At 43.4% G+C, this 56787-nt stretch carries 57 protein-coding genes and 1 pseudogene (1 of these 58 only partly in view); 32 read left to right on the top strand and 26 right to left on the bottom strand.

Annotated features, from left to right (window positions below; genetic code table 11):
- The 4 genes in view from citE to citG are tightly spaced (at most 10 nt apart) and all read left to right on the top strand, a layout consistent with a single transcriptional unit that may run on beyond the window.
- Window positions 1–731 carry the 3' portion of a citrate (pro-3S)-lyase subunit beta gene (gene citE, locus AACT18_RS04995; RefSeq protein WP_000164137.1) on the top strand. Its footprint begins 145 nt before the window's first position, so only the last 731 of its 876 coding nucleotides appear in the window; its start codon lies beyond the left edge, outside the window; it ends in the stop codon at window positions 729–731.
- 10 nt (window positions 732–741) lie between these two features.
- Entirely contained in the window at window positions 742–2271 is a 1530-nt protein-coding gene (gene citF / locus AACT18_RS04990; protein WP_094124833.1) for a citrate lyase subunit alpha, read from the top strand.
- Complete coding sequence (citX, locus tag AACT18_RS04985; RefSeq protein ID WP_017048258.1) at window positions 2268–2804, top strand: citrate lyase holo-[acyl-carrier protein] synthase; 537 nt, start codon at window positions 2268–2270, stop codon at window positions 2802–2804. The genes citF and citX overlap by 4 nt, the downstream gene beginning before the upstream one ends.
- On the top strand, window positions 2782–3726 hold the full coding sequence (gene citG, locus AACT18_RS04980; RefSeq protein ID WP_017048259.1) for a triphosphoribosyl-dephospho-CoA synthase CitG: 945 nt from the start codon (window positions 2782–2784) through the stop codon (window positions 3724–3726). Before citX ends, citG begins: the two co-directional genes overlap by 23 nt.
- A 371-nt stretch (window positions 3727–4097) precedes the next feature.
- Here citG and AACT18_RS04975 read toward each other — a convergent pair whose 3' ends face one another.
- The 5 genes from AACT18_RS04975 to AACT18_RS04955 form a co-directional block, all read right to left on the bottom strand.
- On the bottom strand, window positions 4098–4322 hold the full coding sequence (locus AACT18_RS04975) for a hypothetical protein (protein ID WP_001147121.1): 225 nt from the start codon (window positions 4320–4322) through the stop codon (window positions 4098–4100).
- The gene (locus AACT18_RS04970) at window positions 4323–4607 is read right to left on the bottom strand and encodes a helix-turn-helix domain-containing protein (protein WP_013855706.1); all 285 of its coding nucleotides are present in this window, start codon (window positions 4605–4607) and stop codon (window positions 4323–4325) included. It lies immediately after the preceding gene.
- Window positions 4604–6298: a DUF927 domain-containing protein gene (locus tag AACT18_RS04965; RefSeq protein WP_094124834.1), complete on the bottom strand. Its 1695-nt coding sequence runs from the start codon at window positions 6296–6298 to the stop codon at window positions 4604–4606. Before AACT18_RS04965 ends, AACT18_RS04970 begins: the two co-directional genes overlap by 4 nt.
- Window positions 6299–6587: 289 nt before the next feature.
- On the bottom strand, window positions 6588–7712 hold the full coding sequence (locus AACT18_RS04960) for a helix-turn-helix domain-containing protein (RefSeq protein ID WP_094143455.1): 1125 nt from the start codon (window positions 7710–7712) through the stop codon (window positions 6588–6590).
- Window positions 7705–8388, bottom strand: a complete 684-nt coding sequence (locus AACT18_RS04955; RefSeq protein ID WP_237666732.1) for a hypothetical protein — start codon at window positions 8386–8388, stop codon at window positions 7705–7707. The genes AACT18_RS04960 and AACT18_RS04955 overlap by 8 nt, the downstream gene beginning before the upstream one ends.
- A 180-nt stretch (window positions 8389–8568) precedes the next feature.
- Here AACT18_RS04955 and AACT18_RS04950 point away from each other — a divergent pair, with 180 nt between their 5' ends.
- The 6 genes from AACT18_RS04950 to AACT18_RS04925 all read left to right on the top strand — a co-directional run bounded on the left by AACT18_RS04950 (window position 8569) and on the right by AACT18_RS04925 (window position 15557).
- Window positions 8569–10560: an ATP-dependent nuclease gene (locus AACT18_RS04950; protein WP_339373508.1), complete on the top strand. Its 1992-nt coding sequence runs from the start codon at window positions 8569–8571 to the stop codon at window positions 10558–10560.
- An 8-nt stretch (window positions 10561–10568) separates the two neighbouring features.
- Entirely contained in the window at window positions 10569–12464 is a 1896-nt protein-coding gene (locus AACT18_RS04945) for a UvrD-helicase domain-containing protein (RefSeq protein WP_094124836.1), read from the top strand.
- Between the two features lie 542 nt (window positions 12465–13006).
- Window positions 13007–13594 (top strand): conjugative transfer protein MobI(A/C), encoded by a 588-nt coding sequence (mobI, locus tag AACT18_RS04940; protein ID WP_094143457.1) that lies wholly within the window; start codon window positions 13007–13009, stop codon window positions 13592–13594.
- On the top strand, window positions 13591–14121 hold the full coding sequence (locus tag AACT18_RS04935; protein ID WP_094143459.1) for a hypothetical protein: 531 nt from the start codon (window positions 13591–13593) through the stop codon (window positions 14119–14121). The genes mobI and AACT18_RS04935 overlap by 4 nt, the downstream gene beginning before the upstream one ends.
- A gap of 129 nt (window positions 14122–14250) precedes the next feature.
- Window positions 14251–14964 carry a hypothetical protein gene (locus AACT18_RS04930; RefSeq protein WP_031792241.1) on the top strand — a complete coding sequence of 238 codons (714 nt, stop codon included), beginning with the start codon at window positions 14251–14253 and terminating at the stop codon, window positions 14962–14964.
- On the top strand, window positions 14961–15557 hold the full coding sequence (locus tag AACT18_RS04925; RefSeq protein ID WP_237666733.1) for a hypothetical protein: 597 nt from the start codon (window positions 14961–14963) through the stop codon (window positions 15555–15557). Before AACT18_RS04930 ends, AACT18_RS04925 begins: the two co-directional genes overlap by 4 nt.
- Window positions 15558–15722: 165 nt before the next feature.
- Here the strand turns inward: AACT18_RS04925 and AACT18_RS04920 are convergent, their stop codons facing one another.
- The gene (locus AACT18_RS04920) at window positions 15723–16052 is read right to left on the bottom strand and encodes a helix-turn-helix domain-containing protein (protein ID WP_088721407.1); all 330 of its coding nucleotides are present in this window, start codon (window positions 16050–16052) and stop codon (window positions 15723–15725) included.
- 111 nt (window positions 16053–16163) lie between these two features.
- On the opposite strand from AACT18_RS04920, the gene AACT18_RS04915 reads away from it, so the two are divergent.
- Entirely contained in the window at window positions 16164–16652 is a 489-nt protein-coding gene (locus AACT18_RS04915; protein ID WP_088721406.1) for a hypothetical protein, read from the top strand.
- Here the strand turns inward: AACT18_RS04915 and AACT18_RS04910 are convergent.
- Window positions 16644–17849, bottom strand: coding sequence for a tyrosine-type recombinase/integrase (locus AACT18_RS04910; RefSeq protein ID WP_088721405.1), 1206 nt, complete (start codon window positions 17847–17849; stop codon window positions 16644–16646). The two genes, AACT18_RS04915 and AACT18_RS04910, sit on opposite strands and share 9 nt — an antisense overlap.
- A 184-nt stretch (window positions 17850–18033) precedes the next feature.
- On the bottom strand, window positions 18034–18900 hold the full coding sequence (locus AACT18_RS04905; RefSeq protein ID WP_094125573.1) for a YicC/YloC family endoribonuclease: 867 nt from the start codon (window positions 18898–18900) through the stop codon (window positions 18034–18036).
- 178 nt (window positions 18901–19078) lie between these two features.
- On the opposite strand from AACT18_RS04905, the gene rph reads away from it, so the two are divergent.
- Window positions 19079–19795, top strand: a complete 717-nt coding sequence (rph, locus tag AACT18_RS04900) for a ribonuclease PH (RefSeq protein ID WP_094125572.1) — start codon at window positions 19079–19081, stop codon at window positions 19793–19795.
- 357 nt (window positions 19796–20152) lie between these two features.
- Window positions 20153–20794: an orotate phosphoribosyltransferase gene (gene pyrE, locus AACT18_RS04895; protein ID WP_013855722.1), complete on the top strand. Its 642-nt coding sequence runs from the start codon at window positions 20153–20155 to the stop codon at window positions 20792–20794.
- Between the two features lie 101 nt (window positions 20795–20895).
- On the opposite strand, the gene lpxM is transcribed toward pyrE, so the two are convergent.
- From lpxM to coaBC, 4 genes are all read right to left on the bottom strand, one after another.
- Entirely contained in the window at window positions 20896–21873 is a 978-nt protein-coding gene (gene lpxM, locus AACT18_RS04890; protein WP_094125570.1) for a lauroyl-Kdo(2)-lipid IV(A) myristoyltransferase, read from the bottom strand.
- A 22-nt stretch (window positions 21874–21895) separates the two neighbouring features.
- Window positions 21896–22843, bottom strand: coding sequence for an LpxL/LpxP family Kdo(2)-lipid IV(A) lauroyl/palmitoleoyl acyltransferase (lpxL, locus tag AACT18_RS04885; protein ID WP_094125569.1), 948 nt, complete (start codon window positions 22841–22843; stop codon window positions 21896–21898).
- Between the two features lie 56 nt (window positions 22844–22899).
- Window positions 22900–23490, bottom strand: coding sequence for a nucleoid occlusion factor SlmA (slmA, locus tag AACT18_RS04880; RefSeq protein ID WP_013855724.1), 591 nt, complete (start codon window positions 23488–23490; stop codon window positions 22900–22902).
- A 208-nt stretch (window positions 23491–23698) separates the two neighbouring features.
- The gene (gene coaBC / locus AACT18_RS04875; protein WP_237666734.1) at window positions 23699–24913 is read right to left on the bottom strand and encodes a bifunctional phosphopantothenoylcysteine decarboxylase/phosphopantothenate--cysteine ligase CoaBC; all 1215 of its coding nucleotides are present in this window, start codon (window positions 24911–24913) and stop codon (window positions 23699–23701) included.
- 221 nt (window positions 24914–25134) lie between these two features.
- On the opposite strand from coaBC, the gene radC reads away from it, so the two are divergent.
- The 5 genes from radC to mutM all read left to right on the top strand — a co-directional run bounded on the left by radC (window position 25135) and on the right by mutM (window position 27980).
- Window positions 25135–25809 (top strand): RadC family protein, encoded by a 675-nt coding sequence (radC, locus tag AACT18_RS04870; RefSeq protein ID WP_010318993.1) that lies wholly within the window; start codon window positions 25135–25137, stop codon window positions 25807–25809.
- 277 nt (window positions 25810–26086) lie between these two features.
- Window positions 26087–26323: a 50S ribosomal protein L28 gene (gene rpmB, locus AACT18_RS04865; protein ID WP_004397476.1), complete on the top strand. Its 237-nt coding sequence runs from the start codon at window positions 26087–26089 to the stop codon at window positions 26321–26323.
- 13 nt (window positions 26324–26336) lie between these two features.
- A complete protein-coding gene (gene rpmG / locus AACT18_RS04860; protein ID WP_010318992.1) occupies window positions 26337–26504 on the top strand; it encodes a 50S ribosomal protein L33 in 168 nt (55 codons plus the stop codon).
- A gap of 135 nt (window positions 26505–26639) precedes the next feature.
- The gene (locus AACT18_RS04855; RefSeq protein WP_094125567.1) at window positions 26640–27107 is read left to right on the top strand and encodes a hypothetical protein; all 468 of its coding nucleotides are present in this window, start codon (window positions 26640–26642) and stop codon (window positions 27105–27107) included.
- Window positions 27108–27170: 63 nt separating this feature from the next.
- Window positions 27171–27980 carry a bifunctional DNA-formamidopyrimidine glycosylase/DNA-(apurinic or apyrimidinic site) lyase gene (mutM, locus tag AACT18_RS04850; protein WP_094125566.1) on the top strand — a complete coding sequence of 270 codons (810 nt, stop codon included), beginning with the start codon at window positions 27171–27173 and terminating at the stop codon, window positions 27978–27980.
- A 15-nt stretch (window positions 27981–27995) separates the two neighbouring features.
- On the opposite strand, the gene coaD is transcribed toward mutM, so the two are convergent.
- A complete protein-coding gene (gene coaD / locus AACT18_RS04845; protein WP_026028196.1) occupies window positions 27996–28487 on the bottom strand; it encodes a pantetheine-phosphate adenylyltransferase in 492 nt (163 codons plus the stop codon).
- A gap of 123 nt (window positions 28488–28610) precedes the next feature.
- Here coaD and AACT18_RS04840 point away from each other — a divergent pair, with 123 nt between their 5' ends.
- Window positions 28611–29645, top strand: coding sequence for a glycosyltransferase family 9 protein (locus tag AACT18_RS04840; RefSeq protein ID WP_094125565.1), 1035 nt, complete (start codon window positions 28611–28613; stop codon window positions 29643–29645).
- Here the strand turns inward: AACT18_RS04840 and AACT18_RS04835 are convergent.
- Both AACT18_RS04835 and AACT18_RS04830 read right to left on the bottom strand, forming a co-directional pair.
- Window positions 29614–30399 carry a glycosyltransferase family 2 protein gene (locus AACT18_RS04835; protein ID WP_094125564.1) on the bottom strand — a complete coding sequence of 262 codons (786 nt, stop codon included), beginning with the start codon at window positions 30397–30399 and terminating at the stop codon, window positions 29614–29616. The genes AACT18_RS04840 and AACT18_RS04835 overlap by 32 nt on opposite strands.
- Window positions 30396–31466, bottom strand: a complete 1071-nt coding sequence (locus AACT18_RS04830; protein WP_094125563.1) for a glycosyltransferase family 9 protein — start codon at window positions 31464–31466, stop codon at window positions 30396–30398. Before AACT18_RS04830 ends, AACT18_RS04835 begins: the two co-directional genes overlap by 4 nt.
- A gap of 115 nt (window positions 31467–31581) precedes the next feature.
- Here AACT18_RS04830 and AACT18_RS04825 point away from each other — a divergent pair, with 115 nt between their 5' ends.
- A complete protein-coding gene (locus AACT18_RS04825; RefSeq protein WP_176428309.1) occupies window positions 31582–32274 on the top strand; it encodes a 3-deoxy-D-manno-octulosonic acid kinase in 693 nt (230 codons plus the stop codon).
- Window positions 32275–32290: 16 nt separating this feature from the next.
- Window positions 32291–33250: a WavE lipopolysaccharide synthesis family protein gene (locus AACT18_RS04820; protein ID WP_094143463.1), complete on the top strand. Its 960-nt coding sequence runs from the start codon at window positions 32291–32293 to the stop codon at window positions 33248–33250.
- Window positions 33251–33253: 3 nt separating this feature from the next.
- On the opposite strand, the gene AACT18_RS04815 is transcribed toward AACT18_RS04820, so the two are convergent.
- From AACT18_RS04815 to waaF, 8 genes are read right to left on the bottom strand one after another with little or no spacing between them, the layout of a single operon-like run.
- Window positions 33254–34183, bottom strand: a complete 930-nt coding sequence (locus tag AACT18_RS04815; protein ID WP_094124902.1) for a WavE lipopolysaccharide synthesis family protein — start codon at window positions 34181–34183, stop codon at window positions 33254–33256.
- Window positions 34180–34923 carry a glycosyltransferase family 2 protein gene (locus AACT18_RS04810; protein ID WP_094124903.1) on the bottom strand — a complete coding sequence of 248 codons (744 nt, stop codon included), beginning with the start codon at window positions 34921–34923 and terminating at the stop codon, window positions 34180–34182. Before AACT18_RS04810 ends, AACT18_RS04815 begins: the two co-directional genes overlap by 4 nt.
- Complete coding sequence (locus tag AACT18_RS04805; protein ID WP_094124904.1) at window positions 34920–36503, bottom strand: capsular biosynthesis protein; 1584 nt, start codon at window positions 36501–36503, stop codon at window positions 34920–34922. The genes AACT18_RS04810 and AACT18_RS04805 overlap by 4 nt, the downstream gene beginning before the upstream one ends.
- Entirely contained in the window at window positions 36494–36874 is a 381-nt protein-coding gene (locus AACT18_RS04800; RefSeq protein WP_088732963.1) for an HAD-IIIC family phosphatase, read from the bottom strand. The genes AACT18_RS04805 and AACT18_RS04800 overlap by 10 nt, the downstream gene beginning before the upstream one ends.
- 14 nt (window positions 36875–36888) lie before the next feature.
- Window positions 36889–38154: a lipid IV(A) 3-deoxy-D-manno-octulosonic acid transferase gene (waaA, locus tag AACT18_RS04795; RefSeq protein ID WP_094124905.1), complete on the bottom strand. Its 1266-nt coding sequence runs from the start codon at window positions 38152–38154 to the stop codon at window positions 36889–36891.
- Between the two features lies 1 nt (window position 38155).
- Window positions 38156–38950 (bottom strand): glycosyltransferase family 32 protein, encoded by a 795-nt coding sequence (locus tag AACT18_RS04790; protein ID WP_161439605.1) that lies wholly within the window; start codon window positions 38948–38950, stop codon window positions 38156–38158.
- An 11-nt stretch (window positions 38951–38961) separates the two neighbouring features.
- Window positions 38962–40002, bottom strand: a complete 1041-nt coding sequence (locus AACT18_RS04785) for a glycosyltransferase family 9 protein (RefSeq protein WP_094124907.1) — start codon at window positions 40000–40002, stop codon at window positions 38962–38964.
- Window positions 39999–41036, bottom strand: coding sequence for a lipopolysaccharide heptosyltransferase II (gene waaF / locus AACT18_RS04780; protein WP_094124908.1), 1038 nt, complete (start codon window positions 41034–41036; stop codon window positions 39999–40001). The genes AACT18_RS04785 and waaF overlap by 4 nt, the downstream gene beginning before the upstream one ends.
- A gap of 191 nt (window positions 41037–41227) precedes the next feature.
- Here waaF and AACT18_RS04775 point away from each other — a divergent pair, with 191 nt between their 5' ends.
- From AACT18_RS04775 to AACT18_RS04765, 3 genes are all read left to right on the top strand, one after another.
- Window positions 41228–41956, top strand: a complete 729-nt coding sequence (locus AACT18_RS04775) for a glycosyltransferase family 25 protein (RefSeq protein ID WP_094124909.1) — start codon at window positions 41228–41230, stop codon at window positions 41954–41956.
- Between the two features lie 176 nt (window positions 41957–42132).
- Complete coding sequence (locus AACT18_RS04770; RefSeq protein WP_176445991.1) at window positions 42133–43176, top strand: O-antigen ligase family protein; 1044 nt, start codon at window positions 42133–42135, stop codon at window positions 43174–43176.
- Window positions 43160–44155 (top strand): hypothetical protein, encoded by a 996-nt coding sequence (locus tag AACT18_RS04765; protein ID WP_254917410.1) that lies wholly within the window; start codon window positions 43160–43162, stop codon window positions 44153–44155. Before AACT18_RS04770 ends, AACT18_RS04765 begins: the two co-directional genes overlap by 17 nt.
- A 9-nt stretch (window positions 44156–44164) precedes the next feature.
- Here AACT18_RS04765 and AACT18_RS04760 read toward each other — a convergent pair whose 3' ends face one another.
- From AACT18_RS04760 to rfaD, 3 genes are all read right to left on the bottom strand, one after another.
- The gene (locus tag AACT18_RS04760; protein ID WP_094125578.1) at window positions 44165–44725 is read right to left on the bottom strand and encodes an acyltransferase; all 561 of its coding nucleotides are present in this window, start codon (window positions 44723–44725) and stop codon (window positions 44165–44167) included.
- Between the two features lie 63 nt (window positions 44726–44788).
- Window positions 44789–46558, bottom strand: a complete 1770-nt coding sequence (locus AACT18_RS04755; protein WP_094125577.1) for a polysaccharide deacetylase family protein — start codon at window positions 46556–46558, stop codon at window positions 44789–44791.
- Between the two features lie 191 nt (window positions 46559–46749).
- Entirely contained in the window at window positions 46750–47691 is a 942-nt protein-coding gene (gene rfaD, locus AACT18_RS04750) for an ADP-glyceromanno-heptose 6-epimerase (protein ID WP_094125576.1), read from the bottom strand.
- A gap of 252 nt (window positions 47692–47943) precedes the next feature.
- Here rfaD and AACT18_RS04745 point away from each other — a divergent pair, with 252 nt between their 5' ends.
- The 8 genes and pseudogenes from AACT18_RS04745 to AACT18_RS04710 all read left to right on the top strand — a co-directional run.
- Window positions 47944–49089, top strand: a complete 1146-nt coding sequence (locus tag AACT18_RS04745; protein ID WP_094125575.1) for a Wzz/FepE/Etk N-terminal domain-containing protein — start codon at window positions 47944–47946, stop codon at window positions 49087–49089.
- Between the two features lie 116 nt (window positions 49090–49205).
- Window positions 49206–50246, top strand: coding sequence for a Gfo/Idh/MocA family protein (locus tag AACT18_RS04740; RefSeq protein WP_094125574.1), 1041 nt, complete (start codon window positions 49206–49208; stop codon window positions 50244–50246).
- Window positions 50247–50262: 16 nt separating this feature from the next.
- Window positions 50263–51537, top strand: a complete 1275-nt coding sequence (tviB, locus tag AACT18_RS04735; protein ID WP_094143038.1) for a Vi polysaccharide biosynthesis UDP-N-acetylglucosamine C-6 dehydrogenase TviB — start codon at window positions 50263–50265, stop codon at window positions 51535–51537.
- A gap of 187 nt (window positions 51538–51724) precedes the next feature.
- Window positions 51725–52309 carry an acyltransferase gene (locus AACT18_RS04730; protein ID WP_094125003.1) on the top strand — a complete coding sequence of 195 codons (585 nt, stop codon included), beginning with the start codon at window positions 51725–51727 and terminating at the stop codon, window positions 52307–52309.
- A 73-nt stretch (window positions 52310–52382) separates the two neighbouring features.
- Window positions 52383–53462: a DegT/DnrJ/EryC1/StrS family aminotransferase gene (locus AACT18_RS04725; protein ID WP_010317121.1), complete on the top strand. Its 1080-nt coding sequence runs from the start codon at window positions 52383–52385 to the stop codon at window positions 53460–53462.
- Window positions 53459–55321: an acyltransferase family protein gene (locus tag AACT18_RS04720; RefSeq protein ID WP_094142952.1), complete on the top strand. Its 1863-nt coding sequence runs from the start codon at window positions 53459–53461 to the stop codon at window positions 55319–55321. The genes AACT18_RS04725 and AACT18_RS04720 overlap by 4 nt, the downstream gene beginning before the upstream one ends.
- Complete coding sequence (locus AACT18_RS04715; protein WP_069211958.1) at window positions 55314–56561, top strand: lipopolysaccharide biosynthesis protein; 1248 nt, start codon at window positions 55314–55316, stop codon at window positions 56559–56561. Before AACT18_RS04720 ends, AACT18_RS04715 begins: the two co-directional genes overlap by 8 nt.
- Before the next feature lie 18 nt (window positions 56562–56579).
- A pseudogene (locus tag AACT18_RS04710) lies at window positions 56580–56787 on the top strand (asparagine synthase (glutamine-hydrolyzing)); the annotation flags it as partial.

Raw genomic sequence — 56787 nt, 5'->3', positions numbered from 1 at the left:
TGGTGTTCCATGCGCTGCAACACCCTATGTATCAAGAGATGGAAACCGTGGTGCGGGTCAATCCGCTCGATTCTGAATTCGGCATCAAAGACCTTAATGCCGTGGTGCGTGGCGGAGCCAAAGTGGTGCGTCTGCCGAAAACCGATAACGCCAACGATGTAATTGAGATGGAAAAAGTCATCGAACAGATCGAGCGTGAATGCGGACGTGAAGTGGGTAGCACGCGCATGCTAGCCGCGATTGAAAGCGCGCAGGGCATTAACAACGCAGTCGAGATTGCCTTTAGCTCACGCCGCCTGATTGGGATTGCGCTTGGTGCGGAAGACTATGTACGCGATCTGCGCACGCAGCGTTCAGCAGAAGGGATTGAGCTGTTGTTTGCGCGCTGCTCCATTCTGCAAGCGGCACGTGCTGCCGGGATCATGGCGTTTGATACGGTCTATTCGGATGCCAATAACGAAGAGGGATTTTTGCGTGAAGCGGAGCATATCAAGCAGCTCGGCTTTGATGGCAAATCACTGATTAATCCGCGCCAGATTGACCTGCTGCACAACGTGTTTGCCCCAACACAAAAAGAGGTCGATCACGCCATTGCAGTCATCGAAGCCGCTGAAGAAGCAGCAGCAAAAGGGCTGGGCGTGGTTTCCCTTAACGGCAAAATGGTCGATGGACCCATCATCGAACGCGCACGTTGGACACTGCAACGTGCTGAATCCGGCATCAAACACTAAAGGTCACCTCATGAGTATCAATACATTAAATAACCCTCTGTCTGTGCTGGAAGTGGAACGCTACGCGTTGACGCCTTACACCCAAGCGCACGCGATCACGCCGCATTTACTGGATGAGTCAGCGAAAAAAAGTCGCAAAGTGAAAAGCTCGATCCGTGAAGCGATTGTCGATCTTGGTTTAAAAGATGGCATGACCATTTCTTTCCACCATGCGTTTCGTGGCGGCGATAAAACCGTCAACCTAGTGATGGAGGTGATTGCCGAATTGGGGATTAAAAACCTCACGCTCGCCTCAAGCTCGCTCACCTCTTGTCACTCGCCTTTGATTGAACACATCAAAAACGGCGTAGTGAGCAAGATTTACACCTCAGGGATCCGCGGAGTGCTGGCCGACAGCATTTCTAACGGCCTGCTTGATGAGCCCGTGCATATTCACTCGCACGGTGGTCGTGTGCATTTGATCCAAAGCGGTGAGCTGTACATCGACATGGCGTTTATTGGCGTACCTTGTTGCGATGAGTTTGGCAACGCTAACGGCTTTAAAGGCAAATCCAATTGCGGCTCACTCGGCTATGGCAAAGTTGATGCCGAGCACGCTGAAAAAGTGGTGATGCTGACTGAAGCCATCGTCGGTTTCCCGAATTTCCCTGCATCGATTACTCAAGATCGTGTTGATGCAGTCGTGCAAGTGGCGGAAGTGGGCGACCCAAGCAAAATCGGTGGGGATGCCACGCGCATGACCACCAACCCACGCGAGCTTCTGATTGCCAAACGCGCTGCAGAAGTCATCGAGCATTCAGGCTATTTCTATGATGGTTTTTCAATGCAGACCGGTTCGGGCGGTGCATCGCTCGCGGTTGCGCGCTTTTTGAAAGAGAAGATGTTGCGCCAAAACATTCGCGCTTCTTTCGCTCTCGGTGGTATCACTGCGACTATGGTGGAAATGCATGAACAGGGACTGATTGATTACTTGCTCGATGTGCAGTGTTTCGATTCGGTGGCGGCGGGCTCGTTAGCGCGCAATCCACATCATCTCGAAATCTCTGCTAACGAATACGCCAACCCAAGCTCGAAGGGGGCGGCGGTGGATAGGCTGGATGTGGTTATCTTGAGTGCGCTGGAAATTGATACCCAGTTTAACGTTAACGTGATCACCGGCTCTGATGGGGTAATTCGCGGCGCATCCGGCGGTCATTGTGACACGGCGGCGGCGGCAAACTTATCGATTATTGTGGCGCCTTTGGTGCGTGGCCGCATTCCGACCGTGGTCGAGAAGGTCACTAACGTCATCACCCCAGGAGCCACCATCGATGTGTTGGTGACGGATCAAGGTATCGCGGTAAACCCGAATCGTCCCGAACTGAAAGCGCGTTTCATCGCGGCGCAACTGCCCGTTGTCGAGATTGAAGCGTTGCAACAGCGTGCGGAGTTGCTGACGGGTAAACCCCAGCCGTTGCAATTTGAAGACAAAACCGTTGCCTTTGTTCACTACCGTGACGGTTCGATCATTGATGTTATCAAGCAGGTAAAAAGCCTATGAGTCACCATCCGGATCTTTCAGTCAGTCTGGACCAGCTACTTCTGCGTAAAGAAGTGCGGGTTCGGCAACAAGGTGAGTGGCTAAAACGCCATTCACTGCCTCTGGTTTCTTTCACGGTTAACATGCCGGGCGCGGTTAAGCTCAACGCTGCCAGCCAAACCGTGATGGATGCAGGTATGCGTGCCATTCAAGAACTGTGTCAGCAAACGGGCTGGCGGCAAGTGGCTTGTCAGCTGTTGGTGGAAAAAACGGGGCCGGAAGCCTTTGTGGTGATTCAGGCTCCTTCAGCCAGCATGTTGAAAAAAGCCATGATGAAGATTGAACGCGAGCACCCGCTAGGGCGACTGATGGATCTGGATGTGCTTGATGTCGATGGGCATATTATTTCGCGCCAAGGTGCGCAGTTGCCAAGACGGCGCTGCTTGCTGTGTGAACGTGATGCGGTGATCTGTGCTCGCTCGCGGCAGCACGGTGTTGAGGCTTTGTTGGCTAAAATCGAGGAGATGGTTCATGACTATTCCTGCTGCGCTTGATCTTCTGCTTGAACTGCCTAGCCAAGCCTCTGGCACAAGTGGCGCGAAAACGTTCAGCTTGCCTCGCTTAGTGGGGCATCTGGCTTATCATGCCATGATGTTAGAGGTGCATCTCACCCCTAAACCGGGTTTGGTGGATACTGCTAATAATGGCGCGCACCGCGATATGGATCTCAACACTTTTATCGCCAGTGCCGAGGCGATTGCGCCTTATCTGCAATCTTTTGTCAGTGCAGGTTGGGAGAGCGCGGGAAATCCGGCCGCTCAGTTGCTGACCGCCTTGCGCCCGATTGGCATAGAAGCTGAGCAAGCCATGTTTGCTGCCACTCAAGGGGTGAACACCCATAAAGGGATGATTTTTATCTTGGGGCTTATTTGCGGCTCTGTGGGGTGGCTCAAAGCCAATCAACTCAAAATTGATGCGCAGCATATTGGCGAAACCATTCGCCAAGCTTGCCAGTTTTTGATTATTGATGAGCTAAAAGCGAAGCGTGAATCGGCTCCCAAAACGGCAGGCGAGCGAATTTATCGTCGGTACGGTTTAACCGGCGCACGCGGTGAAGCCGCTTCTGGCCTTGCGATGGTGATGCAACATGCGCTGCCAGCCTACCAAGCCTGTTTAACCAAAGGAGCTAGCACCGAGCAAGCCTTGTGGCATACCTTATTGGTGTTGATGGCCAACAATAACGACAGCAACCTCGCTGCTCGCGGTGGATTAGAAGGGCTGCATTTTGTGCAAGCGCAAGCGCAGCAACTGCTCGCCAAAGGCGGCTTTTTATATCAAGAAATTGAACAAGCTCTTACGGCGCTCGATAGCGCGATGATTGAAAAACACTTAAGCCCCGGCGGCAGTGCAGATCTATTAGCCGCTACTTGGTTAATTAATGAGTTAGCGCAATTGTTTCAAGTCCGTCACGAGTAATTTTGATTGTTAACTTTAAGATCGGAAATTCTTAAAAAGCAGCCATAACTGGATGCAATGTTGAATCGATATTTGAAATCAAGAGACTTTTGGGGTAAGCACAATTCGTCATAGTATTCTCTCTCGTGCTGGAAAGTTACTCACCAGTTGGTTGAAAACAGAGGCAAAGACCTGTAATTTCCTGAAAAAAAGCCCCTATTTACAGGGGCTTGGTAAGCTTAGAGAGACTCAAAAACCCTTATTCGATGTTTTGGATCTGCTCGCAGAATAGCATTGGTCATGCCCTGTGAGACCAGTGCTTTCAAGCGATTGTGGTGAGTAACTGTATCACGTTACTCACCGATATACTCACCAGAAAGATTTTGGCTAATTTACTGATGTTGCATCCAAAGCAGCAGATCGGACAGCAACCAGGACTTGGTTGTACCAACTTGCTTGGCTGCCGGAACTTGACCTTTTCGGCTTAGTCTCCACCATGTGGTATTGCTGACTGAGGTGATCTGCTTGCGCTCAGCTTCTCTTACCAAGCGCTCTGACTCACCATAGGCGTTCAAGATCTCTGCTCTTTGTGTCAAAGTCGGTTCAGTATAAGGCATTTACTTTTTCTCCTCTACCCGGTGAGACATCAACCAAGCATCGAGATCATCGCGCTTGAAGTACAGTTTGCGGTTCGGTTTGTAGTGCGTGATTTGCTTGGTATGCGTGAGCTTATAAATGTACTTAACAGACAAGTTTGCATACTGTGCAGCTTCCTCTGCGCTTAAGAACTGTTTTTGCGATGTTATTAGAGTGCGGAGCTCTTCGGTTGCCGCTTTGATATCTGCCAACAGAGCTTGAGCTTCGTTTCTATCGCGCTGGGAAATGGGAAAATGGGAAATCATGCCTCACCTCCTTTTTGGAAACGGCTGAAGTCAACATCGAGATCTAGTTGTTCGGTAATCCTAGCTGGGAAGATTTTAAAGTTTCGAGCTGCACGGCCAGAAACATTGCTTTTGAATGTGCCTCGGGCTGGTTCATTGGTGTGCAGCCAGCCTTGCCTTTTCAGAAATAGCGCGGTCTGAATGACCTGATGGTCAAAATGCAGCTTAAAAGCTCGCTTGAACGCATCTCGATGGATATGCCAGCAAAGCTCGCCTCTCTCGTATTGCCACCATCCATTTTTGGCTATTTCACCGGGTAAACTCATTGAATACTGCCACTTGGGAATGATTTGCCGCAGCTGGTTCTTTATATGTCGCTCTTCAAAGTCACAATCTTCATCCTGGTTGGCTACCCATACCTCAAAGATTTTTCCGATCTCCATAATGGCGCTGCCTTTACTCCACGGAAGCGCACCTAATTCAATGGCAAGCTCGCCAACGGAAGCGATAAAGGCGAAGCGGTCAGCTGCGAAACTTATCTGATTGTTTTTTGTTAGTTCGTAGCAATCAAACCAGATCGATGATATTGATTTAATTCTTGAGGTTAGTTTTTCCCTGATGTCATCAATGGACGCGACCTGGTTTAGAAAGGGTTGAAGCGCTGTACCATGCTGGTGTGATGTTACTTGGGCTATGTGTTCAGCAAACTCTTTAGCAGAGTTGAGTTCATGTATGTGCTCGAAGGCTCCGTATTTCTGAAACAGAGGAATTTCAAAAAATCGCATCAGCTGGCCAGCTTGAACCTTTCGGTTTGCTTGGGCTAGAACTTGAGCAAGGCCAATTTCTCCTGTCGAGAGCCCTACAATGTTCCAGTGATACTGCTCTTGCAGGTTGGCACTTTTGGTTGCTCTTAGCTTTGATGTGCCATTGCCTAGTTGATAAACGCCGGTCAGTACCGATTCAGGATCTGCCTGTTGGAATTCATCCAACAGAACAATCATGTTGTTGCGTGACTTAGCCCTGGCCTCTAGGCCGTTGCTGGTACTACTCCAAGAATCACAGTAATTAAAGTCAGAGCAAACAGAAGCCGCAAGTCGCAATAAGGTAGTTTTACCATGTTTAGAACTGCCTAGAAAATGTACTAGAAATGAGTCCCAATCCAATTTGGATAGCAAAGGAGCAGCGAAAGCTGAGCACAGTGAAAAAGTCATTAAAGCATTGTTTTGGCATAAGCGGGCAACGGACTCTTGCCAATCCATAAATGTACCTTTGGCACTCAACTTCTCTGCGGAATCATTTTGGAAAATCACTTCTTGTTCACTAAAGCCCGCTACCCAGCTTGGTGTAACAAATTGATCGTAATACCAACCAGTTTGATCAACCGTAACTACAGTGTCTGTTGGTGATGATGACAAAATATAGTCAATGATGTGTTTCCAGTAACCCTGCCTGTAATGTATGTATAAGCCCGTATCAGCAAGTGTTTGAATCATAGATCGCCCTCCATCAGCAAGAATATCCTTCATTTTGAAGACTCGTTCGTGATGCTCGCCCACTCTTGAGCGCCATTGGATTAGAATGCCAAATCCTTTCTTAAAATCTGGGTCATACGTGTGAGCTTTAACAGAGATAGGTCCCGCTATTAGTTCTGGTGGTGCGCCTTCAGGTAAAGACATCAACCCCTCATCTCGTTTCTCGATTGTTAAGTTCATTGCAAATCCTCATTGGATTGGCCGCGGCGCTGTGTTTTTCAAGTGTTTTCAGTTCATTTCGTCGACATGAATAGACTATCGTTGCAGGGAACGTTTTTAGGCATCTGGAACTGCCTTTGGTGAGCGATTTGGCAGGCAATTTAAAACAAAATAAGGATAACTTTGGTCGAATGGCTATTTTAGTATCATAAAGTGATACGTTTTCACATGTGAAACTTGGAGTTAGGAATCTCGAGAGGTAAGCAATATGAGGGATCAATTTATATGATCCCCCCATAACAATGCTTTGTTAATTAATAACTCTTAGGATTGGTTGAGTGGCTTTAGTTGAAAGGTGAATTGCCTCATCCCCCTTGTTTGATACAACAGTTTTTAACATAAAAAATGGGTTGTTAAATGTTAAAGCTGAAAGTTCATCTTGGGGTAATTTCAGTTCATTGAGTATTTCGGTTCGAGATAAGTTTTTTTCTCTTAATTTATTGAAAACCTTTTGAAGTACTAAAGATGTCTCTCTGCTCTCCAAACCCTCTGGCTCTGATTTTCTGCCGTAATAGTTTGATAGTTCAATATTTAATTGACGATAATGCCACTCTGACGACAACCCTAAGTCAAAAGTTCTTCGTATTAGAGCTGCCAACGATACTTTCCAATATTTCTTCAATTTCAACAGTTGGTTGAGCGAAGGGTATGATGGCACTTTCGCAAGAATGCTTCCTTTCGGCATCAGAAATGCTGACGCAAATCGATCAGCTTGTTCTTCTGCTTGGCGCCCGTTGTTGGATGCATGTTTGTGTAATACAAGATGCCCAAGTTCATGAGCGGCATCGAAGCGACTGCGTTCTGGAGTTTTCATTGTATTGAGAAAAACAAAAGGTTTCTCGTCTAGCCAAAATGAGAATGCATCTACTTCGACACAATTCTCCGTCAATGAAAAGACACGTACCCCTTTAGATTCCAAAAGGTGAATCATATTTGAAATGGATAACTCACCTAGGCCCCAATGTTCTCGTAGCAGTTGTGCGGCACTTTCAGGATCTGCGAAATCTTCATTACTGCAATCTAAAATATCATGTTGTTTCAGATTGAATCGACTTTCTAACCAAGCATTAAACTCAACGGCTAACGTTCCTGCACTTAGAGCCGCGTCTCTTTTGGATGCACTAAGCTTCGTCATAGCTCGGAAGCTTACGCCTTCTTTTACTATTTGCTCGGGATTATCCGCGTAGAAAAATTCAGTAGGATAATTGAGGATATCTGCAATACGACTCACTAAGGTTGAGTCAATTGTGTCTAGAAGCCCTTTATTTTCATACGTCGAAAGTGTTCTCGTAGTGATCCCTGTTAGTTCGGCTAACGCCTTTTTTGTATATCCTCTTCTTTCTCTGGCAATTTTTAGTCTTAATGAGTTAAACATTGTCGTTACTTATTTCTTCGATATCAAAGTCAATTTCATCATTAAAATCGACTTGTGAATCAACGAGCTCTTCGTTGTTCATGTCAATAATTATACGATTTTCAAGATCAAATCCTGTCACGTAACCTCGTTTATTGTAGGATACAGGTCTTGCAAGTTCAGCGGTAAGCTTATTGTTGTTTTTGTCAAAATGATGGAGAAGGAACCAAACATCACAATTTAGTTTGTTTCTTTGATTCGACTCAGGAAGTGTTTCTGGGAACAAGTCATAGTTGAGAGATTCTTCGAACTTAAGCGCTAAGAGATCTAGAGTAAAGTCACCCTTGTCTGTAATGGACTGCGGGAAACCAGCAAGATTTCCAGTTTGATCGCAAGCACTACAGAGGTAGATAGCAATCCCTTCATCTTTGTTGATTGTAAGCTCTACATTACGAATTGATTCTCTTACGTATCCGTATGGTTTTAGTAGTTCTCGCAGAGCACGAATCGTATCACCATAAAAATATTGACCACCACTAGTGGCTGGGTTGTTTTCGGTCATTCTCTTTCGGGCACTCAAGCCACGTTGCAATGCTTCCTTGATATGTGGACGATGAGATACTAAGTGTTCTCGATGATCATCTTCGACTATCGTGCTCTTTTCATTATTGACCATATTGCTTAGCGCTGAGTTCATATAGTTCCCCTTAATCCCATTTCCTGTATTTTAACCTCGATCGAGATCAAAAAACAAGAAACGTGGTATTTTTGTCTTTTTTGTATGCTTATCGCTTTGTCCACATTAGACATTTTATTAACTTCCTGACTAATACATCCTAGGGATACAATACTGATAAGTAGTTGAAATCTTTCTCCTATGCCCCAAGTTGTACATAAGTGTCACTGGAAGGAAATCGAGATGTACATTGAGTCTGTTAGCATAAAAAATTTTAGAAGCTTTGGCCCTGAAGGACAGTTTATCTCTATGGAGTCTGATTTTACGACTTTGGTTGGGGCTAATGGCTCTGGAAAAACAGCCTTGATGCAGGCCTTGCAGCGAATGTTCGGCATATCCAATGAGCAGCGGACGATACGTCGTCAAGACTTCCATATCCCCTCTTTGGAAGAAGAAATACCCAGTAAGCGGACTCTCACGCTTGAAGCCATTGTCGCCTTCCCCGAACTGGAAGATGAAGACGGAGATCACTCTGTGATACCAGATTTCTTTCATCATATGAGCGTGACAGATGAGGGCGGCAAACTGAAGTGCCGTTTGCGCTTGGACGCGGAATGGGAAGATGATGGTTCAATAGATGGATACATTACGAGTCAGTTCCGAGCGGTCACTACATGGGGTGAGCCTGAAGAGGCTGATTTTTGTAACGTGCGTCCAGCGGATCGCTCTCGAATCCAATTGATTTACGTCCCTGCGACACGATGCGCAGTTTCTCAGGTATCAGCCTTTCTGAAAGGCCGACTTTGGAAGGCTATTAATTGGTCAGAACAAGTTCGGTCATCTTTTACTCAAAAGGCCACAGAGCTGAACGAATCTTTTGAGGGTGAAAAGGCGATTAGAACCGTTACCGGAAAGCTCACAGAGCGTTGGCAGGAACTGCACTCTGCTGGAACTGATAGTACACCGAAGTTTCGCCCGGTTGACCTACGCTTTGAAGAATTTGTTCGTAAGGTAGAGGTACTGCTGCACCCAGATGAAAGTGGTCGGGATCGGAGTATTGATGAGCTAAGTGATGGCCAAAGTTCGCTGTTTCACATCGCCATGACTTCAGCCACTCTCGATGTTGAAAACGAGATATTAGCCCAACCAGAGAGTGAAGATTTTCTCGGTGCAGACTTGCCCTTGCCCTCGTTGACTATTTTGGCACTTGAGGAGCCGGAGAATAACCTAGCCCCATACTATCTATCGCGAATCATAAGCCAGATCAGCAGCCTAGTGCATGGCTTAAGAGCACAAGCAGTACTATCTAGCCATTCGCCGAGCATTCTCGCCAGAATCCAACCAACGCAAGTAAGGCACTTCAGGTTAGCAACAGAATCAAACACCACTGTTGTTCGTCAACTGACTTTACCCGATGAAGAGAATGAAGCTGCAAAGTACATCCAGCAAGCGGTGAGAGCCTATCCAGAGTTGTATTTCGCTAAGGTCGTGGTTCTCGGAGAGGGGGCTTCTGAGGAGGTAATTCTTCCTTCGATATCAGAGGCTATGGGCATACCAATTGATAAATCCTTTGTCGCCATGGTTCCATTAGGGGGCCGCCATGTAAACCACATGTGGCGTTTGCTAACAGATTTACAGATCCCCTTTATCACATTACTTGATCTGGATTGGGGGCGGCACGGCGGTGGCTGGGGAAGGATTAAGAACGCAGTCGCCAAGTTGATAGAGTATGGGGCAAACCCAAGTGAGATTTGGCAATCCCCTAACCCTTTAGGATATCAATATGATCTTGATGCATTTGATACTTTTCCGCTTGGTGATTTGACTAGTATTAGGTCTTGGGTTTATGCCCTCAGGCGCCACGGTGTTTATTTTTCAAGCCCATTAGATATTGATTATTCGATGTTAAAAGCATTTCCTGGCCATTATCGAGTGGTCCCAGATGAAAGCTCTAATGGACCATCTATGCATGGTGATCCAGGCAATGCTGTTATGGGAGATGAAGGGCATCCTAGCTTCTACGCGGATGATGTACTTAACTTGCGCTGGTACAGATATCTGTTCTTAGGAAGAGGTAAACCAAGTACGCATATTCGAGTGCTTGGCTCTATTCCGTCAGAACAGTTGGCTCAAAACGCGCCAGAAGAGCTACGAGCTTTAATTCAGTCTATTCACGCAGCTCTTCAAAGCTAGGGGGCTAGGTGAAGTTTATTCAACCCAATCATTGGCAGCCCAAAGGGATCGAAAATCTTGAGCCAAATGCTTGGCAAGCACTAAGGCGACGAGAGTCCACAAGCGTTATCGCAGGCCCTGGAGCAGGAAAAACAGAGTTTTTAGCGCAAAAGGCTGCATATTTTCTTGAGACAGGCCTATGCCCACCAAACAAGAAAATTCTGGCCATTTCATTTAAGACTGATGCCGCAAAAAATCTGGCAAATAGAGTGAAAGAGCGTTGCCCGGAAGAACTCGGTAATCGATTTGTTTCGATGACTTTTGACGCTTTTTCCAAAAATATAGTTGACCGTTTCCGAATGGCGTTACCACCACAGTGGAGACCAACAAAACCATATGATGTTACTTTTGCAACCCGCCAACAGATAACTCATTTTTTAGACCAGCAGCGGCAACAAAATAGTCATGTCTCTGGATTGTTGAATGCTGTAGCCAGAATAAATCCAGTAACTTTTGAGTCTACATTTGTTGGCTCAAGGAGACTTGGTCTAGCTTCGAACGACATCGGTGAACGGACTCTTTATGATAATTGGTTAGCCGAACAAGTACGTTGCGGAGATGGAGAGCCATCACAGCTGACGTTTATGACAATAAACCGGCTGGCTGAATATATAATTCGTACCAATGACCATGTGCGACGAGCTTTGAGAGCAACGTATCCATATGTATTTGTGGATGAATTCCAAGATACGACTTATGGTCAGTATGATTTCCTGCTGTCAGCCTTCGGTTATAGTGAAACAACTGTAATGGTTGTGGGGGATTATAAGCAGAGGATCATGGGTTGGGCTGGGGCCCGAGGTGATGCGTTCCATCAGTTTGAGGCTGATTTTTCGGCACAACGATATCCGCTGTTACTTAATCACCGCTCTTCACCTGAATTGGTCAGGATACAACATGTTATTGCACAAGCTATTGACCATGAGGTGAGAGAGGTTCAAACAAGTAATCACAATCAGGTATTTGGTGATGCAGCTTGGATTTGTTTTAGCCGTAACGTAGATCATGAGGCCAGTTACTTGGCGCAGTGGATTGCGAATGACATGCGAAGCAGGTCATTGAACCCAAGGGACTATTCCGTTCTGGTGCGCCAAAGACCTGAGGATTACGAAGAGCAGCTATCTTCGTATTTAACTCAGTACGGGCTTAGCTTGCGAAATGAAAGTGTGAAAATAGGTAAAACTACTCTTCAGGATTTACTTGCTGAGGAGTTGACTATTTTGTTCTCTAATCTTCTAAGGCTAGGACTTGGGCATCGAAATGCGCAAGTTTGGAATCAGTTATCAGCAGATGTACAGCAGCTTCGTAACACAACCCAAGAAGATGAAAAAGCACTGAGACAGGTTGAACGCCGGTTAGCATTATTTATTTCTGAACTCAAGGAGTTGATGCGACAATCGTTTACACCAGACAATGCTCGCCTCGTTTTTGAAAGAATTATTGCCTTTATTGATTTGAATGATCTTCGGAAAACATTTGCTCGTTACGCTACTGGTGATCTACTTGAAATAAATCTGGCAGCACTTGAAGAGTTTTTTACAAACTGTGTTGATACCCAAAGTTGCTGGGGAAATTTCCTGGAAGAATTTGAAGGTACAAATCAGATTCCGCTAATGACAATTCATAAAAGCAAGGGGCTGGAATTCGATACAACTATTTTCATGGGGATCGATGATAATGCTTGGTGGTCCTATCGACCTGGCGATTCCGAAGGGTTATCGACATTTTTTGTTGCACTGTCTCGTGCGAAACAAAGGGCGATATTTTCCTATTGTCAGCAAAGAGGACAAAGAATCAAGGTCGCAGATTTTTATGCGTTGCTGACGACTGCTGGTGTACAGGAGTATGTGATCCCACCTAGCTAATTATTTTTTGCTAAGGTATCCAAATGCGACCGTATGGTCGCCTTTGGATATCTTGTTTGTATGATACAAAGTCCGCGTAATCCAAAGAGCATCAAACGTTAGCTTTCTGATTTTTTGGGCTGAAAGCCCCCTCAGGGACTTTCACATGTGAAAGTCAGAAGCTCACATGTGAAAGTCAGAAGCGCTATCGAAAACATGCAGGCAAAGCCCCACATAAGTTTGGATAATACCAGTTAATGTTCCGTCCACTTCAGCTTTGATTTCCAAGGTCCCACATAGATATAGAAACAAAATCTAGCAGCCCCAGAGTGCTACTACTATTTTGGGTGAAAGTAATCATCTAGGCCCCACATTAGATAGTTAATTGGAAAGTGATTGGCTAGGTCCCGGTGAGGATATGCTATCGACGCGCTGCATTATTATTGGGGCAATGAAAGCAAAAAACGCTCAAACTGTCCTGATTGGGCATTTTCGCAGTGCAATCAAATTAGTAAGCCTCGCTAGACTGTAACCCGTAGCAGTCGTAAAAAAGGAGGCTTATCATGCAAGATTACTTAAAGTTAGATCAGCTGGCGTCTAATTGGCACCAGTTAGCCCACTATCGTGAGGAGTTTAATGAATCAGAGTACTTTGAAAAAGCTCTGGCCCAATCGGAATTACTCCTCGAAGAAATAACTAAAATCACACATCAAGAGCCATTTCGGCTCGAATTCATGGCTAGTTGCTTCGCTAATAACTTTTGGCGTTTCAATCGACATCATCGCTCACCTGAAACTCCAGAAGTGCCAGGTAGATTTGGGTGTCGCGTGAGAGTCAAAGATAATAAGTTTGAAGCTTCATGGTACATCAATGTTTTCCTCGATGAAGAAGACATGAAGCGCAGAAAAAATAAACACCAAAAAGTTAGGTCAATACATATTCCGAAGGGGCCTAGTAGTCGCTATCGCCCAAGTAGTTTTTCTAAAGCTCAAGATTGGGAAAAGGTGAAAATCAATTATGCAGAGGATGCTTTCCAGCTTCTCCGAGAAATCCGACATGAGATGGATAACATCAGAAAAAAAGTTGAAATGTGTCAGCGTCGTTTTATCAAACTGCGAACTCATTTTGAGTTGATGGAGGAGCCCAAATGAGTTTAGAAGAGCCATTAGTCGGTATTTTTGATAAAGATATTCAAGTTGATTTAAATAGCCTAACGATCAATATCCATGATTCTGTATTGTTATCTACGTACATTTCGAAAATGAAAGATGAGTTAATCGTACAGCGACGTGATTTAAAACGCTCAGCTTTCGCTCTGGAAGAGTCATTCAAAAATTACAGGGAGAAATTAAAGAAAGAGCACTCCGGACAGGAACCGTTTCGGTTTGTCTTTACCGTGTATATCGAGGATAACCTGCCTAACTTTCAATGGTTTAAAGTTATAGTTTTTAACAGAGACAAACCAGCAAAGCTAGAAATGTTAACAGGGAGCATTCTGAAGCACAAAAGAATGAGTAACGTCGCTGATTGGGAGCGGCAAATGTATTACCACATATGCCTACAAATAGAGGAAATGAAAGTGCGTTCAGACTTTATTTCAGACTTTGAGAAGAAGCTATTACAGCTTGTAGCTCCTGTAGATAAGATTGAAATGTTCGTTCGAAACAAAGTTAATTAAATCATAATCTTGGTTGATATTTTATTAAGCCTTGCCAGACTTGTTGGTAAGGCTTTTTTGTTGCTTTCAGCTTGGGGGTTGCATTTTTAAAATAGGTGATATGTTGGTAGTAAATAGGAGGGATTTCATATGATGAAATTGAAAATTCAAACAATTGCTACCAGTAAATTTAACGTGAGCGTAGCGTGGTTCTCTGGTTTATCAAAAAATGGTGTGATTGATGTACGCGTAAGTCAGATTGAGCATCGTATAGCAGTTGCAGAGCTTACTGTAGCGCGCTACTTGCTGTGGGACTGTAAAATATTTGGGCATCGCCCAGGTAGCGGTAAAGGTGTCGAACTAGGTTTACCGTACACGACTCTTCATTCTCTTAGTCTGAACTCTTGCGTTGAGTTGCAGCGAGCTAGTCAGTATTTGAAGACGTGGCTGAATGGTGTGCAACTCAATCCTGAAGAAATTGTCGGTGTTGCTGCTTCTACTGACCAGATACCAGTGATCCAGCCATATCGATTACCTCAACCCGTGTTTGATTCTCCAGTATTGGGGCCTGTTGCAATCAGTCGCCATGCAATACAGCGTTACCAAGAGCGCTTTCGTCACGGGTATACGAAGTCTCCCTGGTTGAGCCTGCAACGTCAGCTTTGTAACCCCGAACTTCGCCAAGCGAGACTCTCAGCTCGTACACGATTTCAGAAACTGCTGAAGCACGGAGACGATGGTAGCCAAGTTTGGCACCACCCGACGGGAGATCTATATTTCTTGCTAGTGCCACAGGAGACTCACTGGCTGGTCGTCACTATTTTTTCCCAGTTGAGTCGCTCTATGGCTGAGGAGGTAGCATGATTCTGAAGATGCATACCGTTTCTGCTGAAGTGTCTGCAAAGCATCCTGGCAGCGCTGGTATTGAACCCCATGCTTTCACAGAAAAAGACGCGAAGACAACAGTTCAGCGTGATTGGTTCTGGCCGCTAAAAGCCATGGTGAAATTAGTTCTTTTTTTTGTGCTGTTGTTTACTTTGCCCAGCCCAATTTCGTTCTTGATTATCCTATTTACCGCTTCTTATTGCGTTAACAAGCTAAATCGACGTTATGGCAGGCGTGGAGCCAGCACTGGCAGGGCGAGGAAGCTCCAAAGGCATGGACTGATATCGATGGGAGGTAGCTCGGCATCTGGTTTGGCAAGTTCAGGAATATACCAAGCTGGATTGGTTGGCATGACGGGTGCGAAATTGATACCTGATACCACAGATTTCATTTCTGATTCGAGCTCTTCATTTTGGTGCGGTGATATCAACCCAGCAAGTGGCCTTCCCATGATGGAAAATTCTTGTATTGATATCGGCGGCAATGTGTTTGGGGATGATAGCATGACTAGCATTGATACTGGTTTTGACTGTGGTGGTATTAGCTGCGATCCCTTTGATTCAACGATTTAAGGAGGTTGTATGGATTTGCTTTGGTATTGGCTCGCGGGGCTGATATTGACAATAGCTGCTGTTGGATGTGTCTACTGGTATGCCGCATATCAGGCAAAGCGGGGTGGGAGTAACAAGGAGGGGTAGTTTTCTAGATTTCCCACGTTTCCCAATTTCCCTGTGAATTTAGGATTTACTTGAGGTGTGTGGCTGGTTGCTAGCTAACTTTTGAATTAGTGTACTTTTTTCTTCTTCTGAGAGATTTTCTATAAGGCATAGAAGTTCAGCTGTCTTTGATGAATCACAGAAAAAGAACGCAATGGGTACGTTTAGTTCTTCTGCCATTTTTCTTAACGTGTTGATATCCGGCGTATGGCGGCCTTTCTCATAATGGTTCATGCGTCCACTCGCCACGCTTGGGTCCATACCAATACGAATACCGAGCGTTTTTTGGCTGATGCCTGCTCGCATTCTTGCCTCTTTAAGGCGTGTTGGTAGGGGGCTTGGGGTTGGCAAATCACATTCATCGATAATCTCTAGATACTTAGATCTTCTAAGTTTTTTATGATTCTGTATACTTAGGATATCTAAGCTTTGTGGTTGATGGAATAGTCATGGAGAGCAAAAATGCCTAGTAAGTTTGCACTTAAAAGAAAAACGAGAAGTGGTGTACCGTTGAAAGTCCTCAGTGTATGTTTATCGGTAGGTTTATCTGCCCAAGCATATGCTGTGCCTAGTTATGAGCTCACATATGGTGACTGGAAGCAGATGTGCGGTCAGCCTAACCAAGCGTGCAACTTTTTCCTAAAAGGTTTTTTGCAATCAGCTTCTTTTTGGACTCAGTGGGTTGAAGATGCGGCGTTACTTCGCCCTGATCTTAAAAGAGCAAATGATGTTGTGCGTTGGGTCAGTATGCCTCAAGATAATGGTCATCTTTGCTTACCAAGAAACATTCAGTTTGAATCAGTAAGATCTAATGTCGATCGATCTCTTGAGCTGTTGTATCGAGAACAGTCAGATTTTACTCCAGGGCCCAGTACATTGCTGACAGGGCCTGGTTTAAGGGTAAATTTGTATGATGCATTTAAGAATGCGTACCCTTGTCAATCACAGTAAGTGGCATATACGATCTGCAACTTTCTGGTGCGCTTCTCGTCGCTCCTCCAGAAAATCGTGACGGTTGTAGATGCCTTCAACACCTTTAAGTTTGTGATTTAAACACCTTTCAGCCACTTGACCATCAATGCGCTCAGCAGAAGCCAGTGTTCTGAAGGTACGACGCAGGTCATGGACAACAAAATAGTCAACCCCATCCATTTTATTTTTGGTTGGCCTCTCTTTGTCACGACCAAACAAATATTTAATAGCGGTGGTTATTGTATCTGAGCCCATGTATGGATTTTTGCTCCTCCTTCTACTTGGAAATACATAATCGGACTCAAGCGCTCTGATTTTGAGTTCTTGCAGCCATTCCACAGCTTGGCGAGGAAGTGGGATAGTTAATGGTATGCCATTTTTGGTTCTCTCTTTGGGGAGCTCCCAGAGCGCATTATCTAAATCAAACTCAGCCCAAGGCGCTTGGCATAGCTCGCTATTTCTGACGCCTAGCACTAGATATAAGCAGCAAGCTAGATAGTTTTCTCGTGTAAAGCTTACATTGTTCTCTCTGAACACTCGAAACACAGTTGCTATCTCGTCTTCGGTCAAAACACGCTCTCGACTTTTTTCAACACCTCCTGCGTCGTTGACACGAAAAGCTGCTGCCGGGTTGAACTGTGTGAGATCGAGTTTGTTGGCATGTCGAAAAAGCTGTTTCATGTACATCAAGGTGTCATTTGCGATGCTTTTTCGGCCACTATCTACGACGCGCTTGATTACTTCTCTTACATCCAGAGCAGTGACTTGATCGATTCTTATTTTGCCCATAACTGGGTGGATTTCTTTGGTGTAGATACGCTTGGGGATGTTGGCGTGTTGCAGTCTTACTTGAAGATCGTTTTTATACCAATCATCGAACAGTTGTTCGACGGTTTCTATACCTGACCATTGGCGGCGTTGGCGTTCTGCCAGTGGATTGATACCTTGTTGGATCAGCTTTCGTTGTTGAAAGGCGGCATCGCGTGCATCTGCAAGGGATAGTTCTGGATAGGACCCAAGTGTCATTTCTGGACGACTGCCGTTGATTGAAAATCGCAAGATCCAAAAAGGTTCTCCAGAGGCGGGTACAACGAAGTAGAGGCCATTACCGTCTGCGGTTTTTCGTGGTTCATCTTTGGCTAAAGCGGCGACTTTTCGTGCGTTGAGCTTGCCCATATAGTTCTCCTTATAATGGAAAGTTACTCACCATTTAAGGGCATACTAGATCAATCCTACTCACCACTAAACTCACCAGTTGGTTGAAAATACAGGCAAAGACCTGAAATCTCCTGAAAACAAAAAAGCCCCAATTTACAGGGGCTTGGTAAGATTAAGTCAGCTTAGATAGACTCAAAAAACCTTATTCGATGTTTTGGATCTGCTCTCTCATTTGCTCAATCAGAACCTTAAGTTCTACGCCAGAGGCCGTAATGTCGGTGCTGATTGATTTCGAGGCTAACGTGTTCGATTCGCGGTTAAATTCTTGCATCATGAAATCGAGCTTACGGCCGCATGAGCCGCCTTTTTTGAGCACATTACGTGCTTCTTTGACATGCGAATCGAGGCGGTCTAACTCTTCGGCAACGTCTGATTTTTGTGCAAGTAAAATCAGCTCTTGCTCGACGCGCGTTGCATCAAGCTCAATCTTTGCTTCTTCAAACTTAGTCAATAGACGTTCACGTTGCCATTGCAGGATTTCTGGCATGCGTGCGCGCACTTTTACCACTTCTTCACTGATCGCCGTCAGGCGTTGTTCGATTAACGCCTTCATGTTGTCACCTTCACGGCCACGTGCGTCAATGAATTCAATGATTGCGTCATCAAAGCCTGCTAATAAGGCTTTATTAATGCTGTCCATGTCTTGTTCTGGCGTTTCCATTACGCCGGGCCACTGCATGATTTGAAACGGATTAATGCGGCTTAGCTCGCCTGTCATGTGCATGACTTGGTTGGCGGCTTTAATCACTTGATTGGCGAGTGCTTCATTGATATTCAGCTCACTTTTAGCCGCAGGGTTTGCTTCATAACGTAAGTGACATTCTACTTTGCCGCGCGCTAAACGTTGGCGAAAGCGTTCACGCAGTACAGGCTCAAGACTACGAAATTGTTCCGGCAGGCGGAAGTAGGTTTCAAGATAACGTTGGTTTACCGAGCGAATTTCCCATACCGCGGTACCCCAATCACCTTTAACTTCTTTACGCGCGTACGCGGTCATGCTGTAAATCATTGATTTGTCCTTTGCTCACGAAGATGAAATATCAAACGAGAGATATGTTAGCACTAGCTTCACGCGTGTACTAGGTTCACGCCAATGCAAAGGGTGACCAACCTAGCGTCAAGGCGGCTAATCCGCTATAATCTCGCCCCAATCGATTCCGTCTCACTCGATAAAAGGTAGATGCACTATGCGTCCAAATGACCGCGCGGCCGATCAAATTCGCCCAATTAAAATCACTCGCAACTACACTGCTTATGCTGAAGGGTCAGTATTGGTGGAATTTGGTAATACCAAAGTATTGTGTAATGCCACTGTCGAAGAGGGTGTTCCTCGCTGGTTGAAAGGTCAGGGTAAAGGTTGGGTTACTGCCGAATACGGCATGCTGCCACGTGCAACCCATTCACGGACTCGTCGTGAAGCGACCAACGGTAAGCAAGGTGGCCGCACCATGGAGATCCAACGTCTCATCGCTCGCAGCTTACGTGCTGTGGTGGATTTAGAGGCAATGCCAGAGGTGATGATCACGGTTGACTGTGACGTTATTCAAGCGGACGGCGGTACTCGCACTGCATCAATTACGGGCGCAAGTGTGGCACTAGCGGATGCGTTTGCTCATCTGGTTGCTAGCGGTAAATTGAAGAAGAATCCAATGAAAGGCCATGTTGCTGCTGTCTCAGTAGGCATCTTGGGTGAAAACATTTTATGTGATTTGGAATACGTGGAAGATTCTGCCGCTGATACTGATATGAATGTGGTGATGACTGAAAACGGTAAGATGATTGAAATTCAAGGCACCGCAGAGGGTGAACCGTTTAGCCATGAAGAGCTGATGGATTTACTGACCGTTGCCAAGAAAGGCATCGCTGATATTGTTGAAGCGCAGAAAGCATCGTTATTAGATTGATCAAGTAGCTCCCAGTTGGGGGCTATTTTTTTGCCCGTTTTATTCATTGTATTGTTGTTCGTGATGACCCCACCCTAACCCTCCCCTATAAGGGGAGGGAATAAAGGAAGTGTTCCTAATATTGCCCTTGAGTGGAGGGAATTCATCATCTTAGTACCTCTCCTTTTAGGGGAGGCAAGCATTATCTTAGTACCTCTCTTTTTTAGGGGAGGCGAGCAGCATCTTAGAACCTCTCCTTTTTCGGGGGAGGTGAGCACCACTTTAGTACCTCCCCCTTTTAGGGGGAGGCTAGGAGGGGGTTGTTCTTGTTGAGAAAGCGAAATAAACCAAAGTGTATGAGTTAAGAGAGAGAAAATCATGAAAGCATACCAGCGTGAATTTATTGAATTTGCACTAGAAAAAGAAGTCTTGAAGTTTGGCGAGTTTACTTTGAAGTCTGGCCGAAAAAGCCCTTATTTCTTTAACGCTGGCTTGTTTAATACTGGCCGTGATTTAGCGCGCTTAGGGCGTTTTTATGCCGCTGCTTTAGTCGATTCTGGGATTGAGTTTGATGTGCTATTTGGACCTGCGTACAAAGGGATCCCAATTGCGACTACAACTGCAGTAGCGTTGGCTGATCATCATGATGTTGATACGCCGTATTGCTTTAACCGTAAAGAAGCGAAAGACCACGGTGAAGGCGGTAACTTGGTCGGTAGCGCATTAGAAGGGCGCATTATGCTGGTGGATGATGTCATTACGGCTGGTACTGCCATTCGTGAGTCGATGGAAATCATTCAAGCTAACGGTGCGGATCTTGCTGGTGTTTTGGTAGCAATTGACCGCCAAGAAAAAGGCAAAGGAGAGCTTTCTGCAATTCAAGAAGTCGAGCGTGATTTTGGTTGCGCGATCATCTCAATTGTTAGCCTGACCGATCTGGTTACTTACCTTGAAGAGAAAGGGGCAGATGCTAAGCACCTTGAGGCGGTAAAAGCGTATCGTGCTCAGTACGGAATTTAAGCATCAACTTATTTGCGAATCGTAAAGCCACTTATTGAAAAGTAAAAGCCCCGAGTTTGTCGCTCGGGGCTTGTTTGTTATGAGTTTAGTTATTCTAGCGATTAACTTTGATCGCCATGGTGCGAGTTATCGTAAATTTCCGAGCCATCACGCTGCGTTTTCAACAGTGATAAATTCCACATGTACTGTTCTGGGCGTGGTGTGACTAAATCTTCAATCGCCTTATTCATAGCGCGTGCATCTTGCTCTTCATCGCCCGTTGGAAAGTTTTCTAATGCAGGCAAAATATGCACTTCGTACTTACAGGTTTTATCGTTATAAGCAGGCAAAATTGGCACGACTTTCGCCTTTGATAGGCGCGCCATTTTACCAAAACCTTTTAACGTGGCTTTTTCAGTGCCAAAGAATGGAACAAAGACCGAGTTGGCCGGGCCAAAGTCTTCATCGGGCAGCCAGTAGCCTAAGTATCCATCTTTAATTGAACGTACAAACGGTTTTACCCCTGCATCACGTGCAAAAATACGCCCGCCATATTGCATGCGTTGGACGTGCATTAACCAATCACCGATAGGATTGCGCTGTGGCTTCATGATGGTGGTTACTTTATAGCCTTTTGCAGCAAGCATTACCGCAGGGTAATCGACCGCCCAAGCGTGAGGGGCGAGGATGATCACGTTCTCGCCAGCATCTAACAATGGCAATAAGTTCTCTTCACCAATCATGATGCCGCGTTGCTGATTGTGTTTTGTGGAACGAACCAAAAACTCCGAATAACCGAGCATGTATTGTGCTGCTTTGACAAAGGTTTCTTCCAAAATAGTCTGGCGTTCTTGCGGGGATTTTTCAGGAAAGCATTTTTCCAGATTCACTCGCGTGCGGCGTACAACACGGCCGTTTTTACGTACCGCAAAGGTGGATAATTTGCGTGCTAGCCTATCTCGCCATACGGGTGGCATAAAGGCGAACAGAGCGGCAAAGAAGATCCCAATCCAAGTTCCCCAATGTTTTGGGTGTAAAAAAGACCATTGGAATGTGGGGTTGTGCAAGTGTTTGTCTGTGCTGTTTTCGTTGTTGCTCATTGAAAGCAAAACCTTTTTCTAGTTATAAATAGCGAGAGTTAGTTAACGTTTCATCTGGCAAAGATTTAAAACGCTTATGCAGCCACATCCACTGTTCTGGTGCGCGTAGAATCACTTCTTCAACGTATTTATTCATGTAAGCGGCGGCGGCGGTCATGTCATCTTTTGGATAGTCGCCATCAATGGTTTTATCGGCGATGATTTCGTATTTTCCGTTGGCGTTTCGAAACCCTGAACCAGGGACAATCGCGCATTGGCTAGTATAAGCCAGAATACTGGTGCCTGTGGTGGTACACGCTTCTTTGACCGCAAAGAAGGGAACAAACACCGATTTGTTATGGCCGTAATCTTGATCGGGTAGATAAAATAGGCGTTCGCCCTTTTTGAGTACGCGGATCATCTGTTTAATGTCGGTGCGGTAGATTAGTTTATTGCCATTGCGTGTGCGACCACGGTATTGGATAAATTCATACGCAGGGTTGCTGTGTGGGCGGTAAACGCCATAGCCTTCAAGGCCTATTACACCAAAAGCACGTGCCGTAATTTCTAAATTTAACGCATGTACGCAACACAGCAGTGCGCCACGTTTTTCTTGTTTGAGTTGCAAAAGGGCACTGACATCTTTCACATCAAGCAGGCGAGCAAAACGCCAAGTCGGCCAAAACCAAGTAATTCCGGTTTCTATCAGCGCCATGCCAGTGTTTTTAAAGTTTTCGTTAACAATATGCTCAATCTCACCTGCACTTTTCTCTGGAAAAGATAGCTGTAGATTACGCGTGGCAATGTGTACTCGCTTGTTAGCAAAGCGCATTCCAAACGCGCCCATGCTGCGTCCTATTTTTAGTAACGCAAAATAAGGAAGCAGGTTGACCATTAAAGCGAGTAGCCCAAAGCTAAGCCACACGCCCCAATATTTAGGGTGCAGTAGCGAGAGGGAAAACTCAGGTTTACCGTATTTTTCTTTGCTCATTACTCTTGATTCTTTCACTGATGATGATTCTTTGTCACGACGGTGGTGGTTTGTTTTTACTGAATCTGAGCGCTTAATAATGCCCAATACTCTTCAAAATTTGCCGTCGGTTGGTATTTAAAGTCAGATCGCACAAAGCGATTTAGGCTTCCTTCCACTTGGCCAAGCAGTTGAGCGGCTAAAATGCTTTCGTCGACGGGGAAGGATTTACCTTCACGCAGTTTACGTTCGCGAAGGATCTGACGTAGTGACGTTTCTATGCGTTCGAACAGTTGGTTGATCCGTTCACGCAGTCGCTCATTTTCAAACATTAGAGCATGGCCGGATAAAATTCGTGTCAAGCCCGGGTTACGTTCCGAAAAAGCCAAGATAAGCTGTAGCACTAAGCGGATGCGGTTGAGTGTATCTTTCTCTTCATCCAAAATGCGATTAATCCGCGACATTAAAGACTCTTCAATAAACTCAATCAAGCCTTCAAACATCCGTGCTTTACTCGGAAAATGACGGTACAAAGCCGCTTCAGAAACGCCCACTTGTTTGGCTAGCTTTGCTGTGGTGATGCGTGATGCACCATCGTTAGATTCCAGCATTTCAGCGAGTGCTTGTAGAATCTCTTCACGACGATTGATTTTCTTATTGACGGCCATGACCCGATTTCCTTTTAGTTACCACATGCTTGTGAGCAAATATTTATACCCTTCAGATGGTTTGGGTATTGTCCATTAAGCGCAGTAGTTTAACGGACAGTTTTCGGACTGCGTAGCGTAAAAATGAAAATGATTGAACTGGGTGGTGATTTTACCACCCAATAAACGCTATGAACCCTAAAAGAAGCTTAGAACGTCTGTTTGTAGCCTACAGTTGACTCGCGATCAGTTGCATCAGCGCGTGAGCTAATGCAGATTTTGAACTCAAAGGTAATGCTTGCTCTCCGCCTTGCCAATAAACGGTCAGCGCATTGTCGTTACTATTAAAGCCTTGGCCCGCAACAGAAACATCATTGGCGCAGATCATATCCAGTTTTTTGTTGAGCAGTTTAGCGCGGGCATATTTTTCAACTTGCTGCGTTTCAGCCGCAAAGCCTACCGTGAACGGGCGGTTTTCTTTCAATGCAGCTACGCTGGCGACGATGTCGGGATTTTTGACCATGGTGATGAGCATGTGATCGCTCGCATCGGTTTTTTTGATCTTTTGATCGGCGACGATCTCAGGGCGATAGTCGGCTACGGCGGCGCAACTGATGAACACATCATGTGATTGCGCTTGCGCCATCACTTGCTGATGCATATCGCAGGCACTTTCCACATCAATACGTTGTACTTGTGGCGGTGTGAGCAAATTGACCGGGCCACTGATCAGAGTCACTTTCGCGCCCAATTGAGCGGCGGCCTGCGCAATCGCATACCCCATTTTGCCTGAACTGTGGTTACTGATATAGCGAACTGGATCGAGTGCTTCACGGGTTGGGCCTGCGCTAATCAACAGTGACTTACCGGCGAGCAGTGTGCTGTTTGCCACCTCTGTTTGGAAAAAAAAATCGCAGCGCTCAACCAATTGCATTGGCTCAAGCATGCGGCCCGGGCCAACATCGCCACACGCCTGTTCACCAGCTGCTGGGCCCCAAATCATCATGCCTCGGCGTTTAAGCGTGGCAATATTCTCTTGTGTGGCGATATTGCGATACATCTGCTGATTCATTGCCGGCGAGACGGCCACTGGCGCATTGGTGGCTAAAATCAAAGTGGTGAGTAAATCATTACCCATCCCTGCGGCGACGCGCGCGATGAGATCCGCTGTCGCGGGAGCCAGTAGGACTAAGTCTGCCCATTTGGCAAGTTCAATATGGCCCATAGACGCTTCGGCGGCTGGGTCTAATAAGCTATCTGAAACTGGCCTGCCAGAGACGGCTTGCATGGTCAGTGGCGTTATAAACTCTTTTGCAGCGTGGGTCATCACCACTTGTACTTGAGCGCCTCGTTCAATCAAGCGACGCGTTAGCTCAGCACATTTATACGCAGCAATACCGCCGCTAATGCCGAGCAGAATCTTTTTTCCTGCCAGTGTTTGCATTGTCTTTTCCTCAAAAATTCTGCGCATTATGTTAGCACAACTCTCGCATCGAGTGACCTTATGATCCGCTCAATCCTTTCATATTGGACGAGTGTTTCTGCGTCTTTCATCACTTATCAATTACAAAAAACCATGAATCAAGCCTAAATAAAGAGAAGCAAAGTTGCAGGCTTAGCTATTTCTCTATGTTGTCTGAGTACCTTTAGCCCTAGGAGTGCTTAATGAGCCTCAAATCACTGCCCACAGAATCAATGCCACGCGAAAAATTGCTTGCTCGCGGTCCTCAGGCATTATCGGATGCTGAACTGCTGGCGATTTTCCTTCGTACTGGTACTCAAGGAATGAATGTACTCGCTCTCTCGGATCTGCTGCTGCGCGAGTTTGGATCACTTCGAGCGCTTTTTTCGGCCAACCAGCAAGAGTTTTGCCGCCATAAAGGGTTGGGCGAAGCCAAATACGTTCAATTGCAGGCGGTGCTTGAAATGACGCAGCGCTATTTGGCCGAAACGCTCAAACGAGGTGGCGCTTTGACTAGCCCAGAGCAAACCAAGCTTTATTTATCGAGTGTGCTACGCGATCGCCATCGAGAAGCCTTCTATATTCTGTTTTTGGATAATCAACACCGAGTGATCAGCGATGAAGTACTGTTTGAGGGGACGATTGACGCGGCCAGCGTTTACCCTCGTGAGGTGGTTAAAAGAGCACTCCACCATAATGCAGCGGCATTAATATTGGCCCATAATCATCCGTCAGGCGTTGCTGAACCTAGCCAAGCCGATCGCAGAATCACACGTCGATTAACCGATGCACTAGCGTTAGTGGACATCCGTATTTTGGACCATTTTGTGGTGGGCGATGGCGAGGTAATTTCTTTTGCAGAAAGAGGGTGGATTTGAATCACATTTTAGGTTGTGACTTAAGATTATTCTGGTATGATTCGCGCACTAAATTATCAACCTAAATCAGCTCTGCTTAAAAAAAGATCGCCAAATCCGTAAAAAGGATCTGTTCGGGTCTTGAGCAATGCATGTCAAGTTAGTATAATACGCGACCTTTGATAGCCTTGTATGGATTTTCCATAACGGTTTTTAACCTCAAACTTCTTAATACATCGAGAACGAGGTTCGGCCACCAAGGTTGATATCGAGCTGAAACGATTTGGAGAAGACATTCATGTCCCGAGTATGCCAAGTAACTGGTAAGCGTCCAATAACGGGTAACAACCGTTCACACGCACGAAATGCTACTAAGCGTCGTTTTCTGCCGAACCTACAAACTCATCGTTTCTGGGTAGAGAGCGAAAAACGTTTTGTTAAACTACGTCTAACTGCTAAAGGCATGCGTATCATCGATAAGAAAGGCATTGATGCTGTTCTTGTTGATATCCGTGCACGTGGCGAAAACGTTTAAGAGGAATTGAGCAATGGCTAAAGGCATTCGTGAGAAAATTCGACTAATATCTTCTGCAGGTACTGGTCACTTCTACACAACTGACAAGAACAAACGCAACATGCCAGGCAAATTTGAGATCAAGAAATTTGATCCAGTAGTTCGCCAGCACGTTCTTTACAAAGAAGGCAAAATCAAGTAATTGATTTTACGCTTTGTAAGCATTGAAAGACCCAGCTTTGGCTGGGTTTTTTATTGTCTGGAATTTGTATCCTGCAATGTCAGCCCTCACTATAATGTGCTAAGTTACTCAAAGATAAACTCTTAGGGATCACTTATGCGTATCAATCGCCGCCGTTGGAATAATATTCTTATCTTGGCTGTTATTGCTTTTATTGCCATTTTGAATTTACCCACAGTCATCAAAACTTATCTTATTGAACCGCCTGCTAGCCCTTATTCTTATGTGATTAATCCAAATGCACAGCTGCAAGCACTGCATTTTACTGACTGGTCACTTGAACTGAATCAAAACCGTTGGCGATCAAGCAAAGCAATTTCAGTTGCTCCTGAAATATTGGCACAACGCTGGCAGAGTTTAGTTGGTACAGAAGTAGATGATGCCACTTACGAGTCGCTTGCGTCTCTACTACGCAACCCACAAACCGTGGAGGTGTGGTATCAGGATCGCGAAGAGCCGCAAAGGATCACCTACTACCAAACCCCCCAGTTTTGGTTATTGAAAAATTGGCAAGAGAAATGGGTGGCACTTTCGGTAGAAGAAGCTTTTCTTTTTCCGAACTGAGCCATTATTTCTCTTTGAGCGTTGAACAAACCAAGAACGACGAATGAAGAATCGAGATTTATCATGCCTGAGTTACCCGAAGTTGAAGTAAGTAAAATGGGGATTAGCCCGCATCTAGTTGGTCAAACGATCCAGCAACTGACATTCCGCACGCCAAAATTACGTTGGACCATCCCTCAAGAGCTGAAACAGTTAGAAGGGCAAGTGATCCGCAATATTGCCCGCAGGGCTAAATATTTATTGATAGAGACCGATATTGGCAGTGCGATTGTTCACTTGGGAATGTCAGGTTCATTGCGAGTATTGGAGTGTGATTTTCCGGCAGGTAAGCATGATCACGTTGATCTGCGATTAACCAATGGCAAGGTACTGCGCTACCACGATCCACGTCGATTTGGCGCTTGGCTATGGTGCGAACAAGGAGCAAGCCACTCGGTGTTGAGTAATATCGGTCCTGAGCCATTAACCGATGATTTTGATGCAGATTATATTGTGCAAAAAGCGAACAATAAACGTATCGCTGTTAAGCAATTTATTATGGAAAATAAAGTAGTGGTTGGCGTAGGCAATATCTACGCGAGTGAATCACTGTTTAATGCGCGAATTCTCCCCACTCGGCCCGCTCATTCGCTGACACTGCCTGAGTGGAATTGCCTCGTGCGAGAAATTAAATCAGTCTTAGCAACGGCGATTCAACAAGGTGGCACAACCTTAAAAGATTTTGCACAAGCGGATGGCAAGCCGGGCTATTTTGCTCAAGAGCTTAATGTGTATGGCAAAGCGCAGCAGCCTTGCCCAGCGTGTGGGCAAGCGATTGAAGCGCTGAAAATTGGTCAGCGTAACACCTTTTTCTGCTCTGCTTGCCAAAAATAAGGTACGTCCTAAAGGCTATATTTTCTTGCCATGCAAGGCGTTAGCGACAATGTCAGGAACAAATTGATCAACTTCTCCACCATGAATCGCCACTTCTCGCACAATGGTGGAGGAGATAAACGCATGCTCCTCTGATGGTGTAAGAAACACACTTTCCAGCCCTGGCATCAAACGGCGGTACATGTTGGTCAAACCAAATTCATACTCGAAGTCAACCGTAGTACGCAAACCGCGGATCAGCACATTGGCTTTTTCATCACGCGCAAAATCGACCATTAACCCAGCAAATCCTTTGGCAGTGACATTCTCTAAATGTTGAGTGACGGCGCTGGCAAAGGCGACCCGTTCTTGCAGAGTAAACATGGTGTTTTTGCTTGGGCTGGCGGCGACGGCGATGATCACTTCATCAAACATATTGGCGGCGCGTTCGATCAGATCCAAATGACCATTGGTGATGGGATCAAAAGTGCCGGGATAAATCACACGTGAAATTCTTTTTTGGCTCACATTGGAAGGCTCATATTGGTTAACTGGTACTGATATTAACAAAAAGACTCAAAATTACCTATTGAACTCGGTATGATGTAGCCCGCACTAAACTGTGACACTTAGCGAGTGAGAGAAGAGACGATGAATAAGTTGTTGGTGATCCGTAACGATAAAATTGGTGATTTCATGCTGGCTTGGCCAAGTTTTGCGATGCTAAAAGCCTCGTTGCCAGATTGCCATATTACCGCGTTAGTCCCCAGCTATACCGTCGCGCTGGCCGAGCTTTGCCCGTGGATTGATGCGGTGATGGTCGACCCAACGGAAAACGCGTCCTCTGCGCAGAAAAAGCAATGTATTCAAGCGATTAAACAGCAACACTTTGATGCTTCGATCAACCTCTTCTCGACCACTTACAATGCACTATTAGTTTGGAAATCTCGTATTCCTTATCGTTTAGCGCCGGCGACTAAATTCGCTCAAATTTTTTACAACAAACGAATTAAGCAAAAACGCTCTCAATCAGCCAAAGCAGAATATGAGTATAACTTAGATTTGGTACGCGCTTTTTTGCATGATATTGGCAAAGAGGTTGTCGAGCCGAGCGCACCTTATTTGCAATTTGATCAAGCGAAGCTGGTTGAACAAAAAAGCAAACTGGCTGCGCAACTGCATCTCGATACCAGTAAACCGTGGGTATTCGTGCATGCCGGAAGCGGCGGTTCAGCGAATAATTTGTCGCTAGAGCAATACACGCAGCTAGTGATGGGGATCGACGGCGAGCAAGAAATCATCCTTACCGCCGGGCCGGGAGAAGAGGTGAAAGCGGCGCAGTTAAAAGCTTTGATTGAAGAAAAGGGCGGGCGAGCGGCATTGTATGATAAAAACGAAGGGCTTGTTGATTTCTCACGCTCGATTGCTTGCGCTGATATTTTTATCGCAGGTTCAACCGGGCCTTTGCATATCGCTGCTGCGATTGATGTGCCCACTGTAGGCTTTTTCCCCGCCAAACGTTCAGCCACGCCACTGCGTTGGCGACCATTGAATTCACAAGGTCGCCATATCGCTTTTTGTCCACCACAAGCAAAAGACAAAGAAACTCAGGCCGATATGAGCCGCATTGATATTAATGCGGTGTTAGCTGAACTTAACCCTTGGGCGGCTCAGTACTGGTTCTAACCCATAAATCGGCGTATTTAACAAAGGTTGAGTGCGCCGATAATAAAGAAAGCAAGAAGCCTTGCTTACCATCTAAAAAGCCTGCTTTTAAAACGTACATTTTCAAAAAGCAGCCAAATGCATGCAAAATACCTTGGCTAATGCTGCTTTTCTTACCACGTTTTTCTCGTTGCTCTGCCCATGCCTTGGCATAACCTGCTGATTTAACTAAATAATGATGAATATCGTTATAGGTGTAGTGAATCGCATCACCTGCAAGATTCTCGACTTTCATGCCATCTGCGACTTCGACTTTTTCATGCACCAAAGCCTCGTTATATTGCGTTAATTGAGTTGGGTAGAGGCGCAACACGCGATCAGGATACCAACCACAGTGGCGAATATAGCGGCCAAAAACCCAACTTAAACGGGCAAATTGATACAGTGTATTGGGTTTATTAGCCGCGACCGCTTGCTGAATGCTATCTTTTAACTCTTTGGTCACGCGTTCATCGGCATCTAGCCACAACACATAATCAGACTCGACATACGACTGCGCTAAGCGGCGCTGTGAGCCAAACCCAGGCCACTGCGAATTGACAAAAAACTTGTCAGTATAACGGCGTGCAATCTCTTCGGTATTATCACTGCTACCTGAATCTAAGACGACGATTTCATCTACCCATTGGTGAACGGTTTCCAAGCAAGCTTGCAGATGTTGCGCTTCATTTTTAACGATCAGCGCAACGGCTAAAGTAGGTTTGCTCACATTCATTCCTCGGATATTGGGTTTAGCTGAAAATCAGCCGTTATCTTATCAAACATTTGGATAACATGGCTTGCTTGAATGCGCTGCATCGCTTGTTCATCTTTGACGCGAGTACGCCAACTGACTTGCTCTTTCGTTTTTCCTGTTTCGGCAAACAGTGCTTCTTCATAAGCCGACACCACATAATCACGATACTGATAAGGCCCTGTGCGCTGCGGATTATGGTGAGCGTATAAACCGATAACGGGAGTATTCATTGCATTGGCCATGTGCGCAGGGCCTGTATCTGGCGCTATCACTAAATCGGCTAAGTCGAGCAGTGCCAACATCTCTTTAAGCTGGCTTTTACCAACGGCATTAAGTACCGGCTGAGTAAGTTTACTCGCTATTTCGGCTGCTAGATCAACTTCAATTTGCGCAGGGCTACCGGCTAAAATGATATGCCAACCAAGTTGTTGAGCATGCGTTATCACTTCTACATAACCTTCAGCGATCCAATTTTTATAAGCTTTACTCGCGGCAGGAACCACGACTAAATTACGCTTTGAGTGTGCAAGTTGCTGCTTGGCCCATTGATGATCGGAATCTGAATAAGTGAGTGACCACTTAGGTTCTTGTTTTTTGACTCCAAGGCACTCTGAGAACGCGAGTAAGCCATCTAATACATGAGGCGCTTGAGGCGATATCACTTTTACATTGGTAAATAGGTGCTGGAAATCTTGGCTGCGGGCGGCATCAAAACCGAGTTTATATTTAGCCTTAATACACAGTGTGGCGATACTGGCACGAAAGGCATACTGCATATGCAAAAGCGCATCGAAGGATTGCCCTTTAAGTTCTGCCCACAGTTTTGGATATGCTTTCCATCCCTGCTTTTTGTCGAATACAATCACGTTTACATTCGGCAAATCAGTGAGCAATTGCGCTTCCAGTTTTCCAGTGATCCACGTGATATGAGTTTCAGGCCATTGGTGTTGAATTGCTTGCACGGCCGCCACTGCATTGCACACATCGCCAATCGCCGACAGACGCAACACACAAATTGAGCGCGGAGCAGAAGAAAAAAGAGCCATAAGTGACATCGGTATAGAGAAAGTTAGTAAGAATTATGCAGACAGCGCTGATAAATGTAAAATGCCAAACAAGCACGATGGAGCACATTCAATCTCGTCATTAAAAAGTGAAACGATGAAAACGCTGAAAAAAGAGAATCAAACCATTTGGTATGACGAGCATTTGCTAGTTGAAGATCCGTTCCGCTGTTTTAACCCTGAGTTTTGGCAGCAGGCTGGTAGCGTCACAGGTAGTGCTACTGGGCGCGGTACGACATGGTTTGTGAAAGCTGAAAAAGTAGAAGCAGCACTACGCCACTATAAGCGTGGTGGATTGTTCGGTAAGTTGGTCAGTGATCACTACTTTTTTTCCGGTTGGAAGAAAACGCGCAGTTTCCAAGAATTCGAATTGCTCAATACTCTGAGAGAGTCTGGGGTAAATGTTCCACGCCCGATTGCCGCGCGAGCAGTAAAGCGCACTTTTTGTTATCAGGCAGATTTACTCAGCGAAAAAATCCCGAACGCCCGCGATCTTGTGTCTATTTTACAAGAACGTCCATTACCGACTGAAATGTATGAGAAAATCGGCCTAGAAATTCGTAAAATGCATGATGCGCAAGTCAATCACACCGATCTCAATATCCATAACATCTTGATTGATGACCAAGAAAGGGTATGGATTATTGATTTTGATAAGTGCTACCAGCAACAAGGCGAGAGCTGGAAGAAAGGAAATTTAGATAGATTGAAGCGATCGTTTGAGAAAGAGGTCCGTAAGCGAAGGATTCATTGGATTCCTGAAGCTTTTCACATTATTTCTAAGTGCTAAAATGAAGAGTAAAAATATGCTATTCGAGCAGATTACATTCGTTATTCAAGGACCTATTGCTCCGTCTATTACCTCAATATCTGTTCAACGTTTACGATCAATTTTCCCCGGCTGCCAAATTATCATATCCACTTGGGAAGGAGAAAATACACAAGATATTGAAGCTGATCTCATTATTTATAACAAAGATCCAGGTTCTACGGTATTTGTGTATAGCAAACAAAACGATCCTATACCTATCAATATAAATAGGCAAATTGTGTCAACTGTTTCTGGATTACGTCATGTTAAAACTAAATTTGCTGCGAAATTGAGAGCTGACAATATATTAAACAAAACAAGGATGTTAGAACTGTTTGAGCAATTCCCTTTACGCAGAGATAATTATGCAATGCTGAATAATCGGCTTGTTTGTTCTAATTATTTTGCGAAGGAGTTTGAGAGGGGGTTACATGTACCTTTTTTCTTCTCTGATTTTTTCCAATTTGGTGAGGTGGAAGATCTACTTAAAGTATGGGATTGTCATATGTATAGTGATTATGATTTCCAATCAGCGTTGAGTGGTAAAAAACAGCACAAACATTATCCAAATGATAGCGTCAATGTAGAACAGAAGATTTGGAGCCATGCCGCAAGGAAGCTATATCCTGATGAATTAACAGATGAACATGGTGACCATTTTGCGCGGCAACAGTCATATAATTTTATGATCAATAATCTTATCATTGTTGACGGAGATGAACTTGGATTAGAGGTACCAAAACGCCTTCAACAGTCAAATGGCTATCCCTACGATTTTATTACGTTTCAAAGATGGAAGTGGTTATATGAAAAAGAATTTTTAAAAACTAAAAGTACTCCATTGAAATTTAAATTTTTTTGGTATTTTTCATTCATGATTAAGACTTTGAAAAAAGGAGTTAGACTCAAATTAAGGAAAATGTTAACCCCTATTGTTATTAAAGTCAGAGAGTGATATTTAAATCAAAGAATGGATCTTTTTAAGTATACGGCCAACTTGATTTTTATAGTAACGGTACAGACGTTTCTTATCACGTGGGATTGATGTTATTTGGTTAAGATACAGCCAATCTTTTAAATCATACTCAAGTGCTAGATTACCTCGCTGATAGAAACGTTCAGTCACATCTAATCCCAGTTTTTCTGGGCCATCAATCAGTAAGTTATTCGCTATAAACTGTAGCCAAAACTCTTCACCTAACCCTGCATGATCGCAGGTTTTACTCTCGATATGGTGCTCTTCACCGAGTAGCGCTGAGATCCAATTCAGACATAAAACTTGCTCTGTTGCTGGATGGCGTGCTTTGTAGCCCGGCTTAAGCGTAAAGTGTAATTCTGGTATCCAGCGATCAGACCAAATGGTCAGGAGATCTCGGGTCAGGCCAAAGTCAAACAGATCGCTTTTATGAAAATGAACCGGATGCCCATAGTGACTCGAAATAAAAAACGTGCTGCTGGTGAGTACCCGCTGAGTCAAAAATTGATAATTCTGTGCTCTGGGGACATCGGCATATTGTTCATACAGCTCAACAAATTGGCGACCTGTCAGCAGGTTATCGGTGCGTAGCTTAACCGCATAAGGCGTTTTTACCGCTTTCAGCCCCATGTGGGTACTGTACATCTGACGGTTATTATTGAGTTTGAGCGGCTGACCGTCATAAAAAACGGTATTTGAGCCGGGATCATCCAATTCCAACACTTGGTCGTAATCAAGGCCATCCAACGGCTGCCCTTTCCAAGTCGACAGAATGATGGTCGATTTAGGAAAAAAGCGACGTATGGAGTTCAAACATTGCTCTGTGATGCCAGCGATTTGCTGGCGACTGGCACTGTCTTGCACTGGCCCCTGCACAACAAAAGTGATCGCTTCATCATCAATCTTGATCATGGTTGTGGTTGCCTCAAAAAGTCCGTGTATTCATCTGGTACGCCACAAAAAATGACCTCATGGCGTGCGATCAAGTGGTAGTGAATATTCAACCCCTTTTGAATGAGTAAATTGTAGAGCGGCGCAATGTATAGCTCGCCTCTCTCCCATTCTTGGCTAGGTCTGGCAACGTATTCACGATACGCCTCCAAGTAATCTTCTTTACGATTGAAGTGATAAAGCCCGGTACTACAGAGATCGGAAATCGGGTTTTTCTCCGCGGTCTGGATCACTTTGGTGCTTCCGGTATGTTCTGGTTTGGCGAAAGACCAATTGTTACCGCTGCCTTGAAACACTTCTAGGTAGCCATCACTGTGTTGGCTAATGTCAGGGAATACAAAATTCGGGCGGAATGTGTCGATGTTAAACACCGTGATCGATCCTTGATAGTCCACGCCTTGCTTTGCTAATTCCTCTAACCCTAAACTCACAGTTTCGGCTTGGCCGCGAGTTTCTGTATGCAATTCAGCAATGTAAAACTGTTTAATGCCAAGCTGAGAGGCTTTTTCGCTCACAAACGCTGCGGTGTTGTAAACATTGCGCACAATGAACAGAAACGGAGTGTTAGCAAAATACGCAGCAAAGCTGCTGACCGAGTGTTCAAACAGGGTTTGACCGTGGGCTTCAAGCGTATATTTGGGCTGGGTATAACCGGCTTTAAAGAAGCGAGAACTCATTCCCGCCATTGGGATCACAATCATTGATCAAGCCTCAATAAAATTTGATGGAGACGGAACGCATTGGCAAACAAGGCATCTTGGCGACGGCGATCATCGGCATGCAAAGGCAGCATCGATAAGAAAAGTTGAATTTGCATCGCGTAGAGATTTTTCGCCGTGAGGCCAAAAGTCTGTTCAATTAGTTCGATAAAGCCTTGCTGCGTCTCTTTATGTTGGCTCTGCTCTGCAATCTTTAATTCGATCGCTTTGTCGCCAATCTCAACATGGTAGTAACCGGCAATAATCCAATCATACAAACCAAGAATTGAATGACTCAGCTTAGCTAAATCGTAGCGGATATCACCATACAGTGTTTTCTGCCCGTCAGGCGTCATCCCTCTAGGGTCGATCGTTTTAATTTTGTTGGCTCGGAAGTCATACAAAATATTGCTAAAGCAAAAATCACCGTGCAAGACGCCCAGTAAGGGTTCTCCATTAGGCAGATGTTTCTGGCTATCGCGCAGAATTTGCGCGAGCGAGACATCTTGTCCTGTAAATTGCCACTTTTTTTCTAACGTGATGCGTCGCGATGCACAGAATTCGTTAAGGCGTAGAGTGGTTTTATCGGCAAACAGTATGTCGAGAGTATTGATGGGAACATTCGGCTCGGTAGGTTGCTCAAGGCACAGGCTTAAAAACTCCACCGCGCTGGCTAAGATTTTTTGCCAGATTTGGCTCGGTAATCTGGAAAAAACGAATAACTCGTTCAGTGCTGTTAGATAGAGATACTCTAAACGATAGGAAATTTTCCCCTCGCTGTTTTGGCTACCTAAATATTGTGGAATGAAACCGCGCATCGCCATTGGCAGATGATCAAACCAGTAAGCTTCGGCGGAGATTTTTTGGTTTTTGATGCTCGATTTTTCAATCCATTTAGCGGTGATGGTCAGTTCATTAAAGGCGCGCTGAGTGGTGAATTCAGCTTTGGAGTGATAGTAAGTATTCACATGACCAAAATCGAGCCAGCCAATCGAGTTGACGGCACTTAAGCCTACCTTTTTATGATAGCGGTTAAGACCAGCAATAAATTGCCACTCACTCTGTGTAATACTGCGAACCAGTTCACGTGGGCGGCTGAATTTAAAGTAGCCATCGATAATCCGCTGACTTTCGCTATTCATTGGAGTGTTGGCATCTTGTAGCCAATCAACTTCATCATTAGTCAATACGGCCCAGTTATAACTGTCTTTCGCGGTGGAAACGCTGACAATATCATCTCCAACAGGAAGTTGGTTAAAAAGCGTATCACCGTAGAGGATGTGCAGTGGTGCATTAAGTGAGTGGCCACTAATATTGAGTGCAGCAACCAAAGAAGCGCCAAGGCTCAGTCCATCAGGCGTAGCGATAATCGTCACCTGATGCTGTTCAAGCCACTGACTGTCGATTTCTGAGATGGTAAACGACTCGGGCAAGGAGAGATAGATCTGCACCCCCTGCGGTGCTAAAGCAACTTGATGTTGGAAAAGAGGTCGATTGCCTAAAGGTAGAAAGCTAGGTGGAATACGTCCAAATTCAGATTCCAATTCTTGCCCGACGTAGGCACCAGACATTATCAGGAACATGATTTTTCCTTCTCGAAGAGTTGGTGGATCTCTTCCAAACTCATTGAGGAAAATTCGGTAGGGCGCACGGCGCGATCATCAATATAAAAGCCGTCGTGCCCACACCAAGGTTTGCCCACTAAAATTTCATCATACGGAACTTGGTGTTTATCCAGCCACTCAGTAATGATAGGAAGAGTATGGATATTGATTTTACCGACGTTACCTTCATAAGTGCGCATATTACGCGCCGTTGAAATCACAATCTCAAACCCCTTTTGCTTATAATTGCGCAGTTGTTCAATCACATCCATTCTCGGTAGGACGTTTTTATAATCGGAAGTATTGGCTTGAGTTAGTGTCCCATCAAGATCAACAATTAGTCGTTTCATTAAGAGTATTCTCTTTATAAATCTAAATATTCAAGTGTTTTGGCAAGAGCGCCACGGTTTTGTTCTACGATTTGATAACCCTGCTTGCCGCGATGAATACGCTGTTTGTTATCAGTGAACCATTCACAAAGCATTTGTGCAATTTGCTCTGCATCTTGTGTGATCACACAAGCATCGGCTTGATTGAGGGCTTGAGTGATTTCACTGAAGTTGTAATAGCTTGGGCCAGTCAACATGGGTAAACCAAGCGCAGCTGGCTCGAGTAAATTATGCCCACCGACTTTGTCACCCGCTAAGCTTCCGCCCATAAAGCAAATGTCAGCAGATCCCATGAGTACTAGCATCTCCCCCATAGTATCAGCTAGATAGACCTGTACTTCTGGATCGAGTTTATTCTCTGTTTGAGTTCGCCGCACACTCATAAATTGTGTTTTACATAACTCAAAAACAGCATTAAATCGCTCAGGGTGGCGCGGAACAAGCATAAGCAGTGCGCTAGGGTGTGCTTTAAGTACTTTGGCATGAGCGGCTAACACTTGTTCATCTTCACCTTGGTGAGTGCTGGCTGCAATCCAAACTGGGCGCGCACTCCCTAGATGAGATCTTAACTGCTTGCCTCTTTGTATGATTGCTTGATCAATATTAATATCAAATTTAATTGAACCAGTAACAGACACTTTTTCCTTTGTAAGACCAAGTCGTATAAATCGCTGTGCATCATCTGGATACTGACAAAGTACACGTGTTAAGTGAGAGGCTAATAAGTTAAATATCGGTTGAAATTTAGCGTATCGTTGACAAGAACGTTCAGATAAACGTGCGTTAATCACTGTAATGGGTAGATTGGCTTTGGCTACGGTATTGAGTGTATTGGGCCATAATTCTGTTTCCATGATCAGCATTTGGCTTGGCTTTATCCGTTTTATAAAACCACGAACGGCAAAAGAAAAGTCAAAGGGCATATATCTATGCTCGGCAAGCTCTTCTAATTTAGCCGCTTGCTCTGCACCGGTGGGGGTTGTTGTGGTAATAACAATCGGCTGATCAGGATATTGTGATTTGAGTTTTTTTATCAGTGGAGAAACTGAAAGCGTTTCTCCAACCGATACTGCGTGGATCCAAATAGGGGATTGATTAGTTTTAAGCGGTGGTGTGAAGCCAAAATGCTCTTTCCAGCGAGTACCAACACACGGCTTGCCCGGCCGCTTTTTGTACAAGCCCCACATTAAAAAAGGAGAAGCTACACAGAGAAGTAAGGTATAGAGAGCACGAATCACCACTCTACTGTTCCTTTTTCTTTACCAAATCATCCGGATTAATGTGAGTCCATTTCGAACGAGGGCGATCTATATATTGAAAATGTTCATTGGTAAAACTACCTTGAATACAAACGTATTTTCTATCTTTTGTGCAAAGATCTTCTCTGCCTTTAAGTAATTCATCAAATACGCCAGGCCCGGTTGAATAATAAACGCCCATTTTAGGGTCGTAGTTCTCAATGTTATGCAGTACTTTTTCAATCGCTTGGCTGAGGTCGTTATTATTGGGTGCTGAGGCGATAAAGTAGTTGGTAAAACGAGTATTGTTGTCAATCTTTATGTAAACCGCTTGTTGCTCATCGCCAATCAGTTTATCGAGAGACCATACCAAAGTTGCGTCAATGTCCATATAGACGCCCCCTTCGTTATTGAGTACTACTAAACGCCATAAATCGGCTTGAGCAGCGCCGTTGGTTAGCCGCATGTAAGCATCATAGATTTCAGTTGATGCGTGGGTTCGTAAATACTCACCACGGGCTTCGGTACTTACATAGCGATAGTCACAATTGAGCGACATTAATCGATTAAATAAGTAGTTAATATAAACGGGTAGGGAGGCTTGATCGGTAAAGTTGGTTTGCCAAATTGTACGTGGAATAGCACTGCGATTAGAACGAGTCCATTTTGCTGGTGAATAGGCAGGAATGGTAAAACGCAATTTTGGAAACACCCAATGAAATGGGTAAGCGAGCATTTTAAAAATATTCCCGGTCAAGCGGATTAATCGGTTTGCGATTAATACAGTTACTTGGCTCATATTGATTGATCCTATCTGTTTTTTTCGGTTATCGAGCGCTGTTTCAACGTGGCAGTAATCGCTGCAGTAATTTGCTCAGTAGAAGGCTTTTCACCATTAGCATTCATCACGATCGTATGTGTTTCATACAATGGTGTATAACGAAAAGGGACGGTAGCGTAAAAAATACCAACAGTTGGTGTGTGGGTCGATATGGCCACATTGCGTATGCCAGTGTCTGGAGCAATCACTAACGTTGCTTTCGCAATAAACGTGACTAATTCATCTAAAGGTAAGCATGGCTGAATCGTTAATTTTCCAGCCTTTGCAAGATCTTGTAGATACTCACCTTTTTCAAACTCATTTTTTCCCTCAAGGAAGACATGTTTTACATTGGGTTGCTGCTCAATAGTTTGCTCGATGACAGCACGCATTTCAGGCTTAGATAAGATTTTTCTCAGCTGCGAAGCTCCACTGAAATAGACAAGGTAAGGTGTCTCAAAATCACAAAGTTGCCTGTTGTCTGGGTAGGCAAAATCGAGAGGATAGCTTGGGCTGTGGCCAAGGATTTTAAGCATATCGAGCATGCATTCTACTTCTGGTTGAAAGTCAGAGCGAAATACTGCCAAGTTATACAAGGTGCCACATAAAAATGGCGTGTAAGGAAAGCCAACTTTGAGTTTTGCTTTAGTCAGTAATGTCATCCAGTAAGAACGATTTGTCCCAGCGACATCAAATATAATATCTTGCTCTTCCAGTTGGCTGTAGTCTTGCCATTTTTGCTTGAGTGATAAGTGTTTTGAATCCTCACGGCTTTTCATTACCACTGTTTTATCCGCTAACTCTGCTGGTGTTCCATAGAGGTAGTTTGAAACGGTGACTAATGTTATTTCTGCATGAGGGAAGAACTTCCGAGCTTCAATCAAAAAGGGGCGCACAATGACTTGATCACCGAGCGCAGCATGGCGAATGACGGCAATTTTCTTGATCGCTAAAGGATTAAAATAACCATTCAAGTATTGGCGCGCGGCCTTCGAGGCATAAGCCCCTTTTTCAAACCAGAGGTGTTTCATGAATCTTTTCCAATAAATCTATCTAAAGCTTGAATAACTTGCACCGGTTGCAGTTGATTTAGGCAATTTAAGTGCCCTAATGGGCAGGTTCGCTTAAAGCATGGGCGGCATTCAATATCGGTATACACCATTTCTAAGCGCTCAGTTAGCGGTGGCGTGTATTGCGGTGAGCTTGATCCATAAATTGCGACGATATTACAATCTACGGCGGCGGAGACATGCATTAATCCTGAATCATTACTGATGACGGTATGGCAAGCCGCCAACAGATCCACAGCTTCAACAAGTGAGGTTTGTCCAGCTAGATTAAAGGCATATTTTTGTTGTTCGGTGCTAAGTGCTGAACGAATGAGGTCACATACTTTGCTATCCTTGGTCGAGCCAAAAAGCCAGATTTGATAGCCGCTTTCAATAGCGTGTTGTGCAACTTGAGCATAATAGTGGTCAGGCCATCTTTTAGCCGGACCAAACTCAGCCCCTGGGCATAAACCGACAATTGGTTTGGTTGTCGATAAGCCTAATCTTGAAATGGCATATTGCTGAGCTTTGCTATCAACTAATAAAGAAGGGTGAGGGCAGTTTTCTAGCTGTACTTCATCGAGCATGCTTTCTTTTGAATAAGCAAGAGCCACATAGCGTTCAACCATATACTGGAACACTTTACGATTAGGGCGAAGATCAGTAAGTAAGCCGTAGCGAAACTCACCCTTCCAGCCAGTACGAGAAGGAATACCCGCAAATAGCGGTATGAGTGCTGATTTTGCCGAATTTGGTAAGACATAGGCATGAGTGTAATTGTTGCGCTTTAGCTCTTGTGCGAGTGCCCATCGACCTGCAAGATTAAAAGCGCCGTGCCCAATCGACATTTCAATCGCGCAATTAACTTCTGGCATGCGTTCCAAAATAGGTTTGCACCAAGCGGGGGCTAGAACGTCAATTTGTGCATCAGGGTGCTGTTGATTAAGGCGTTGATATAAACTTTGTGACATCACCATATCGCCTACCCATGAAGGGCCAATAACAAGAATTTTCATTTAGTTATCTACGTTCTCATCAAATCGCTACAAAGGATAGCATAACACCTTGAAAATGATAACTAGCTGACCACTTAACCATTGCAATAACCTTGATTAGAACTGACAAAAACGTTCTAACTTAAATCTAAATATGCTCTAATTAAGACAACTCTTACAGTAAAGTGAATCATCAAACTGGATCTCAATGCATGAAAATCTTCGTCATTAGCCTTAAGCGTTCTCCTGAACGAAGAGACAATATAAAAAGACAATTTGATACACTAGGATTAGAATTTGAATTTTTTGACGCTATAGACGGGAGGTCCGATCCCTCCAACGCTTTGTTTTCCAATTACAATTATGCTAAGCGCTTATGGTTGACTAGTGGTCGGATGCCATCAAAGGGAGAATTAGGATGCTATGCTAGTCATTATCTGTTGTGGAAAGCGTGTGTGGAACTTAATGAATCCATTTTAGTCATCGAAGATGATGCAGCTTTAAATGACAGCTTAGCGTCTTTCTTATCTATGATAGAAGAAAAAGTTCAAGTGTATGGTTTTTTACGATTAGAGCCAGAAACAGATAAGTGTCAACTTGTTACACAAGAAGATAACGGAATGTATCAGATTGCTTTTATGACGAATAATTTTGGTGGTACCCGGTCTTATGCTATAGCTCCCACTGCTGCTAGTAAGTTGTTATTAGGTTCAAAAAGATGGTGTATGCCAGTCGATAACTATATTGGTTCTTTGTATATCCATCATATGCCATCATATTTATTCAAACCTTTCGTCGTAGAAAATCCTGAAACTTTTGGCACTACAATTCAACTCGGTGAAGAAGCTAAGGCGAAATGGTATCGCAAGATCATCCGTGAAACATATTCACTCTACCGAAAGTTTGCAATGTTTTATCATAACAATAAAGTGAAAAAATGAAGAAGAATTTAAAATTATTATGGAGGTCATTTGAATATTTCATCATATGCTCTCCATTTTTTGTCACATTTTTAATTATATTTCATATCCCAGATTCTAAGCATTTTTTTTCGAGGGTCGTGCTGTTATCATCATTATATTGCGCGGTGCGTTTTTATAAGATATGGAAGAAAGAATTGCACCAAAAAAAATTAATATTTTTTGGTGCAATAATTATTTGCTGTTATTTTTTCTTGATGCAGTATTTAAATGATGGTAATGCGGATTTTCCAACATCTATTTTATATGTAGCAATCTATTTTATATTTTTTCCATTTGGTCTTTTCAATAGTAATTTAACATTTTTATTTTTATTAATAGCGTCTATTTTTTCTAGTGTTTTTTCATATTATGAGGTTTTCTACCTTAAAGTGGGTAGGGCGGGTTTTTTTGCGTTAAATCCTATTCCTTATTCTTATTTTGCTGGCGTTTGTTTGATTTTGACTTCATACTTTATCTTGAGAAGTAAATTAAAATCTTTACCAGTAATTATTTTTTCATTACTGAGTGTTGCATTGTTATTTAATACAATTATCCTTACTCAGACACGTGCCACTTTACTTGCCATATTAGTAATTTTCATCTTTATGACTTTATATTTATTAATAATATCACCCTCAAGGATGAAGTTTTTAGCTATTGTTATAGGATATTTTTTGTTGCCTATCGTGCTTTGGCAAATACCAATAGTAAATACTAGAGTAAGTGATGCGATTAATCAGGTACATAATTATGAGTATAATGATTATAAGTCTTCAACAGGTATTCGTATCAAACTCTGGGAATCAGGTCTTGATAAAGCATCAGATAATATGATTTTAGGGACTAAAAGAGATGAAGTAGAGTCTCTTTCGGCAGAAAAAATCGCAAGTCAGCAATACCCAAGTTACTTAGGAAGCTTCTTGATTCATCCTAATGCAAATTTTCATAATCAATTTATTCAGGTTTTAGTTGATAGTGGTATTATTGGTTTGTTGCTAATATGTCTATTTATTTTTTCACCATTAATTTTTGTATTGAAAGCTGATAATCATTATTCAAAGGTTACGGGTATATCTATAGTTGTTTTTACGGGGATATGCCTATGTTTTGATTCATTATTTTTATACAATCATACTGTGATATTGTACAGTTTAGTCATTATGATTTTCTTTGGAATTAGATATGATGAGAAAAAATAGCTACAAAATTGCATTGCAATTTTTTGGTCATTTAAGAAGCTATCGTGAAACATATCCATATCAGGTAGCTCATATTCTCTCGAAGTATGATTGTGATGTTTTTATTCATACATGGGAAACAGAGGAGCATGATGATCCCTCCTGGCATAAAGCCTCTTCTGGAAAAAATGATGTTGCTTTGACTAATCGTGATCATTTGATTGAATGTTATCAGCCGATAGCGTTAGAAATTGAAGATAATGCGATGATAATGCATGATGGTTATTTCAACTCCAATAATAATATTCTTTTGCGAGCCATGAAAGCAATGTATCATTCACAGCAAAAGGTAAATATCCTTAGGCAAGAGTATGCATTGAATAATTCGATTGACTACGATTTTGTGATCACATTAAGGCCGGATGTAATGCCTTTGTCTATATTATCTTTGGAAGACTATATTAAAGAGTTCGAATTTTCTAGTAATGTATGTATTCATTTTTCGAATGGATATCACCAACATATTCAGGGACAAAAAAAGATATACACTAATCTAGCATCAGATATATTTTATCTTAGTACTGTAGAGGTAATGGATACTGTATTTAATAGACAGGATAATACTTTTGAACGATTCTATATTGATTTTAATCAAGTAAATCTTGGGGGAATTAGTGCTCCTGAAGCATGCTTTAGTGAGTTATTATTACAACGAGGAATAATATCACGTTTTTATGAGTTTCCATATGTAATAATTAGAACCTCCGGTAGTAATCATTTGAGAGTTAACTTTGAAGCATTGGATAAGTTTGAACGTATGCTCGATGTTCCTGTTTATTTGCAAAATCGTGATGGCATATCTAAAAACACATTAATGTATAGACTTTTTTCTAAATTAAATAACAAAAATATAGAGAGAATCCAAAATGAAATTTATCGTCACAAGAGACGGCTAGATACATTCCACGATTGGTTAAAGTTTATTAAAGAATCTCGATAAACTAAGCTATTAATAGCTTAGTTTATCCTCCCAAGATGTATTGTCTTTAATCACCTCTGCAGGGTTACCAACAGCGATGACATTTGCACTGACAGAATTTGTGATAGTTGAGTTTATACCGACAACAGAATTATTACCTATATTGACACCTTTTAAGACGGTAACATTATCCGCTAACCATACATGTGAGCCTATATAAATACTTTTAGCTAGATTGATGCGTTTACCATTTTGTAAAATATTGTGGCCATCACTGGTCATTATCTTTACATTACGTGAAAACATACAGTTGTCACCGATAACAAGTTGAGTATTGCGTTCTCGGCAAGAGAAAAAGCAATTCTCCCCTATAACACAATTTGCCCCGATTTCTAACGTACAGTTTTCACCATTCAACTCAATTGAAACGCCTTTTAAATTAGCATCATCATGAATGATAAGGTGATTATTTTTACCATTGACGTGAATGTCACAATAACGAATACGAGTATTTTGACCAACCTGAATATGATTGTTCGGCTTAATTCGAATTTTATTACGCAATTTTTCTATAAAAGAGAAACCAGACATATTCAATCCCTTAGTATGAGCTTCGGTTAATAAACTAAAGTTGTTATCATTTGCACGCCATAGTTAGTTCCCTATTTTACGAAACGTATAATTACCGCGCACTTTGCGCCATAGGCCAAACACATCGGTTTTAGGGAATATAGCAATACGCCGTATTTGATATAGATCTTGATGCATTAATAATGGGCCGCTGTTAGTAGCAACCGCAAATTGATAGCCACATTGATGCACGATCTGTTTTGAGAGCGTATCATGATCGCCATAGGGGTATGCAAAAGAAACCAATTGTTCGCCTAGTAGCTCTTCGAGTTCAAGCTTATTACGTGAGATCTCTTTACGCTGTTCAGATTCACTGAGTTTGCTGAGAAATGGATGAGTCATTGTATGACCGCCAATTTCTACATGACCAGATTGGTGTAATTCCCTAATTTGGTGTTTGTGCATCAACGCAACGGCTTTTTCTGGATTGCTCGGTACTTCAACATCCCAACGGTTAAAATCTTCCCCAGTTACTACATAGACAACCGCTTTAAAACCGTATTTTCGTAATAGCGGCAACATCAATTCGTAGTTATCTTGATAGCCGTCATCAACCGTTAAGATGATATAGCGCTTGCCTGATTCAAGGCGGTGAATGAGTCCTTTATCCGCTAAATCTTTAAAGGTTAGCGTTGCAAACCCCATTTTTTTTAGCAGTTTGAAGTGCTTTTCAAGCATGTCAATATGCAGATAGGTTCCATGTACGCCTTTTTCACTCTCATCCTTAATAAAGCGATGATACATAATAATCGGCATCTCTTTACGCAGCTTTTCAACATGAACCGTTTGATAAATATCTTCTATTTGATCGACCACATTGGTTAAGCTGTAGCTGTGCTGAATTATCTCACTGACTTGTGGCGAGCAGTGTGGTGTTTTTAACCCTTGTTCTACATATTGACTAACTTTTGAAAAATCAATATCGAGATCTTTAGGCCCGATGTCACCGAAGTTGCTTGCCATGGCCGCAGCGATATTATCGTCATCGACAATACCAATTGCACTTGCCTCACCGATTGCCAGGGTAGGCCGTCCACACAGCAAAGATTCCATTGCCACTCTGCCAGCCCCAATGACTAAGTCTGATTGAGCAATTATCGAGACGACATCTTGTGAATAACCAAGAAAGTGAACGTCAGAAGTAAACTTATCAAAACGCGCTTCAATTTTAGAACCAGATATGACCTGAATCTGGTATTTCGCTGAGTCTAAACACTCATCGAGCAACCGATAGCAAAGATCTCCTTTGGGGCCGGTTAACCTACCAATAATACTGATCACAGGTTTGCTATTTTGAGGAGCGTTTTGCCAAGCGAATTCTTGCGTTTCAATGCCGTTTCGGCTTACGACGAGCGAACTTTGTGGAACATTCAATTCAGTTATGAGTTGTTGTTCAATAGCCTCACAAACCGGCAGCGCTTTGTCACCCATGGCGTGAAATTTTTTACGGGAGGCGTGTACAGGCTGACGACCATGTACAGTGGTGACCATAGGCGTATTTGTTAATTTGCAAGCAATGTGACAACTCCAGCTGGAGGCGCGAGAGTGTGCATGCACTAGCTGGATATGGTGTTTCTTAATCAGATAAATAAGATAACCCACATGCCAAAAGCGGCGAGGAATACTGCGTTTATTAAAACGAAGTTTATAAAATAGACCTTGGTGAGGCTTTGTTAGCGTATCGGAAACATAAAATACCTTATGCCCACGCTTTGTCAGTTCATCGCCAACGGTTGTGGCGTAAACCTCTGCCCCAGTGACCTCAAGTTGAGATAAGGCCATTAATATGTTCATCAATACTCCACGAGTTAGCAGCCAGTGCTTTTCATATGTCTAAGAAACATGATCAATTTTTCATTTATCCCCTTCCAATGGTTACTCCATATTAGTCTTCCAGTCATAGGAGAGCAGCCTTTTAGGGAGATATGTTTACTAGTTCCTCCCCCTATTAGGGGGAGGTTAGGAGGGGGTGATTACAGCCATCACTACTTATTAATCAACGCCATATACTCAGCCACACCTTCAGCCACCGTCTTAAATTGATGCTGGCAACCTGCGGCGCGCAATTTCGTCAGATCAGCTTCAGTAAACTCTTGATAAGCACCTTTTAAGTGGTCAGGGAATGGAATGGTTTCAACGTCACCTTTACCATGGTGCTTGATAACGGCTTTAGCCACTTCTTGGAAAGATTCTGCGTTGCCAGTACCCAAGTTATAAATACCAGATACACCGTTGTTCATAAACCATAAATTCACCGCAGCTACGTCACCCACATAAACGAAATCACGCTGGAAGGTTTCACTACCTGCAAACAGTTTCGGGTTTTCACCCGCATTCATTTGATTATTTAAATGAAAAGCAACAGAAGCCATTGAGCCTTTGTGCTGTTCGCGCGGACCATAGACATTGAAATAACGAAAACCGGTAATTTGGGAAAGGGTCTCACCGTGTGCTTGTGCTTCTTGCCAAATGCGGCGCACATAATTATCAAACTGCTGTTTAGAATAGCCGTATACATTCAGCGCACCTTCATACTCTTTTTCTTCAATGAAGGTATCGGTATCGCCATAGGTTGCAGCTGATGAAGCATACAAAAATGGAATGTCGCGCTCTAAGCAGTAGTGCAGTAGCTCTTTAGAATATTCATAGTTGTTAAGCATTACATATTTGCCATCCCATTCGGTGGTGGCAGAGCAAGCGCCTTCATGAAATACCGCTTCGATAGGGCCGAAATCCTCACCAGACATGATCTGCACCAAGAAATCGTCTCGGTCTATGTAATCGGCAATGTCCAGATCAACTAGGTTTTTGAATTTACGCCCATTTTTTAAATTATCGACAACAAGAATATCAGTAATGCCTTGTTCATTTAGCGCTTTGATAATGTTGCTACCAATCATGCCAGCGCCACCGGTTACGATGATCATACAAAATTCCTATGGTTATAATACGAACAGTTGAGCGCATTATAGCGGCTTCGCTAGGGGCTGTAATCACAAAAGCTCGCTTTTCTCATTGAACGTCTCGCCTTGAAAAGGGTTTTGCTTTAAACTTCGGCACGCTATGTCGCTTGAATTGACAAACTCGATAAAGCCTGAGCAACAACTAAACAGTAAGCCTTTAGGAGCGGATACCTAAGGGCGGTAGCGTGCCTAAAAACCAGTTATAGGATCAACACTGTGAATCAACCCTCTCCTTCTTCACACTCAGCGTACCCACCAGTGCCTCCTTACTACCAACAAAGCAACAATGATGAAATTGACCTGCGTGAGCTGTTTAGTGCGCTATGGCAAGGGAAACTAACCATATTGTTGTGCACGGTTGTGTTTGCTGTTGCGGCAGTGGTTTATGCATTAACCGCGCAGCAGTGGTGGAGTGCCAAAGCGACTGTTACCCAACCTGCATTAAGCCAAATTGTAACCTTCCAGCAACAGGTGAAGCAGTATCAGCCACTGTTTGATCTCTATCAAGAAGATGGCACCGTTATTGTCAGTAATGCATTAGATGGCTTGATTAATCCTAAACTCATTTTTCAGCAATTTATTCAAACGTTTAATGCTAACGGCACCAAACGCCGCTTTATGCAAACCAACCCCACTTTTTTAGCTTTGCAAAAGGAATGGCTAACGCAAACGGAAGACCCCGAAGTCATTCAGAGTTTATACGGGTCGTGGTTTACGCGCATCCAAGCTTCCGCTACAGGTAAAAACAACGACACATTTACCTTAAGTTTTCAATCGGTAGATAAAGCCAGCAGCTTAACCTTACTTAATGAGTATATTCAGTTTGTTAACCAAACCCTTAATCAGCAGCTCAATGACGATTTGCTTAGTACCTTAGTGACCAAATATGGGGAATTGACACAGCAAGAAAAAAACTTACTGCAACAAGCACAATTACGTCTAGAAGTTGAGTTAGAGCGTACCCAATATGCGTTAAGCATTGCTGAGGCGGCTGATATTAAACAGCCAGTACAAAATTTAGGTGAACAAGAGATTTTTGCGATTAACATTGGTAGCCGAGCATTAAAAGCAAAAGTGGAAGCCTTAAAATCAATCAAAGATTTGAGTGTATTTGAGCCAAGATTGGCGATTTTACAAAGTAAATTGAGCCAATTGGATTTAGAAACGTTAAGTGCAGAGGGTAAGTGGTCGGTAAGCGGTTTCTACTATTTAGACCAACCGGAACAACCACTCACCCGAGATAAACCTAAGCGTACTTTGATTGTGGTGCTTGGTGGGATGCTCGGCGGAATGTTGGGTGTGGCAATGGTGTTGGTGCGCTTTGCGTTTAGAAAAGAAGAACTTCCTATTGGGATAGTTTGAAGTAAAACCTAATTTTTATAATGGATAGCGAATACGCGGCTGTCTCAAAATATACAAAGCTGTCTCAGTGGGAGACTATCACTGAGATAAAAAAGTAGCAAATTAGAGTGATTAATATGATAAAAAATAGAAAAATTCGAATAGCAGTCGTTGGTTGTGGGCGTATTTCTAAAAATCATTTTGGCTCAATTGAGCAGCTTGATTCAGAATATGAGCTGGTCGCGGTGTGCGATAACAACCCAGAAGTGTTAGAGCTGCATTCAAATAAATACGGCGTTCCGGGTTATCACTCGATAGATGATCTGCTCGCTTCACAAACACTTGATATCGTCACCTTGTGTACCCCGAGTGGCATACATGCACCACAAACTATTAAAGCTGCGAAAGCCGGTGTACATGTGATTACCGAAAAACCGATGGCGACCAAGTGGGAAGATGGACTAGCAATGGTTAAAGCGTGTGATGACGCTGGGGTGCGTTTATTTGTGGTTAAACAAAACCGCCGTAATTCAACATTGCAATTACTTAAGCGTGCAGTGACGGAAAAGCGTTTTGGTAAAATCCATATGGTGCATTTAAATGTGTTTTGGACCAGACCTCAAGAGTATTACGACCGCGCTGCTTGGTCTGGTACTTGGCACATGGATGGTGGTGCTTTTATGAATCAGGCGACTCATTATGTCGATCTTCTCCATTGGCTAGTGGGGCCTATTGAAACCATCCATGCTATGACCTCCACTCATCGTGATATTGAAGTTGAAGATACTGGTGTGGTGAACATCAAATGGCGTAATGGCGCGTTAGGCTCAATGGCGGTCACTATGTGTACTTATCCCAATAATTTAGAGGGTTCAATCACTATTTTGGGGGAAAAAGGGACAGTGCGTGTTGGTGGCGTGGCGGTTAATGAAATCCAAGAATGGAATTTTGCAGAATCAAAAGATTACGATCAGCAAATTGAACAAGCCAACTACCAAACCACTTCAGTCTATGGATTTGGTCATCCACCTTACTTTAAAAACGTTGCCGATGTATTGCGTGGCGAGGCAGAGCCAGAAACCGACGGCCGTGAGGGTTTAAAATCACTTGAGCTATTGATCAGCATTTATCGCTCAGCTCGCGATCATAAAGAAATTGGTTTGCCATTGAATCTGTAATTACGAGTAAAGAAAAATGAAGTTAGAAAATGTAAAGATTGGCATTATTGGTTTAGGCTATGTTGGCTTACCGCTTGCGGTTGAGTTTGGTAAGAAGTTTAGCACGGTAGGTTTTGATATTAACCAGAAAAGGGTCGCTGAATTACACTCTGGCATTGATTTAACCTTGGAATGTTCCGAAGAGGAACTGCGTAGTGCTCCATTGCTGAGTTACACTCACCAATTGGAAGAGATTAAAGACTGTAATTTTTATATCGTTACCGTGCCTACACCAATCACAGATGAAAAAACACCGGATCTTAACCCACTAAAAAAAGCTTCTGAAGCTCTTGCGAAAGTGGTCTCCCACGGTGATATTGTCGTTTTCGAATCAACAGTTTATCCCGGTGCAACGGAAGAAGTGTGCCTTCCTATCATAGAGAAAAATTCAGGTTTAGTGTTTAATCGCGATTTCTTTGCTGGTTATAGCCCAGAGCGTATCAATCCAGGAGATAAAGTGAATCGTTTAACTACGATCATGAAAATAACTTCTGGCTCTACGCCTGAAGTGGCTGATTTTGTTGATCAAGTATACGCTTCGATAGTCACTGCTGGTACCCATAAAGCGCCATCAATCAAGGTGGCAGAAGCCGCTAAAGTTATTGAAAATACCCAGCGTGATCTAAATATTGCTGTAATCAATGAGTTTGCCAAAATTTTTAATCGACTAGATATTGATACTGAAGCTGTTTTAAAAGCAGCTGGCACAAAGTGGAACTTTTTGCATTTCAAGCCGGGGTTAGTTGGAGGTCACTGCATCAGTGTGGATCCTTACTACCTCACCCATAAAGCACAAGAAGTTGGCTATCGACCAGAGGTGATTTTAGCTGGTCGTCGTATTAATGATGGTATGGGTGAATACGTCGCCACACAATTAGTTAAATCTCTGTCACGTAAAAAAATTCATATTGATGAAGCAAAAGTGCTGATCATGGGCTTTACCTTTAAAGGTGATTGTCCTGATGTTCGTAATACCAAAATTATTGATATTGTTAACGAATTGCAAGATTTCAACATGTCAGTTGATGTATACGATAGCTGGGCCTCGAAAGAGGAAGTGAAGCATGAGTACGGTATTGAGTTGATTGATGAGCTGCGCGATGGTTACTACGATGCAATCGTACTGGCCGTGGATCATAGTCAAACCAAACAGATGGGTGTTGAAAAGTTACGTCGTTTAGGTAAAAAAGAGCATGTACTTTATGATGTGAAGCATGTATTAACCGCCGATGAAGCAGACATCCGCCTTTGATTAATAGCCAAACTACTTGGAGTTGCAGGTAGGCGGCAAGTGAGTGAATGAATCCCCATGAGCATAGATAAACTATGTGATAGGGGTGAACCAACGTAGCCAACACCGCTGCAGCTTCAAGTAGTAAGGGTATAGCCTTCACAAGGGAAGTGTTCAGCTTCCCTTCTCAATCGATAGAACATTTTTCATGAAATATTTTAAACACGAAACAGCCATTATTGATGATGGTGCACAAATAGGTGATGGCAGCCGAGTGTGGCACTGGACACACGTTTGTGCCGGTGCCCATATTGGCCAAGGTGTGTCACTGGGCCAAAACGTATTTGTGGGAAACAAAGTTACGATTGGCGATCATTGTAAGATTCAAAATAACGTCTCAGTGTATGACAATGTGCATTTAGAGGAGGGAGTATTTTGTGGGCCAAGCATGGTATTTACCAATGTTTATAATCCACGGTCACTGATTGAACGCAAAGATCAATATCGCGATACCTTAGTCAAAAAAGGGGCTACGCTTGGTGCTAATTGTACGATTGTCTGTGGTGTAACTATTGGGGCGTTTGCTTTTATCGGCGCGGGGGCAGTTGTGAACAAAGATGTTCCTGCTTATGCAATGATGGTGGGTGTACCAGCTAAACAAAAAGGTTGGATGAGTGAATTTGGTGAGCAGCTATACTTGCCATTGAGCGGAGACGCTGAAGTGATTTGTCCTCATACTGGTGCTGTTTATACCCTCAGCGGTGACACTGTGATTAAAAGACATCAGTGCTAATAAATAATTCTTTGATGTAAATATATTTGCAAGTTGCTGAGGATTCACTTGGCTATCAGGCTAGGAGCTAAAAATGCAGTTTATTGATTTGGGTGCGCAGCAGGCGCGAATTAAAGAAAAAATTGATGTCGGAATTCAGAAAGTACTCGCCCATGGTCAGTATATTTTGGGTCCTGAGGTGGCTGAACTAGAGCAAAGATTAATTGCATATACTGGAGCTAAGCACTGTATCACGGTTGCTAATGGTACTGATGCATTGCAAATAGCCCAAATGGCATTAGGTGTTGGCCCAGGTGATGAAGTGATAACCCCCGGATTTACTTATATCGCCACCGCAGAAACCGTCGCCCTTTTAGGGGCGAAACCGGTTTATGTTGATGTCTGCCCGAAAACTTACAATTTAGACCCGGCTAAACTAGAAGCGGCTATTACGCCAAGAACCAAAGCAATTATTCCAGTAAGTTTGTATGGACAATGTGCTGACTTTGATGCAATTAATACGATTGCCGCCAAGTATGGCATACCAGTGATTGAAGACTCTGCGCAAAGTTTTGGGGCCAGTTACAAAGGCAAAAAATCGTGTAACTTAAGCACCATTGCCTGTACCAGTTTTTTCCCAACTAAGCCATTAGGTTGCTATGGTGATGGCGGTGCTATTTTCACTAATGATGATGAATTGGCCCTTGTCATGCGCCAAATTGCTCGTCACGGACAGGATCGTCGCTACCATCATATTCGTGTAGGTGTAAACAGCCGTTTAGATACCTTACAAGCTGCGATTTTATTACCAAAACTTGAGGTTTTGCATGAAGAAATCGAGCTAAGAAATCAGGTAGCCAATACCTATACTCGTTTATTAAATAAGGCTGGTATTCTCTCAACCCCATTTGTGGAAGCACATAATATTTCGGCTTGGGCACAATATACCATCCGAGTTAAGAATAGAGCTGAAATTCAGCACAAGCTGCAAGAGGCTGGCATTCCAACTGCCGTACATTATCCCATTCCCTTGAATAAACAACCAGCAGTTGCTGATAGCAGTATTCAATTGCCGATAGGCGATGAAATTGCAGAAGAAGTGATGAGTTTACCAATGCATCCTTATTTGACTGAGCAAGATATTCAACGTGTGGTAGAGAGTTTGGCACAGTGAGTTCTGTTCCTCATCGTAAGGATATTCAAGGATTAAGAGCCATAGCAGTACTTGCTGTTATGGTTTTTCACTTAAACCCGACATGGCTTCCTGGAGGCTTTGTTGGTGTCGATGTTTTCCTCGTGATTTCTGGCTTTTTAATTACTAGCATTTTGCTGCATAAAAAATCCAGTGCTGGCTATTCTCTTACTGAAACTCTGAAATATTTCTATGTGAGTCGCTTTAAGAGGATTGTTCCAGCATACTTTTTGATGCTGATAATAGTAGCTCTAGTGGCAGCAGTATTGTTTCTACCAAGTGATTTCAACACGTTTCGAAAAGGGTTGGAAAAAGCAACTTGGTTTAGCAGCAATCGGTATTTCGCTGACTTTGGTGATTATTTTGCTCCGGCCAGTTATGAACAGCCGTTACTACACACATGGTCATTAGCCGTAGAAATCCAGTTCTACTTATTAGCCCCTTTTATTGTATTACTGCTGCCGATTCGCTTATTAAAATGGTTTTTTGTCGTTTTATTGATTGGGTTAACTGCATTAGCCGAATACCGCCTGCGGTTTTTGGGCATGGAGCAAGCAACTTACTACAGTCTGTATGCTCGGCTGCCTGAATTTTTTGTGGGCGGTCTGGCAGCTCTGTATGTAACAACAGTGTCTAGGGTGGAGGGAAGCACTGCCTGGCTTGGTATACTTGGGATGCTGTTGATTGTTATTTCTGCAATTACCCAACCACTGCTAGGGTCTTTTCCTGGCATTCTAGCTCTGTTACCTGTCGTTGGAAGCGTGCTTCTACTCAGTCAGCCAACACAAGGATGGGTAGGCGAATTGTTGAGTTGCAAAACTCTGGTGTGGCTTGGTGGGCTGTCTTATTCACTCTACCTTTGGCATTGGCCAGTATTGGCTTTTTTGCGCTACTACACAAGTGCAGAGGTACTCGATATAGAATTCAGCATCCTGTTTGTTCTGCTGACATTCATACTATCTATTGTTTCCTACTATGGGGTTGAACGGGTTTTCAGAAGCAAGAGTACCAACAAGAAACAAGCACTTAGTTGGGGGCTTCTGGTTTTTGGTGTATTAGGTGCATCTCAGACCATGGCGAAAGTGAATGCCATGTTTACTCCTGTAGCCTTGCCACTAGAGTATTTGCGCTATGGCGATGATTCACAAAATTGCCATGGGCATATAGTTGGTGATTGTCTGAGAGGGGACCTGGATAGTGTAAAAGAGATATTGGTCTTGGGCGATTCGCACGCAGCTATGCTCAATCACTTTTTTGATCATATTGGAAAAGAAATTGGCTTTAAAGCTAGGGTTATAACTGCGAGTAGTTGCGTGACTATTCCTGGATTTGATTACAATCGGATTGCTGAATGGGCACAGCAATCATGTGTTGCCCAAATTGAACAGACAAAATCCTATCTGGAGAATGTTGAGTTAATATTTATAACGGCATCTTGGAATTGGCATCTCCGTAGTGAGGAATTTAATCGTGCTTTACGTGATTTTTTACAGAATATGGCGTCACAGGCGCAAGTTTATATTTTGAGTCAGGTTCCACTATTAAATCGAAATCCACAGCGTGCTAAGAGGTTTTTGTCCTTAGGGTTGACACCGTATGTGAATATCAATCCAGACTATTTGCGTACAAATGAATACTTATATGATCTAAGCATGGTCATTGATCGTGTTCATTACCTTGAACTTAATTTTTTGCCTGTTTTCAAAAGTCCTCCTTTTTATAATGGTGAATTGCTTTATTACGACGAGCACCACTTAAATGAAGTAGCAGTGGTTGAGTATGCAAAGCAGGCGTTGCCGACTTTCGAAGAGATATTTATAGAGTGGAATATTGTTGAATAAAAGCTTTTCAAAAAATGTACTTACGTTAATGACAGGGACAGGTATTGCTCAAGCAATACCCATTGCAATTATTCCTATACTAACTCGGATGTTTTCACCAGAAGATTTTGGTCTTTTGGCTCTCTATGCAGCATGCGTATCTATATTGGGAGTGGTTGCTACTGGGCGTTATGAAATAGCTATTATGTTGCCAAAAGATGATGAGGATGCCCGTCTTCTTTTGCAACTTTCAATGCTAGTTGCTCTGTTTTTTTCTTTGCTGATTAGTATACCTATATCGATTTGGAATGCGCAAATTGCTCGTTTTCTAGGTAATGAGGATATTGCTGTTTGGTTGTACTTAGTCCCTGTATCTGTGTTGTTCACAGGTATTTATCAAGCTCTAACTTATTGGAATAATAGGCAGAAAAAATTCATAAACACAGCAGTGTCGCGTGTGAATCAAAGCTTATTTCAAGGTTTCGCCCAAACGTCACTTGGTTTTTTACAGGTATCAGGTGGTCTTATTTGTGGGCAGTTCGTAGGAATAGTATCTGGTTCAATATACCTTTTAAAGAAAGATAGAAACTATAAGTCGCTAATAAGAAAATCAAAAATAAATTCGATACAAAAACAAGGTATAAAGTATCATAAGTTCCCGACTTATGGAGTTTTGGGGGCTCTGTGCGATGCAGGAGCTGTACAAATGCCGGTTATACTGTTGACGAAGTTCTATTCAAATTCAGTGACGGGAATGTTTAGTCTGACTTTTCGTGTTTTGAATATGCCGACATCGATTATTTCATCTGCTATTGCACAGGTTCTCTTTCAAAAGGTAGTTGAAATAAGTCAAACAGAGCCAGAGAAACTTAATCTTTATATAATAAAAATGTTTTTGTTACTTTTTATTATATACCTCCCCGCTGTGCCTGTTTTATTCATATGGGGTGAAAGTTTGTTTTCAATTATTTTTGGTAATGAATGGTCACAAGCTGGGGTTTATGCAGGTTATTTAGTCATAGCTGTTGCAGTACGTTTCGCTGTCAGCCCATTAAGTGCAGTTCTTGGTTTAGAACAAAACATAAAGATGGGGGTTTTATGGCAAGTTCTCTATCTATGTACGATTAGTGTAACATTGTATTTCTCCTCTTCTCTTTCAATTGAAGAGTTTCTGATTGCTTTTGTTGTGCATGAAGTTGTTTTATATCTTATTTATTTGTTCCTTATTCTTAAAGGAACTAAAGAAATAGCTAAATGCTGAAAAATTTTAAGGTTTAATATGTGTGGAATTGCTGGTTATATTTTTAGTGGCGTATTAGATAAATCGAATCTTAAGAAAATGACTGATTCAATAATTCATCGAGGTCCTGATGGTGAGGGGCATTATTATGGAGATGGTTTTTTCTTTGGACATCGTAGATTAGCTATTGTTGATTTAACCGAGCATGGTAAACAGCCAATGCTTTATCAAGATAGATATATAATAA

Source organism: Vibrio sp. V04_P4A5T148 (genome assembly GCF_963875605.1).
Taxonomy (GTDB): domain Bacteria; phylum Pseudomonadota; class Gammaproteobacteria; order Enterobacterales; family Vibrionaceae; genus Vibrio; species Vibrio anguillarum.
This window is presented reverse-complemented; position numbering and strand designations above follow the sequence as displayed.

Excerpts from the sequence above, each read along its gene's own strand:
- citF (WP_094124833.1), top strand. The coding sequence starts at position 742 with ATGAGTATCAATACATTAAATAACCCTCTGTCTGTGCTGGAAGTGGAA.
- citX (WP_017048258.1), top strand. The coding sequence starts at position 2,268 with ATGAGTCACCATCCGGATCTTTCAGTCAGTCTGGACCAGCTACTTCTG.
- citG (WP_017048259.1), top strand. The coding sequence starts at position 2,782 with ATGACTATTCCTGCTGCGCTTGATCTTCTGCTTGAACTGCCTAGCCAA.
- AACT18_RS04975 (WP_001147121.1), bottom strand. The coding sequence starts at position 4,322 with ATGCCTTATACTGAACCGACTTTGACACAAAGAGCAGAGATCTTGAAC.
- AACT18_RS04970 (WP_013855706.1), bottom strand. The coding sequence starts at position 4,607 with ATGATTTCCCATTTTCCCATTTCCCAGCGCGATAGAAACGAAGCTCAA.
- AACT18_RS04965 (WP_094124834.1), bottom strand. The coding sequence starts at position 6,298 with ATGAACTTAACAATCGAGAAACGAGATGAGGGGTTGATGTCTTTACCT.
- AACT18_RS04960 (WP_094143455.1), bottom strand. The coding sequence starts at position 7,712 with ATGTTTAACTCATTAAGACTAAAAATTGCCAGAGAAAGAAGAGGATAT.
- AACT18_RS04955 (WP_237666732.1), bottom strand. The coding sequence starts at position 8,388 with ATGAACTCAGCGCTAAGCAATATGGTCAATAATGAAAAGAGCACGATA.
- AACT18_RS04950 (WP_339373508.1), top strand. The coding sequence starts at position 8,569 with ATGCCCCAAGTTGTACATAAGTGTCACTGGAAGGAAATCGAGATGTAC.
- mobI (WP_094143457.1), top strand. The coding sequence starts at position 13,007 with ATGCAAGATTACTTAAAGTTAGATCAGCTGGCGTCTAATTGGCACCAG.
- AACT18_RS04935 (WP_094143459.1), top strand. The coding sequence starts at position 13,591 with ATGAGTTTAGAAGAGCCATTAGTCGGTATTTTTGATAAAGATATTCAA.
- AACT18_RS04930 (WP_031792241.1), top strand. The coding sequence starts at position 14,251 with ATGATGAAATTGAAAATTCAAACAATTGCTACCAGTAAATTTAACGTG.
- AACT18_RS04925 (WP_237666733.1), top strand. The coding sequence starts at position 14,961 with ATGATTCTGAAGATGCATACCGTTTCTGCTGAAGTGTCTGCAAAGCAT.
- AACT18_RS04915 (WP_088721406.1), top strand. The coding sequence starts at position 16,164 with ATGCCTAGTAAGTTTGCACTTAAAAGAAAAACGAGAAGTGGTGTACCG.
- AACT18_RS04910 (WP_088721405.1), bottom strand. The coding sequence starts at position 17,849 with ATGGGCAAGCTCAACGCACGAAAAGTCGCCGCTTTAGCCAAAGATGAA.
- AACT18_RS04905 (WP_094125573.1), bottom strand. The coding sequence starts at position 18,900 with ATGATTTACAGCATGACCGCGTACGCGCGTAAAGAAGTTAAAGGTGAT.
- rph (WP_094125572.1), top strand. The coding sequence starts at position 19,079 with ATGCGTCCAAATGACCGCGCGGCCGATCAAATTCGCCCAATTAAAATC.
- pyrE (WP_013855722.1), top strand. The coding sequence starts at position 20,153 with ATGAAAGCATACCAGCGTGAATTTATTGAATTTGCACTAGAAAAAGAA.
- lpxM (WP_094125570.1), bottom strand. The coding sequence starts at position 21,873 with ATGAGCAACAACGAAAACAGCACAGACAAACACTTGCACAACCCCACA.
- lpxL (WP_094125569.1), bottom strand. The coding sequence starts at position 22,843 with ATGAGCAAAGAAAAATACGGTAAACCTGAGTTTTCCCTCTCGCTACTG.
- slmA (WP_013855724.1), bottom strand. The coding sequence starts at position 23,490 with ATGGCCGTCAATAAGAAAATCAATCGTCGTGAAGAGATTCTACAAGCA.
- coaBC (WP_237666734.1), bottom strand. The coding sequence starts at position 24,913 with ATGCAAACACTGGCAGGAAAAAAGATTCTGCTCGGCATTAGCGGCGGT.
- radC (WP_010318993.1), top strand. The coding sequence starts at position 25,135 with ATGAGCCTCAAATCACTGCCCACAGAATCAATGCCACGCGAAAAATTG.
- rpmB (WP_004397476.1), top strand. The coding sequence starts at position 26,087 with ATGTCCCGAGTATGCCAAGTAACTGGTAAGCGTCCAATAACGGGTAAC.
- rpmG (WP_010318992.1), top strand. The coding sequence starts at position 26,337 with ATGGCTAAAGGCATTCGTGAGAAAATTCGACTAATATCTTCTGCAGGT.
- AACT18_RS04855 (WP_094125567.1), top strand. The coding sequence starts at position 26,640 with ATGCGTATCAATCGCCGCCGTTGGAATAATATTCTTATCTTGGCTGTT.
- mutM (WP_094125566.1), top strand. The coding sequence starts at position 27,171 with ATGCCTGAGTTACCCGAAGTTGAAGTAAGTAAAATGGGGATTAGCCCG.
- AACT18_RS04840 (WP_094125565.1), top strand. The coding sequence starts at position 28,611 with ATGAATAAGTTGTTGGTGATCCGTAACGATAAAATTGGTGATTTCATG.
- AACT18_RS04835 (WP_094125564.1), bottom strand. The coding sequence starts at position 30,399 with ATGAATGTGAGCAAACCTACTTTAGCCGTTGCGCTGATCGTTAAAAAT.
- AACT18_RS04830 (WP_094125563.1), bottom strand. The coding sequence starts at position 31,466 with ATGGCTCTTTTTTCTTCTGCTCCGCGCTCAATTTGTGTGTTGCGTCTG.
- AACT18_RS04825 (WP_176428309.1), top strand. The coding sequence starts at position 31,582 with ATGAAAACGCTGAAAAAAGAGAATCAAACCATTTGGTATGACGAGCAT.
- AACT18_RS04820 (WP_094143463.1), top strand. The coding sequence starts at position 32,291 with ATGCTATTCGAGCAGATTACATTCGTTATTCAAGGACCTATTGCTCCG.
- AACT18_RS04815 (WP_094124902.1), bottom strand. The coding sequence starts at position 34,183 with ATGATCAAGATTGATGATGAAGCGATCACTTTTGTTGTGCAGGGGCCA.
- AACT18_RS04810 (WP_094124903.1), bottom strand. The coding sequence starts at position 34,923 with ATGATTGTGATCCCAATGGCGGGAATGAGTTCTCGCTTCTTTAAAGCC.
- AACT18_RS04805 (WP_094124904.1), bottom strand. The coding sequence starts at position 36,503 with ATGTTCCTGATAATGTCTGGTGCCTACGTCGGGCAAGAATTGGAATCT.
- AACT18_RS04800 (WP_088732963.1), bottom strand. The coding sequence starts at position 36,874 with ATGAAACGACTAATTGTTGATCTTGATGGGACACTAACTCAAGCCAAT.
- AACT18_RS04790 (WP_161439605.1), bottom strand. The coding sequence starts at position 38,950 with ATGAGCCAAGTAACTGTATTAATCGCAAACCGATTAATCCGCTTGACC.
- AACT18_RS04785 (WP_094124907.1), bottom strand. The coding sequence starts at position 40,002 with ATGAAACACCTCTGGTTTGAAAAAGGGGCTTATGCCTCGAAGGCCGCG.
- waaF (WP_094124908.1), bottom strand. The coding sequence starts at position 41,036 with ATGAAAATTCTTGTTATTGGCCCTTCATGGGTAGGCGATATGGTGATG.
- AACT18_RS04775 (WP_094124909.1), top strand. The coding sequence starts at position 41,228 with ATGAAAATCTTCGTCATTAGCCTTAAGCGTTCTCCTGAACGAAGAGAC.
- AACT18_RS04765 (WP_254917410.1), top strand. The coding sequence starts at position 43,160 with ATGATGAGAAAAAATAGCTACAAAATTGCATTGCAATTTTTTGGTCAT.
- AACT18_RS04760 (WP_094125578.1), bottom strand. The coding sequence starts at position 44,725 with ATGTCTGGTTTCTCTTTTATAGAAAAATTGCGTAATAAAATTCGAATT.
- AACT18_RS04755 (WP_094125577.1), bottom strand. The coding sequence starts at position 46,558 with ATGAACATATTAATGGCCTTATCTCAACTTGAGGTCACTGGGGCAGAG.
- rfaD (WP_094125576.1), bottom strand. The coding sequence starts at position 47,691 with ATGATCATCGTAACCGGTGGCGCTGGCATGATTGGTAGCAACATTATC.
- AACT18_RS04740 (WP_094125574.1), top strand. The coding sequence starts at position 49,206 with ATGATAAAAAATAGAAAAATTCGAATAGCAGTCGTTGGTTGTGGGCGT.
- tviB (WP_094143038.1), top strand. The coding sequence starts at position 50,263 with ATGAAGTTAGAAAATGTAAAGATTGGCATTATTGGTTTAGGCTATGTT.
- AACT18_RS04730 (WP_094125003.1), top strand. The coding sequence starts at position 51,725 with ATGAAATATTTTAAACACGAAACAGCCATTATTGATGATGGTGCACAA.
- AACT18_RS04725 (WP_010317121.1), top strand. The coding sequence starts at position 52,383 with ATGCAGTTTATTGATTTGGGTGCGCAGCAGGCGCGAATTAAAGAAAAA.